Annotated in this window: 57 protein-coding genes and 1 pseudogene (2 of these 58 cut by a window edge); 47 read left to right on the top strand and 11 right to left on the bottom strand. The window is 49.6% G+C overall.

All coding sequences use genetic code 11. The features are described 5' to 3' along the window. Positions 1–516: the final stretch of an ABC transporter ATP-binding protein gene (locus FND36_01430; protein QDW72810.1), read on the top strand. 1,392 nt of this gene lie to the left of the window's left edge; the window shows 516 of its 1,908 coding nt (coding positions 1,393–1,908); its start codon lies off the left edge, out of view; its stop codon occupies positions 514–516. 189 nt (positions 517–705) lie between these two features. Then, entirely contained in the window at positions 706–1,566 is an 861-nt protein-coding gene (locus FND36_01435) for an aldo/keto reductase (protein ID QDW72811.1), read from the top strand. Between the two features lie 31 nt (positions 1,567–1,597). On the opposite strand, the gene FND36_01440 is transcribed toward FND36_01435, so the two are convergent. Further along, on the bottom strand, positions 1,598–3,316 hold the full coding sequence (locus FND36_01440; protein ID QDW72812.1) for an ABC transporter ATP-binding protein: 1,719 nt from the start codon (positions 3,314–3,316) through the stop codon (positions 1,598–1,600). Between the two features lie 326 nt (positions 3,317–3,642). Here FND36_01440 and FND36_01445 point away from each other — a divergent pair, with 326 nt between their 5' ends. Both FND36_01445 and FND36_01450 read left to right on the top strand, forming a co-directional pair. After that, positions 3,643–4,197: a flavin oxidoreductase gene (locus FND36_01445; GenBank protein ID QDW72813.1), complete on the top strand. Its 555-nt coding sequence runs from the start codon at positions 3,643–3,645 to the stop codon at positions 4,195–4,197. A 117-nt stretch (positions 4,198–4,314) separates the two neighbouring features. Then, the gene (locus tag FND36_01450) at positions 4,315–5,463 is read left to right on the top strand and encodes an aldo/keto reductase (GenBank protein QDW72814.1); all 1,149 of its coding nucleotides are present in this window, start codon (positions 4,315–4,317) and stop codon (positions 5,461–5,463) included. Positions 5,464–5,520: 57 nt separating this feature from the next. Here the strand turns inward: FND36_01450 and FND36_01455 are convergent, their stop codons facing one another. Further along, on the bottom strand, positions 5,521–6,369 hold the full coding sequence (locus FND36_01455; GenBank protein QDW72815.1) for an aldo/keto reductase: 849 nt from the start codon (positions 6,367–6,369) through the stop codon (positions 5,521–5,523). A gap of 169 nt (positions 6,370–6,538) precedes the next feature. On the opposite strand from FND36_01455, the gene FND36_01460 reads away from it, so the two are divergent. From FND36_01460 to FND36_01520, 13 genes are all read left to right on the top strand, one after another. Next, the gene (locus tag FND36_01460) at positions 6,539–7,417 is read left to right on the top strand and encodes a LysR family transcriptional regulator (GenBank protein ID QDW72816.1); all 879 of its coding nucleotides are present in this window, start codon (positions 6,539–6,541) and stop codon (positions 7,415–7,417) included. Positions 7,418–7,514: 97 nt separating this feature from the next. Next, positions 7,515–11,918 (top strand): activase, encoded by a 4,404-nt coding sequence (locus FND36_01465; protein ID QDW72817.1) that lies wholly within the window; start codon positions 7,515–7,517, stop codon positions 11,916–11,918. 189 nt (positions 11,919–12,107) lie between these two features. Further along, positions 12,108–12,671: an RNA polymerase sigma factor gene (locus FND36_01470; GenBank protein QDW72818.1), complete on the top strand. Its 564-nt coding sequence runs from the start codon at positions 12,108–12,110 to the stop codon at positions 12,669–12,671. Continuing rightward, entirely contained in the window at positions 12,640–13,404 is a 765-nt protein-coding gene (locus FND36_01475) for a hypothetical protein (GenBank protein QDW72819.1), read from the top strand. Before FND36_01470 ends, FND36_01475 begins: the two co-directional genes overlap by 32 nt. Then, complete coding sequence (locus FND36_01480; GenBank protein ID QDW72820.1) at positions 13,385–14,272, top strand: ABC transporter ATP-binding protein; 888 nt, start codon at positions 13,385–13,387, stop codon at positions 14,270–14,272. Before FND36_01475 ends, FND36_01480 begins: the two co-directional genes overlap by 20 nt. Beyond that, positions 14,259–15,476: an ABC transporter permease gene (locus FND36_01485; protein ID QDW72821.1), complete on the top strand. Its 1,218-nt coding sequence runs from the start codon at positions 14,259–14,261 to the stop codon at positions 15,474–15,476. The genes FND36_01480 and FND36_01485 overlap by 14 nt, the downstream gene beginning before the upstream one ends. A gap of 78 nt (positions 15,477–15,554) precedes the next feature. Continuing rightward, positions 15,555–17,195 (top strand): aryl-sulfate sulfotransferase, encoded by a 1,641-nt coding sequence (locus tag FND36_01490; GenBank protein QDW72822.1) that lies wholly within the window; start codon positions 15,555–15,557, stop codon positions 17,193–17,195. Between the two features lie 157 nt (positions 17,196–17,352). After that, the gene (locus tag FND36_01495; protein QDW72823.1) at positions 17,353–17,790 is read left to right on the top strand and encodes a MarR family transcriptional regulator; all 438 of its coding nucleotides are present in this window, start codon (positions 17,353–17,355) and stop codon (positions 17,788–17,790) included. A 26-nt stretch (positions 17,791–17,816) separates the two neighbouring features. Beyond that, a complete protein-coding gene (locus tag FND36_01500) occupies positions 17,817–20,069 on the top strand; it encodes an ABC transporter ATP-binding protein (protein QDW72824.1) in 2,253 nt (750 codons plus the stop codon). Then, positions 20,041–21,867: an ABC transporter ATP-binding protein gene (locus FND36_01505; GenBank protein ID QDW72825.1), complete on the top strand. Its 1,827-nt coding sequence runs from the start codon at positions 20,041–20,043 to the stop codon at positions 21,865–21,867. The genes FND36_01500 and FND36_01505 overlap by 29 nt, the downstream gene beginning before the upstream one ends. A gap of 64 nt (positions 21,868–21,931) precedes the next feature. Then, the gene (locus FND36_01510) at positions 21,932–22,606 is read left to right on the top strand and encodes a pentapeptide repeat-containing protein (protein ID QDW72826.1); all 675 of its coding nucleotides are present in this window, start codon (positions 21,932–21,934) and stop codon (positions 22,604–22,606) included. A 229-nt stretch (positions 22,607–22,835) separates the two neighbouring features. Continuing rightward, a complete protein-coding gene (locus FND36_01515; GenBank protein ID QDW72827.1) occupies positions 22,836–24,158 on the top strand; it encodes a multidrug transporter MatE in 1,323 nt (440 codons plus the stop codon). A gap of 23 nt (positions 24,159–24,181) precedes the next feature. After that, the gene (locus FND36_01520; GenBank protein QDW72828.1) at positions 24,182–24,784 is read left to right on the top strand and encodes a cytidylate kinase-like family protein; all 603 of its coding nucleotides are present in this window, start codon (positions 24,182–24,184) and stop codon (positions 24,782–24,784) included. Positions 24,785–24,811: 27 nt separating this feature from the next. Here the strand turns inward: FND36_01520 and FND36_01525 are convergent, their stop codons facing one another. Genes FND36_01525 through FND36_01535 form a run of 3 tightly spaced genes read right to left on the bottom strand, consistent with a single transcriptional unit; the run spans position 24,812 to position 25,897 of the window. Beyond that, positions 24,812–25,105: a helix-turn-helix transcriptional regulator gene (locus FND36_01525; protein ID QDW72829.1), complete on the bottom strand. Its 294-nt coding sequence runs from the start codon at positions 25,103–25,105 to the stop codon at positions 24,812–24,814. Continuing rightward, positions 25,053–25,694, bottom strand: a complete 642-nt coding sequence (locus FND36_01530; GenBank protein QDW72830.1) for a 4Fe-4S binding protein — start codon at positions 25,692–25,694, stop codon at positions 25,053–25,055. The genes FND36_01525 and FND36_01530 overlap by 53 nt, the downstream gene beginning before the upstream one ends. Next, positions 25,691–25,897 (bottom strand): 4Fe-4S dicluster domain-containing protein, encoded by a 207-nt coding sequence (locus FND36_01535; protein ID QDW72831.1) that lies wholly within the window; start codon positions 25,895–25,897, stop codon positions 25,691–25,693. The genes FND36_01530 and FND36_01535 overlap by 4 nt, the downstream gene beginning before the upstream one ends. A gap of 243 nt (positions 25,898–26,140) precedes the next feature. Here FND36_01535 and FND36_01540 point away from each other — a divergent pair, with 243 nt between their 5' ends. From FND36_01540 to glgD, 17 genes and pseudogenes are all read left to right on the top strand, one after another. Continuing rightward, positions 26,141–27,208 (top strand): transposase, encoded by a 1,068-nt coding sequence (locus FND36_01540; protein QDW72832.1) that lies wholly within the window; start codon positions 26,141–26,143, stop codon positions 27,206–27,208. Next, complete coding sequence (locus FND36_01545) at positions 27,205–27,612, top strand: DUF3842 family protein (protein ID QDW72833.1); 408 nt, start codon at positions 27,205–27,207, stop codon at positions 27,610–27,612. The genes FND36_01540 and FND36_01545 overlap by 4 nt, the downstream gene beginning before the upstream one ends. Positions 27,613–27,712: 100 nt before the next feature. Next, complete coding sequence (locus FND36_01550) at positions 27,713–28,996, top strand: 2-hydroxyacyl-CoA dehydratase (protein QDW72834.1); 1,284 nt, start codon at positions 27,713–27,715, stop codon at positions 28,994–28,996. Further along, positions 28,993–30,687: a 3-hydroxyacyl-ACP dehydratase gene (locus tag FND36_01555; protein ID QDW72835.1), complete on the top strand. Its 1,695-nt coding sequence runs from the start codon at positions 28,993–28,995 to the stop codon at positions 30,685–30,687. Before FND36_01550 ends, FND36_01555 begins: the two co-directional genes overlap by 4 nt. 200 nt (positions 30,688–30,887) lie before the next feature. Continuing rightward, a complete protein-coding gene (larE, locus tag FND36_01560; GenBank protein ID QDW72836.1) occupies positions 30,888–31,643 on the top strand; it encodes an ATP-dependent sacrificial sulfur transferase LarE in 756 nt (251 codons plus the stop codon). Positions 31,644–31,666: 23 nt separating this feature from the next. Continuing rightward, positions 31,667–32,431, top strand: coding sequence for a nickel pincer cofactor biosynthesis protein LarB (gene larB, locus FND36_01565; GenBank protein QDW72837.1), 765 nt, complete (start codon positions 31,667–31,669; stop codon positions 32,429–32,431). Between the two features lie 3 nt (positions 32,432–32,434). After that, on the top strand, positions 32,435–33,736 hold the full coding sequence (gene larC / locus FND36_01570) for a nickel pincer cofactor biosynthesis protein LarC (protein QDW72838.1): 1,302 nt from the start codon (positions 32,435–32,437) through the stop codon (positions 33,734–33,736). Then, a complete protein-coding gene (locus FND36_01575; protein QDW72839.1) occupies positions 33,737–35,362 on the top strand; it encodes an ABC transporter substrate-binding protein in 1,626 nt (541 codons plus the stop codon). After that, on the top strand, positions 35,328–36,368 hold the full coding sequence (locus FND36_01580) for an ABC transporter permease (protein QDW72840.1): 1,041 nt from the start codon (positions 35,328–35,330) through the stop codon (positions 36,366–36,368). Before FND36_01575 ends, FND36_01580 begins: the two co-directional genes overlap by 35 nt. Continuing rightward, complete coding sequence (locus FND36_01585; protein QDW75508.1) at positions 36,368–37,195, top strand: ABC transporter permease; 828 nt, start codon at positions 36,368–36,370, stop codon at positions 37,193–37,195. The genes FND36_01580 and FND36_01585 overlap by 1 nt, the downstream gene beginning before the upstream one ends. Before the next feature lie 12 nt (positions 37,196–37,207). Beyond that, positions 37,208–37,987: pseudogene (locus tag FND36_01590) on the top strand (ABC transporter ATP-binding protein). 16 nt (positions 37,988–38,003) lie between these two features. Beyond that, the gene (locus FND36_01595) at positions 38,004–38,651 is read left to right on the top strand and encodes an ATP-binding cassette domain-containing protein (protein QDW72841.1); all 648 of its coding nucleotides are present in this window, start codon (positions 38,004–38,006) and stop codon (positions 38,649–38,651) included. 57 nt (positions 38,652–38,708) lie between these two features. Then, the gene (locus FND36_01600) at positions 38,709–39,221 is read left to right on the top strand and encodes a ferritin (protein ID QDW72842.1); all 513 of its coding nucleotides are present in this window, start codon (positions 38,709–38,711) and stop codon (positions 39,219–39,221) included. A 279-nt stretch (positions 39,222–39,500) separates the two neighbouring features. Then, positions 39,501–39,932, top strand: a complete 432-nt coding sequence (locus tag FND36_01605; protein ID QDW72843.1) for a hypothetical protein — start codon at positions 39,501–39,503, stop codon at positions 39,930–39,932. Positions 39,933–39,934: 2 nt separating this feature from the next. Next, complete coding sequence (locus tag FND36_01610) at positions 39,935–40,330, top strand: hypothetical protein (GenBank protein ID QDW72844.1); 396 nt, start codon at positions 39,935–39,937, stop codon at positions 40,328–40,330. A 211-nt stretch (positions 40,331–40,541) separates the two neighbouring features. Next, positions 40,542–41,681, top strand: a complete 1,140-nt coding sequence (locus FND36_01615) for a glucose-1-phosphate adenylyltransferase (protein ID QDW72845.1) — start codon at positions 40,542–40,544, stop codon at positions 41,679–41,681. Between the two features lies 1 nt (position 41,682). After that, entirely contained in the window at positions 41,683–42,798 is a 1,116-nt protein-coding gene (gene glgD / locus FND36_01620) for a glucose-1-phosphate adenylyltransferase subunit GlgD (protein ID QDW72846.1), read from the top strand. 121 nt (positions 42,799–42,919) lie between these two features. On the opposite strand, the gene FND36_01625 is transcribed toward glgD, so the two are convergent. The 4 genes from FND36_01625 to FND36_01640 all read right to left on the bottom strand — a co-directional run bounded on the left by FND36_01625 (position 42,920) and on the right by FND36_01640 (position 46,240). After that, positions 42,920–43,294, bottom strand: coding sequence for a FeoB-associated Cys-rich membrane protein (locus FND36_01625; GenBank protein QDW72847.1), 375 nt, complete (start codon positions 43,292–43,294; stop codon positions 42,920–42,922). 81 nt (positions 43,295–43,375) lie between these two features. Beyond that, the gene (feoB, locus tag FND36_01630; protein ID QDW72848.1) at positions 43,376–45,376 is read right to left on the bottom strand and encodes a ferrous iron transport protein B; all 2,001 of its coding nucleotides are present in this window, start codon (positions 45,374–45,376) and stop codon (positions 43,376–43,378) included. Positions 45,377–45,463: 87 nt separating this feature from the next. Continuing rightward, positions 45,464–45,676, bottom strand: a complete 213-nt coding sequence (locus FND36_01635) for a ferrous iron transport protein A (GenBank protein QDW72849.1) — start codon at positions 45,674–45,676, stop codon at positions 45,464–45,466. Positions 45,677–45,880: 204 nt separating this feature from the next. Next, entirely contained in the window at positions 45,881–46,240 is a 360-nt protein-coding gene (locus tag FND36_01640; protein QDW72850.1) for a metal-dependent transcriptional regulator, read from the bottom strand. A gap of 273 nt (positions 46,241–46,513) precedes the next feature. Here FND36_01640 and FND36_01645 point away from each other — a divergent pair, with 273 nt between their 5' ends. From FND36_01645 to FND36_01680, 8 genes are all read left to right on the top strand, one after another. Next, on the top strand, positions 46,514–46,753 hold the full coding sequence (locus FND36_01645) for a transcriptional repressor (GenBank protein QDW72851.1): 240 nt from the start codon (positions 46,514–46,516) through the stop codon (positions 46,751–46,753). 165 nt (positions 46,754–46,918) lie between these two features. Continuing rightward, positions 46,919–47,068 (top strand): 50S ribosomal protein L33, encoded by a 150-nt coding sequence (gene rpmG / locus FND36_01650; GenBank protein ID QDW72852.1) that lies wholly within the window; start codon positions 46,919–46,921, stop codon positions 47,066–47,068. 24 nt (positions 47,069–47,092) lie between these two features. Next, positions 47,093–47,290 carry a preprotein translocase subunit SecE gene (gene secE, locus FND36_01655; GenBank protein QDW72853.1) on the top strand — a complete coding sequence of 66 codons (198 nt, stop codon included), beginning with the start codon at positions 47,093–47,095 and terminating at the stop codon, positions 47,288–47,290. Between the two features lie 27 nt (positions 47,291–47,317). Further along, positions 47,318–47,833: a transcription termination/antitermination factor NusG gene (nusG, locus tag FND36_01660; GenBank protein QDW72854.1), complete on the top strand. Its 516-nt coding sequence runs from the start codon at positions 47,318–47,320 to the stop codon at positions 47,831–47,833. 59 nt (positions 47,834–47,892) lie between these two features. Further along, the gene (gene rplK, locus FND36_01665; protein ID QDW72855.1) at positions 47,893–48,318 is read left to right on the top strand and encodes a 50S ribosomal protein L11; all 426 of its coding nucleotides are present in this window, start codon (positions 47,893–47,895) and stop codon (positions 48,316–48,318) included. 51 nt (positions 48,319–48,369) lie between these two features. After that, on the top strand, positions 48,370–49,062 hold the full coding sequence (locus FND36_01670) for a 50S ribosomal protein L1 (GenBank protein QDW72856.1): 693 nt from the start codon (positions 48,370–48,372) through the stop codon (positions 49,060–49,062). Positions 49,063–49,269: 207 nt separating this feature from the next. Continuing rightward, on the top strand, positions 49,270–49,830 hold the full coding sequence (locus FND36_01675) for a 50S ribosomal protein L10 (GenBank protein ID QDW72857.1): 561 nt from the start codon (positions 49,270–49,272) through the stop codon (positions 49,828–49,830). 107 nt (positions 49,831–49,937) lie between these two features. Then, on the top strand, positions 49,938–50,315 hold the full coding sequence (locus FND36_01680) for a 50S ribosomal protein L7/L12 (protein ID QDW72858.1): 378 nt from the start codon (positions 49,938–49,940) through the stop codon (positions 50,313–50,315). A gap of 56 nt (positions 50,316–50,371) precedes the next feature. On the opposite strand, the gene FND36_01685 is transcribed toward FND36_01680, so the two are convergent. Both FND36_01685 and FND36_01690 read right to left on the bottom strand, forming a co-directional pair. Continuing rightward, a complete protein-coding gene (locus tag FND36_01685; protein QDW72859.1) occupies positions 50,372–51,718 on the bottom strand; it encodes a GHKL domain-containing protein in 1,347 nt (448 codons plus the stop codon). Beyond that, a complete protein-coding gene (locus FND36_01690) occupies positions 51,718–52,443 on the bottom strand; it encodes a response regulator transcription factor (protein ID QDW72860.1) in 726 nt (241 codons plus the stop codon). The genes FND36_01685 and FND36_01690 overlap by 1 nt, the downstream gene beginning before the upstream one ends. A 164-nt stretch (positions 52,444–52,607) precedes the next feature. On the opposite strand from FND36_01690, the gene FND36_01695 reads away from it, so the two are divergent. From FND36_01695 to FND36_01715, 5 genes are all read left to right on the top strand, one after another. Further along, positions 52,608–53,315 carry an MIP family channel protein gene (locus tag FND36_01695; protein QDW72861.1) on the top strand — a complete coding sequence of 236 codons (708 nt, stop codon included), beginning with the start codon at positions 52,608–52,610 and terminating at the stop codon, positions 53,313–53,315. A 197-nt stretch (positions 53,316–53,512) separates the two neighbouring features. Continuing rightward, positions 53,513–54,346, top strand: coding sequence for a transketolase (locus FND36_01700; GenBank protein ID QDW72862.1), 834 nt, complete (start codon positions 53,513–53,515; stop codon positions 54,344–54,346). Next, the gene (locus FND36_01705) at positions 54,339–55,268 is read left to right on the top strand and encodes a transketolase family protein (protein QDW72863.1); all 930 of its coding nucleotides are present in this window, start codon (positions 54,339–54,341) and stop codon (positions 55,266–55,268) included. The genes FND36_01700 and FND36_01705 overlap by 8 nt, the downstream gene beginning before the upstream one ends. Next, positions 55,269–56,750, top strand: a complete 1,482-nt coding sequence (gene glpK / locus FND36_01710) for a glycerol kinase GlpK (protein QDW72864.1) — start codon at positions 55,269–55,271, stop codon at positions 56,748–56,750. Between the two features lie 183 nt (positions 56,751–56,933). Beyond that, positions 56,934–57,671: the 5' end (the start) of a hypothetical protein gene (locus FND36_01715; protein ID QDW72865.1), read on the top strand. Its footprint extends 882 nt past the window's final position; 738 of the gene's 1,620 nt are visible here — the first part of the coding sequence; the start codon lies at positions 56,934–56,936; its stop codon lies beyond the right edge, outside the window.

The following is a 57,671-nucleotide window of genomic DNA, read 5'->3' on the forward strand; positions in this document are numbered from 1 at the left end:
GATCTGAGAAGATCTCTTGGAATGGTGCTTCAGGATACCCATCTGTTTACAGGGACGGTTATGGAAAATATCCGCTACGGAAAGCTGGATGCTACAGATGAAGAGTGCGTCAGCGCGGCTAAGCTTGCCAACGCGGACGGGTTTATCCGTCGTCTGCCAGATGGTTATGATACCATGCTTACCGGAGATGGGGAAAACTTAAGCCAGGGTCAGAGACAGCTTCTTGCGATCGCAAGAGCCGCGGTTGCCGATCCTCCGGCGCTGATCCTGGATGAGGCTACGTCATCTATTGACACCCGTACAGAGAAGCTGGTACAGGCCGGCATGGATGCGCTGATGAGGGGACGTACTACGTTTGTCATTGCTCACCGGCTGTCTACCGTCAAGAATTCAGACTGTATCATGGTCATGGAACAAGGCCGCATTATCGAGCGGGGAACTCATGACGAGCTGATCCAGGAGAAGGGCAAGTATTACCAGTTGTATACCGGAAACTTTGCGGAGCAGGGAGCATGATGATCAGTGCTTGGATCTGTCTTTCCGCAGGATATAACAGGAAGCGGGGCTTTTGCCTCGCTTTTTGTGTGTCAGATCGAGCATAGCGGTTTTGTTTCAGATAATAGTATACGTTTTGGTTATACTAAAATGCGGATTTGGAATTGTACATTTTAAAAAGAGCGCTTTAAAATAAAGATAAAGAAAGGAGTGATCAATATGAGAATAATAACTTTGAATGATGGCAATAGTATTCCGGCGGTAGGCTTTGGAGTATTTATGATCCCCAACGACGGCACGACTTACCAGGCGGTGCTGCAGGCGCTGAAAGCGGGATATCGGCATATAGATACGGCTGCGGCGTATTTTAATGAATCAGAGGTTGGAAAAGCGGTAAAAGACAGTGGGATCCCGCGGGAAGAAATATTTATCACCAGCAAGCTGTGGCTTCAGGATTATGGATATGAGGCGGCGAAAAAAGGAATCGCCGTATCTCTTGAAAAACTGGGAGTGGATTATATCGACCTATGCCTGCTCCATCAGCCATACGGCGATGTGGCAGGCGCGTGGAAAGCGCTTGAGGAAGCAAAAGAGGAAGGAAAACTGAAATCCATTGGGGTAAGTAATATGACGCCGAAGATCTGGAAGGAGTTTGTCCCTCAATTTGCCACCATTCCCGCGGTCAATCAGGTGGAATGCAATCCCTTTTTCCAGCAGCGGGAGTTAAGAGAACTTCTGGAGAAAGATGACGTCAAGATTGAGGCATATCAGCCTCTGGGCCATGGAAATGAGGCTCTTCTCTCAAATCCGGCGATTACAGAGATTGCCTCCAAATATGGAAAGAACGCGGGGCAGGTCATTCTGCGTTTCGAGGTGCAGGACGGTCTCATCATCCTTCCTAAATCTACAAATCCAGAGCGGATCGCGGGAAATATCGATATTTTCAACTTTGAACTAACAGAGGACGAAATGGAAACGCTGCGCGCCCTGGATACAGGCAAGGGAAGTCATGACCCGGAAGCGCCGGGAATTGCGGAAATGCTTCTTGCGAATTACAAAATCCACGATTAAAAGTACACCTTAGGAAGAAGGTATCCTGGCTTTATTGGTAATATCCTGCGTAGATACCGCCTAAACGCAGCAGTTCTTCGTGGGTCCCCCGTTCCGCGATGCCATTATCCGCCACTACCAGGATCTCATCGGCATTCTGTATGGTAGACAGCCGGTGGGCAATGGTAATGGTGGTCCGGTCATGGGCCAGTACATCCAGGCTCTTCTGGATCCAGCGTTCACTTTCGTTGTCCAGGGCGCTGGTGGCCTCGTCTAAGATCAGGATCGGCGGATTCTTCAGGAACACACGGGCAATGGAAATGCGCTGTTTCTGTCCGCCGGACAAACGGGTTCCCCGCTCGCCTACATAGGTGTCATACCCTTCAGGCAGACTTTCGATAAAGTCGTGGATGTTGGCCTTTTTAGCGGCGTCCATGATTTCTTCTTGGGAAGCGCCGGGCTTTCCGTAGGCGATATTTTCCCGGATGGTGCCGCAGAAGAGATAGACGTCCTGCTGAACGATGCCGATCTGGCCGCGGAGAGATTCCAGCGTCAGATCCCGCACGTCTTTTCCATCGATGGCCACCCGGCCTCCGGTCACGTCATAGAATCTGGGAAGCAGATTGCAGATGGTAGTCTTGCCGGACCCGGAAGGTCCTACCAGAGCTACCGAACGGCCTGCTGGGATTTCAAACGAAACATTTGAGAGTACAAGCGTATCGTCGTCTGAATAATGGAAGGAGACATTTTCATAGGAAACGGTTCCTTTCACGTCGGTGAGGGGCTTTGCATTCGGCGCGTTTTGGATCTGTGTCTCAGTTTCCATCACGTCCAGATAACGGCGGAATCCGGAGAGTCCTTTCTGCATCATTTCCATCAATTCTACCAGGATCTGGATAGGGCTGATGAAGATGCCGATATAGAGGGCGTACATGGACAGATCTACCACGTCCATCCGTCCCTGGGCGATCAGATATCCTCCGTATACCAAAGTCACCAGGTACATCATACCCTGGAAGAAGAGATTGCCTCCGGTAAAGGTTCCCATACACCGGTAGTTATCGTCCTTGGACTTTAAGAATCCCTGGTTGCTTTTGGCGAATTTCTCCCTTTCAACATCTTCGTTGGCAAAAGACTGTACCACGCGGATGCCGGCCAGGGTATCCTGAAGGCTGGCGTTGACGTCCCCGATCTTCCGGCGGTTATCCAGGAAGGTGGCCTGCATCCGTTTGTTCTGGCTGATGGAGAAGACCAGCATACAGAAGACTAGGATCAGCAAAGGAATGGCAAGCTGCCAGTTGATCAGAAACAGGAAGATAAAGGATCCCACGATCTTGATCAAGGAGATAAACAGGTTCTCAGGCCCATGGTGGGCGAACTCCGCAATGTCAAACAGGTCAGAGACCAGCTTGCTCATCATCTGACCGGAATTGTTCTGGTCATAGTAAGAGAAAGAAAGCTTTTCATAGTGGTCAAAAAGCTTTGCACGCATATCCCGCTCCATGTGGGCGCCCATCATATGTCCCTGATAGCTGATATAATACTTGCACAGGCTCTGAAGGACATACATGACAAAAAGCCCGATGCCGATGGGGAGAAGAGCGGAGATGATTTCCCCGGCGCTTCTGGTAAAAAGACCGTTGATGGCGCTGCGTAAGAATTGCGGGTATAAAAGATCTACTACGCTGATAAAAGTGGCGCAGAAAAGATCCAAGAAAAAAACACCTTTGTAGGGTTGGTAATATTGGATAAATTTTCTTAGTGTAGACATAACATTCCTCTTCAAAAACTTCTTTTTCTATAAACCAGTCAAAAGCCGCCCTGCCAGGCGCCTTTTTCCTGTTTTTGCGGGTCTCAAGGTCCTGCATATTCATGCGGGCATGAAATGCAGGACTTTGAGACCCTGGTATCATATTATAACATCATTGGGCCGGTAGTGGTCAACCTATTGTTGGAGGAAAGAGGAAGTTAAGGGTTTTTTGGCCTTTCATTATGCGTCCCAGTTATAGAAGCTTGCGAAATTGGCATTGTACTTTTGAAAAAGGAGCTTTTACAATGGTATGTACAGAAAATGATCAAAGGAGGTTATTATTGATTATGAGAAAAGACTTTGGAGCAAAACCGTTTTTATTCCCTCAGCCGGTCATGATCATTGGAACTTATGACGAGAATGGAAAAGCTAACGCCATGAACGCGGCGTGGGGAGGAATCGTAGGGGCAGACGAGATCATGATCGATCTGTCCAGCCATAAAACAACTGAAAATCTTATGGTGAACAAGGCTTTTACCGTCAGTGTGGCGGATGTGGAGCACATGACGGCTTGCGATTATGTGGGAATTGTTTCCGCGAACCAGGAAGAGCACAAGATGGAGAAGGCGGGATTTACTACTACAGAAAGCAACTTTGTCCATGCGCCGGTCATCAATGAGCTTCCGCTGACGCTGGAGTGTGAGCTGATCGACGTGATCGGAGGAACAAAATTCCTTGGAAAGATCAAGAATGTCAGCATTGACGAGAGTGTGCTGGGAGAAGATGGAGAACTGAGCCTTGAGAAATTCTCGCCCATCACTTACGACACCGTGCATTTCGGATATTACAGATTGGGCGAGAAAGTGGGAAATGCCTTTAAAGACGGAGCTGCCCTTAAGTAGAGCGGCATTGACGAAAAGAATATTTGTCTGATAAACTATAACTAGACAGCAGGGTCAAAAATTTTTTTGACCCTGATATTTTATCTGGAAGACTTATATAACAGGGAGGGAACTATATTGAGATATCGTGAGTTGGGGAACACAGGTTTAAAAGTCAGTGAGATCGGACTTGGCTGCGAGGGATTCGCGGAAGACAACTGCCAGGGAGCAAAACGGCTCTTAGACGAGGCAGAACGGCGGGGAGTGAATTATTTTGACCTTTATACATCGAACCCTCAGGTCCGGACGGCCATTGGGGAGGCCATGAAGGGAAGAAGGCAGAAGTTCATCATCCAGTCTCATGTCTGTTCCGTTTGGAAAGACGGCCAGTATAAAAGGAGCCGTCAGATCGATGAAGTGAAAGAGGGAATGGAAGAAATGCTCTCCCTGCTTCAGACGGACTATATCGATGTGGGAATGATCCATTATGTGGATTCCATGAAAGACTGGAAAACGGTGTCGGAAGGCCCCGTCCTTGCTTATGTGAAAGAGCTGAAAGAAAAAGGCGTGATTCATCACATCGGGCTTTCCAGCCACAACCCGGAAGTGGCGCTGGAGGCGGTGAGAAGCGGAGACGTTGAAGTGCTGATGTTCAGCGTAAATCCCTGCTATGACCTTCAGCCGGCCAGCGAGGATGTGAATGAACTGTGGGCGGATGAAAATTATGAAAAGCCTCTGGTGAATATGGATCCCCAGAGGCAGGAACTTTATGAGACCTGTCAGCGGCTTGGTGTAGGCGTAACGGTCATGAAAGCCTTCGGAGGAGGAGATCTTCTGGATGCGTCTATGTCCCCTGCCGGTAAGGCCCTGACAGTCGGCCAGTGCCTGCATTACGCGCTGACCCGCCCGGCGGTGGCTACGGTTCTTGCGGGCGCTCACAGTGTGGAAGAATTTCAGAGAAGTCTGGCCTATGAGGAAGCCTCAGAGGAAGAGAAGGATTATGCTCCCGCTTTTGCCTCTTTTCCAAATATCAGTTGGGAAGGTCATTGTATGTACTGCAGTCACTGCGCGCCTTGCCCCAAGAAGATTGACGTGGCTTCTGTGACGAAGTTCCTGAATCTGGCGAAAGCCCAGGGGAATGTGCCGGAGACGGTGCGGGAACACTATGAAGTGCTGCCTCACCATGCCGGAGAATGTATCCAGTGCGGAGCCTGTGAGACCCGCTGTCCATTTGGAGTCTCCATCATCGAGAATATGAAGCAGGCGGCAGAAATTTTTGGAAAATAAAAATTAGGCACAAGGGGCGGTTCCCCTTGTGCCTGATTTTATATTATCCTTGCGGAATTAGTCGTGGATCTTCATCTGGTGCAGCATTTTTACGAAGCCTGGATCAGAGTGGTCTACGATCTCGCTGTGCCCTAAGTCTAACTTGGCGATTTCAGCCATATCGTCTTCGGACAAGGTGAAATCCCATACGTCAAAATTCTGCTCCATCCGGTCTTTGTGGACAGATTTAGGAATTACAACGACGCCTCTTTGGATATTCCAGCGCAGCGCTGCCTGCGCGGCGCTCTTTCCGTATTTTTCCCCGATCTTGGACAGAACCGGATGGGTGAAGATTCCGTGATTCCCTTCTGCGAATGGTCCCCAGGCTTCCGGAACAATACCATATTCCCTCATAAGGGCCAGAGCGTTTTCCTGCTGGAAGAATGGATGCAGCTCCACCTGATTAACGGCCGGGATCACGTCTACGGTCTCGCAGAGATCAGCCAAGCGGTTAGGATAGAAATTGCATACACCGATGGCGCGTAACTTTCCTTCTTTATAGAGTTCTTCCATTGCGCGGTAAGCGCCGATGTAGTCGCCCATTGGCTGGTGAATCAGATACAGATCGATATAATCAAGGCCCAGTTTGTCAAGAGAAGTCTGTACCGCTTTTTTCGCTGCTTCATAACTTGCATCCTGTACCCAGAGCTTGGTGGTGATAAAAAGTTCTTCCCTTGGTACGCCGCATTTTTTGATGGCTGCGCCAACCGCCTCCTCATTCATATAGGCGGCGGTGTCGATCAGACGATAACCGCTGCTTATGGCATCCAGGACGGCGTTTTCACACTGGGCCGGATCGGGCACCTGAAATACACCAAAACCTTCCAACGGCATCTGGATTCCATTATTTAAAGTTGCATATTCCATGATAAAAACCTCCTTAAAATGTTTTCTTTCTTGATCTTGATTCGATTATAGTTGGAGGAAAGAAAAAAGTACAATATGGATTTAGAAATGTGCTATAATCAAAAGTAATACTGATGGGTTTGAACGATGGTTTTAGATTAAATAAATCGAAAGATTAAAGGAGTAAGTTATGATTGAAATCTATCTTTTGGAACAATTGGTCGCTTTTGAAGAGTACGGCACTTTGTCTGCCGCATCGGAACAGCTGCATTTATCGCAGCCCGCCCTGACCCGCTCTATGCGGAAGCTGGAAGAAGTGATAGGGGTTCCGTTATTTGAAAGGACTAAGAACCGGATCGCGCTAAATGAAAATGGAAGGCTGACGGCTCAGTACGCGCAGAAGATCCTGGAACAAGAGCGGGATATGGTGGAACGGGTCAGACTTCTGGACCGGAGCAGGAGAACGATCACTCTGGGCTCCTGCGCGCCGGTCCCCATCGCGGATCTGGTTCCGGTGCTCTCCCGCTGCTACACAGGGATGACCATTGCATCAGAGATCCGGAACTGGGATGAGGAATTGCTGGACGGCCTCGATAAAGGCAGGTATCAGATGGCGGTCCTCCATGAAGAGCCAAAAGAAGAAGGAGTGTACGCCTTTCCCTACCGGAAGGAAACCCTGTCTCTTGTTGTGCCATATACCCATCCGCTGGCAGAACGGGAGGAAGTTACCTTAAAAGACATTGACGGGCAGAACCTGCTTCTGTACACAGAGATCGGATTCTGGTATGAAATGTGCCGGGAGAAACTGCCAAACGCTCATTTCCTCCTGATGAATGAGTATGACGCTTTTGGAGAAGTGGCGGGAACAGGCGCCTTCCCATCGTTCGCCTCAGATATCATGGCTGGAAGGAGCGGGAATATGGAGGGGAAGAAGCTGATCCCTATCCGGGATCCATCGGCGGAGACCACCTACTACTGCGTGTGCAGACAGGAAGAACGGGAGCGGTACCGGAAATTCTACCGGATGCTGGAGCAGATCAACTGGCAAAAGCAAGAAGTAAAATTTTAAAGAAATCATTAGAGAGAACGGAAAGATAGTGCTATAATAGAAACCGGTTAGATTTGTTTAACAGAAAGCTGCAAAAGAGAGCGAGGAATAGAAAACGATGAGACGAGAGAAAAGTATCCTGGATGTGGGGATCGATGTGGGGAGTACTACCACCAAGATCGCTGCTATGGATTCGGGGACACAAAAGATTTTATATTCCGAGTACAGACGCCATCACGCGGACCAGATCAAAAGCGTCTCTGACGCGCTTAGAAAATTGGGAGAGCGTTTCCCGGACAGCAGGATTTATCTTGCTCTGACAGGATCTGGAGCGAAGAATCTGGCGGATGAGCTGAAGGTCTCTTATATACAGGAGGTTGTGGCCAACTCCATCGCCCTCCAGACAAGATACGAGAACGTAGGAACGGCGATCGAGCTTGGCGGCCAGGACGCGAAGATTATTTTCTTTCGGGAAAATGAGACGACCCATCAGCTTGAGGCATCGGACATGCGGATGAATGGAAGCTGCGCGGGGGGAACAGGAGCGTTTATCGACGAGATCGCTTCGATCTTAAATGTACCGATCGAGCAGTTTAACGAAATGGCGGGGAAGGGGGATACCGTCTATGTTGTGTCAGGGCGCTGCGGCGTATACGCTAAGACAGATATACAGCCGCTTCTGAATCAGGGAGTATCTAAAGAAAATCTGGCCCTGTCCGCCTTTCATGCCATTGCGAAACAGACCATCGGAGGACTGGCCCAGGGGCTGGATATCAAAAGCCCGGTAGTCTTTGAGGGAGGCCCGCTGACCTTTAATCCGGTCTTGATCCAAGTGTTCGCCAGCCGCCTGGGGCTGACAAAAAAGGAGATCTTGATCCCGGAACGCCCGGAACTTATGATGGCTTGGGGGGCCGCTCTATCGCTAAAGAAATTAAAAGGGCGGCAGGAGCGGCCGCGAAAGCCGGAACGGCTGGCGGAGGATCTGGATTGGATCAAAGAGGAGGAAAAAAGCGGAAAGCAGGGAACGCCATTCTTCCGATCAGGAGAAGAGCGGGAAGAGTTTGAGAAGCGGCACGCCCTGCCGGATTGGAAACCATATCAGCCCAAGGCGGGAGAGACGGTACGGGCCTATCTTGGTATTGATTCCGGGAGCACAACTACAAAATTCGTATTGATGGATGAAACAGAACAGCTTTTGGACACCTTTTACGCGCCTAATGAGGGGGATCCTCTTGCCGTAGCCAAGAGAGCCCTTCTTGCTATGCGGGATAAGTACCGCGGCGCGGGAGCTGATCTGGAGATCCTGGGGGCGGGTACCACCGGATACGGCGAACAGCTTTTTGCCAGGGCATTTTCCGCGGAGTGCCATGTGGTAGAGACGGTAGCTCACGCAAAGGCGGCGCTGAAATATTATCCGGGAGCTACCTTTCTTCTGGATATTGGCGGCCAGGACATGAAAGCGGTCTGGCTGAAAGACGGGATAATCACCAATATTGTGGTCAATGAGGCCTGCTCTTCCGGCTGCGGATCGTTCTTGGAGAATTTCGCCTCTACATTGCACATCCCGGTGGAGAAGATCGCGCAGGCGGCTTTCAAATCAGAGGATCCGGCCGTCTTAGGCAGCCGCTGCACGATTTTTATGAACAGCAGTATTGTGACGGAGCAGAGAAACGGAAAGCTGCCGGGAGATATTATGGCGGGCCTATGCCGATCGATCATTGAAAATGTGTTTACCAAAGTCATCCGGACTTCCAATCTGGACAGCCTGGGAGATAAGATCGTAGTCCAGGGAGGGACTTTCCAGAATGACGCGGTATTAAGAGCGCTGGAGCAGTATACGGGAAGAAAGGTGATCCGGGCGCCGTATCCCGGCGTTATGGGAGCCATAGGCGCGGCGCTCCTGACCAAAGAACGGATGCAGGATGGGCAGAGGACGTTCATTGGATTAGAGAACCTGGAGGCATTCACGTATACCCAGCAGGCGGATGAACCCTGCCCCTTCTGCGGGAATCACTGCAGACGCAGCATTATCCGGTTCTCAAACGGGAATTCCTGGGTGACGAATAACCGGTGTGAGAAGGGAGAGATCGTGGGAGATCCCAAAGATGAGACGGTCCAGTCCCGGTTGAGGGACAAGCAGCAGGAAAAGGAGAAGACGCCGGATCTGTTTGGGCTTCGCCGGAAACTTCTGTTCCAGGATTACCCATATCCAGAACCGAGGACTGAGAGAAATACGACCATCGGAATTCCAAGAGTGCTGTTCTTCTGGGATAGTATGCCCTTTTGGACTACATTTTTCAAAGTGTTGGGCTTCGGGGTATGTTTGTCAAAACCCAGCACTCGGAAAATGTACGAGAGCGGTCTGCGGTCTGTGACTTCGGATACTGTATGTTTTCCGGCTAAATTAGTCCACGGACATATGCGGAATCTGGTGAAACAGAAAGCAGACCTAATCTTTTTCCCCTCCATCAGTACGGTGGCGCCGGAAAATCAGGAAAAGACCAGCGAGTCTATGTGCGCGGTGGTCAAGGGATATCCGCTGGTCATCCGCAATTCAGACAATCCCAAGACAGAGTGGGGAATCCCTTTGGAGACGCCTTTGTTCTTCTGGAATACCAAGGAAGACCGCAAGGATCAGTTGATCTCTTATATGGAAGAAAGATTCCAGGTACCGAGAGAGGAGACGAAGAGGGCAGTCCGAGCGGCAGAAGCGGCTATGGCAAGCTTCCGCAGGCAGATGGAAGAAGCGGGGGCCAAGGTTTTGGAAGAGGCGGAGCGAGAAGGGAAATACGCGGTGGTGCTGGCGGCCAGGCCCTATCAGACGGATTCCCTGGTGAACCACGATCTGCCTTCCTTCTTTACAGACCTTGGGATTCCCGTGCTGACGGCAGATTCACTGCCAAAACTCAGTGAAGTGGAATTGAAAAGGAGCAGGCTGGACATTGTAAATAATTACCACGCCCGGATGCTGTCTTCCGCAATCCTGGCAGCCCAGGATCCAAGGCTGGAATATGTCCAGATCGTAAGCTTTGGCTGTGGTCACGATGCCTATCTCTCCGATGAGATCATAAGGCTGATGAATGAAATCTCAGGGAAAACGCCTCTGGTGGTCAAGCTGGATGAAAGCGACATCCAGGGGCCGCTCAGGATCCGGGTGCGCTCTTTTGTGGAGACTTTGAATATGCGGCGCAGCCAGGGAACCGCAAAAAAAGTGAAAGCTCTGGAAGACCCTTATCCGGTGAAATTTACTACAAAAGATAAGGCGGAACGGGTAGTCCTGGTCCCCAATACATCCCACGCTTTCAGCCGTCTGATGTCGGCGGCCATGAAGGGGCAGGGGCTTCGGACGGAGCCCTTGGAGATCGGCAGGGAAGAGGCTATCCGCTTGGGGAAACAGTATGTCCACAACGATATCTGCTTTCCGGCTCAGGTAGTGATCGGAGAAGCATTGGCCGCGTTGAGGAGCGGCAGGTATGACCTTGACCATGTGGCGGTGGCTATGGCCAAATACGTGGGCGACTGCCGGCTGACCCATTACGGGGCTCTGCTCAGGAAAGCGCTGGATGATGCGGGATATGCCCAGGTCCCCGTGCTGACTAACGATGATAAAGACAGCCACAATCTCCATCCAGGCTACCGGATGAATCTGGCGGCTTCCATTCGGATCGCCGTCGGCCTGCCCATGATCGATGTGCTGGAAGAACTGCTGCGGAAAATCCGGCCCTATGAAAAGGAAGAAGGAAGCGCGGATGCCGCTTTTGAGAAGGCCATGGATCTTCTGATCGATGGGATGGAAAAAGGGGGAGTCCGTGGAGCGCGGAAAGGCTTCCGCCAGGCGATAGAGGTGATGAAAGCGGTTGCGTATGACCGCGGCAGACCCAAACCGCAGGTACTGATCGTAGGAGAATATCTGTTGAACTTCCATCCGGGAGCGAACCATGATATTGAGGTCTATCTGGAGAAAAATGGATTTGAAGTGATCGAGGCCCGCATGACGGACGTGATCCGCAAGATTTACTTTAACAAAGACAGTCAGGTGAAAGAATACCATATACATAGGCCTTTGCGGGAGAAACTCTGGAATAGGCTGGCAAATAAAGTTTTTGATATCGCCCATGATCTGACAGACCGCATCGCAAAAGGGCATCCGCTGTATGAGCGGGCCTGCCGTCTGCCGGAACTGGTCAAGAGAAGCGATCCGGTGATCCCCCATACTTTTGACGCGGGAGAGGGAGTGCTGATCCCGGGGGAGATCCTCCATCATGCCGCTCATGGCTGCCGGGCGTTCGTTATCCTGCAGCCCTTCGGCTGTCTGCCAAACCATGTGGTAGGCCGGGGGATCGTTAAGAAGCTGAAGGAATACTATCCCGATGCCCAGATCCTGCCGCTGGACTATGATCCGGACGTCAGCTTCGCCAACCTGGAAAACCGGCTCCAAATGCTGGTGATGAATGTGATTGAAAAGGAACGGTTAGAGCAGCAAAGAGAAAAACAGTCTGACGAGAGCAAGGGGATCGCATAGAAACATTTTTAGAAGAAGAGAGTGCCCTGGAAGTGGAGGCCAAAAACCACGGAAAGGGCATTCTTTTTGTGAAAAATCAGGGGGAAATAAAATTTTTTCTAACCATACTATCTTTTTTGGGAGTCAGATGGTTATACCAGATAGAAAGCACAAAACGTTTTGAACTTTCAGACGAGAAAGGAGGATCTTGTGGACGCGGATTTTCTTTTGATCAGGAAAATGAAGCAGGGTGACGATGAGGCCTTTGATAGATTTGTTCATAAATATTATGGCGACATCTTGAAATATTGCTCTTATCACTGCCGGGATGAAGAGTATGCTTTAGACCTGGCCCAGGAGACATTTGTCCGTTTCTTCGCAAGATTATCGGAGTATCGTCACAGAGGAAAAACGAAAAACTATTTGTACACCATCGCTGGAAATCTTTGCAAGAATTGGTATCAAAAGACAAAAGAAATCCTGGCGGGAGAAGAATTGCTTCTGGGAGAACCAGATCCGGAGGCTGTCCAGGAATCTGGGATTGTAGATAAGGTGCTGCTGGAATGGGCGATCGCTAACCTGCCCCAGGAACTTCAGGAAGTGATTGACCGCTATTATTTTCAGGAGAAAAAGATCCGGGAAATAGCGGCAGAGCTGGATCTTGGGATTCCACTGGTTAAATACCGTCTGGGACAGGCGAAACTTAAGCTGCGGGAGTTGATCGGAAAGGAGGAGGAAGGCCATGAATCTGGAAGAACGGATACAAAGCTATAAAGAAGAAAGGAAGATGGAACCAAAAGAAGAGCAGATCCTAAAAACGATCCAGGCATCCCGGGAGAGTTTCCTGGCCGCGGAAGCAGATCGGATGCTGGCATATCATTCTTTTTTGTATCTGCAGCTAAAGCTGGTCAGAAAAAGGTGGTGGCTGCTGCAGCTTTTGGTCTTGATCGCGCTGTGGGCGTTTCTGCCGATCGCGGATGATCAGATCTATGCTTATCGGAGTATGGGAGTGGCGGGAACTCTCTTTGTGATCCTTATTATACCGGAGTTTTGGAAGAATCAGAGCTGTCAGTGCCTGGAGATCGAGGCGGCCTCCTATTACTCTCTGCGTCAGGTCTACGCGGCTCGGATCTTATTGTTTGGAATCACGGATATTTTGATGATCACGGTGTTTTGCGCCGGAGCATCGGTATCGCTGAGGATATCGCTGTCTACGCTTTTGATCCAGTTTCTGTTTCCTATGGTGGTCACAGCCTGTATCTGTTTCGGGATTTTATGCGGAAGCAGGAGGCTTCCGGAAGCGGCGGCGGCTGGCCTTTGTATGGTATGGAGCTTGATCTGGTGGTTTGTGCTGCTGGACGAAAGGCTCTACGGGGCGGTCACGATTCCGGTCTGGGTGATCCTGTTTGGAATCGCGGTGGTGTTCTTGGCAGTTACTGTCTGCCGGCTCCTATGCCGGTGCAATCGAATCTGGGAGGTAGATCGAAGTGGAAATAAAGACGACTGATCTTACAAAAAAATTTGGTGATGTTACGGCGGTAGACCATATGGATCTGACCATGACGGGAGGCGTCTATGGTCTTCTGGGTCTGAACGGCGCCGGAAAGACAACGCTTATGCGGATGCTGTGTACCCTGCTGCAGCCAACGGAAGGCAGCATCACCTGCGATGGAAAAGATATTTTTAAAATGGGAGCGGATTACCGGAAGCTGCTGGGGTATCTGCCTCAGGAATTTGGGTTCTATCCAGAGTTTACCGTGAAGGACTATCTGCTTTACATTGCGGCCCTGAAAGGAATCCGGCTGGCGGTGGCGAAGAAAAGAGTAAAGGAACTGCTGGGAAAGGTAGGACTTTCGAAAGTGGCTGGCCGGAAGATGAAGAAGCTGTCCGGGGGAATGAAGCGGAGGGCCGGAATTGCTCAAGCCATGCTGAATGATCCCAGGATCCTGGTGCTGGATGAGCCTACAGCCGGACTGGATCCCAATGAAAGGATCCGGTTCCGTAATCTGATCAGCGAATTATCTGAGGACCGGCTGGTCCTGTTATCCACCCATATTGTGTCGGATGTGGAATATATTGCCAATGAAATCTGGCTGATGAAGGAAGGAAGTCTGATGTTGAAGGGGACGGCGGAAGAGCTGATCGACTCTATGGAAGAAACCGTCTGGAAATGCTTTGCGGAAAAGCCGATGGTTCCGGCTCTGCTGAAGAAATACAAGGTTTCTAATATGAAATCGGAACCTCATGGAGCGGAACTGCGGATCATTTCCAAAGAGCGTCCGCTTCCGGATGCGGTTCCGGAAGAGGCGGCCCTGGAGGATGTGTTCCTTTACTATTTTGGAGAAAAGGCGGGTGAAAGCGATGCTGTTATTTGAAGTGAAAAAGGTACTGACGAAACCCCTGAATAAAGCGGCTCTTCTGATCCTGGCGGCAGTGTTTGTGATCGCCTGCGTCCTTACGATCCGCTATGTGGACTACACGGATCAGGATGGAAATACGGTGACCGGAATATCGGCTGCCCGGAATTTGAGAGAAATGAAGAATCAGTGGGCAGGAGATGTGACGGAAGAGGTGATCCGGGAAGCGGTTCGGGAGAACGCCGCGATCAATGCTTCCGATGAAGCGCTGTCGGAGGATATCACGGAACAGAACAAAGCTTATTCCAAGAAGCAGGGGTTCGAGGATATCCGGGAGATGCTGAGTATGTCTTTCAGCGGGATCAAACAATATGACTATTATACGGCGGACGCCCTGTCGGAAGATGAGGCGGCGGGGCTCTACGAGCAGCGGATCCAGTCGCTGAAGGATTATCTGGACAGCGGCCAGGTGGACTTTACCGAGAATGAGAAAGACTATCTCCTGCAGAAGTATGAAGAATTTAAGACGCCGGTACACTATGAGTATGCCGATGGCTGGATGGCTTTGATGGATTCCGCGTATTTTATCACGCTTACGATGATCCTGGTATTGATCCTGGGATTTCTGGTATCCGGTATCTTCTCGGATGAATTTGCCTGGAAAGCGGATGCCATCTTCTTCTCCTCCAGAACGGGAAGAGGGAGGGCTATCCTGGCGAAAATGGGAGCGGGACTTTTGATCATCACAGTGATCTACTGGGGCGTGATCCTGCTTTTCGCGGGAGTGGTGCTGGCGGCCCTGGGAGCGGGCGGGGGTGACTGCCCGGTCCAGATCTGGAACTGGTATAGTATCTATAATATTACCTACTTCCAGGATTATCTGCTAAGCGCCGCGGGAGGCTATATTGGGGCATTGTTCATTCTGATCCTGTCTATGCTGGCATCGGCCGGGACCCATTCCACCGTTTTTGCCATTACCATCCCATTTGCCCTGACCTGCGTAACCCCGTTCCTTGGCCGGGTAGATATGTTCTCAAAGCCGCTGCGTCTGTTCCCGGACCAGCTCCTGCAGATCTGCGCCAACCTGCGGGACTTTGAGTTATATGAGATTGGCGGCAAGGTACTGCGGCAGGTAGATGTGCTCATCCCTATGTATCTGATCCTGGCGGCAGCCATCTTCCCGTTTCTGTACGTAGTATACCGGAGGACTCAGGTGAAATAAGGCGCTCTTCACACAGTTTTCAGAAATATTTCTGGAGATTTTCACAGAAAGTTCACCTCCATACCGCAAAATTGCGGTATGGAGGTGTTGCTTTTGGGAAAGAAAAAAATAATTGGTTATTTGGTACTGGGAGTTATGTTGTTTGTTTTGGCGGTGTCCCTTCAGGGATGCGCGGGAGCGGAAGAAGATGGGCAGGAAGGTACCAATGATTATCTGACCGCGCTGGATATGGAAACGGACATATCAGCCATTTATACGCTGGAATATCAGGAAGATATTGAAAAGCAGATCGAGGCGCTGAAAGAGGAGAACAGCTACACACTGGAAGATCCTCTGGTGATCGCGGATCCCTATGGGACCAATACAACAGGACTGTATGTGTTCTTTACCTCAGATACGGCCGCAAAGGCTTCCTATACCGTCTCGGCGGATGGATATGAGCCGTTTGGCGAAGAATTATATGGAGATTATACTACAGAGCATGAATATCTTTTGATCGGCATGATTCCAGATACCGTCAATACGATCACTTTAACACTTCAGGATGAAGAGGGAGAGACGGCGGGGACTCTGGAACTGGAATATGATGCGCCATCCCTTGCGGGAAGCGAGGAGAATACCCAGCTTGAGGTAAAAGAAGGGGAGAGCGGCAAAGAGCTTTCAGACGGGCTTTATACGATGCTCGGGAATCGGACAGATGAAGATAATGAAGAGACGGATTTTATCCTGCTGTATGACAACTACGGGACACTTCGGACAGAAATTCCGATCAAAAGCTATCGGGCCTGCAATATTTTATTTGGAGATGATGAGATTTATTTCAGCGCTTCAGCCAATGAACTTGTGGCGATGGATCGGCTGGGACGGATCACAGAGATTTATACGCTGGGAGATTACCAGCTTCATCACGATTATATTTTTGGTTCCCGGGAGGATTTCCTTGTACTTGCGACAGAGGAAGGAAAAGATACGGAGGAAGACAGGATCTTGAGCGTAGACATGGAAAGCGGGGAAGTGACGGAAATCATTGATCTGGCGGATCCGTTTGGTGATTATCTGAATACTTTGGATATGGAGGATGGAGACGAGGAGCCTTTTGACTGGATCCATATCAACTCGATCCGGCTGATAGATGACGATAGTATCATAATCAGTTCCAGAGAGACGTCTACGATCATCAAGATTGAAGATATCTACACAGAACCGGAGGTCAGCTATCTGATCGGCTCCAGCCAGTTCTGGGAAGAAAGCGGATATGATGACCTGGTACTGGAACAAGAAGGGGAGTTTTCCTTAAACGCGGGACAGCATTGTGTAGAGTATGAAGAGTCTGAGGAACTAAAAGAGGGGCAATATTATCTGTATTTTTACAATAACAATAATACCGTCAGCAGTACCAGAGATTATGACTATTCTGAGGACGAAGGCTATAACGGTACTTACAGCGGTACCGATGGGGTGATCTCTTATTATGACAAATACCTGGTGGATGAAGAGGCGGGAACATTCGCGCTGGAAGAACGGATTCCGGTCACGTATTCAGGGTATGTAAGTTCTGTTCAGCAGATGGGAGGAAATCTTCTGGTGGACAGCGGAAGCGCCTTTACAGCGGTGGAGTTTGACCAGAACTTTGATGAGATCCAGACGCTGGTAGGAACAGGGGACACTTGGTGGTGCCGGGTGTTTAAGTATGATTACAAAGGATTTTGGTTCAACTAATAAGTAAGATCACTGGAGAGTGCAGAGTGTTTTCTGCGCTTTCTTTTTCGATTTTTATAAAATTTTAATTGACTTCTCTCCTTGAGCATACTAAGATATCGATTAGTTAACAAACTAACTAATTTTTGTTGATCTATTCATGCAGGAGGAAAGCAAAATGGGATGTAACTTAGATAAGGTGCCGGAATTGGGACTAATGGGAATTGTGATGCACCGGGTCATAAATCGGGCGAAAGGAATGTATCAGGAATTTGACTTAAACGCCAGTCAGGCGGGAATTCTTTTTACCCTGCATCAAAGCTGTGCTATGTCACAGAAAGAACTGGCGGAAAGTCTGAACATGACTCCGCCATCGATCACTTCTGCGATCCAGAAGATGGAAAAAGGCGGATATATCCGGCGTAAAGCGGATGAAAAGGACCAGCGTGTCTTAAGGCTCTCACTGACGGAGAAAGGAGAATCCTGTATCCAGTCGGTGAAACAGGTGGCCGAACAGATGAGGAAACTGATCTTTTATGAGATGAGCGAAGAAGAAATCCAGCAGTTCCGAAAGTTTTTGCTGCGGATCAATGAGAACTTGGAAAGAGAAGTATAAAGACATCAGAAAGGAAAGACAGAAGTATGAAGAATTTGTTCAAATACGCGGCGGTACAGTGGAAAAGTATGCTGGCGATCATTTTGATCCTATTTGTTCAGGCATACTGTGATCTTTCCCTGTCGGCGTACATGTCAGATATTGTGAATGTGGGAATCCAGCAGGGCGGGATTGAGGAGACAGTTCCGGAAGCGGTTCCGGAAGAAGAGATGGAACATCTTTTGTTATTTGTGCAGCAGGAAGAAAAGGAAAAAATCCTGGACAGTTACGCGGAGGATGAAAACTCCTATGATATTCCCGCCTATGTCCTGAAAGAGGATGTCCGTGAGCAGAAAGATGAGATGGAAGAGTTAAAAGATATCCTGGAAGTTCCAATGGTCTTAAGCACAGGCCTTGCCTCTGACAGCGAAATGACCTCCGGGCTGAAGGAGCAGATGACAGCGGCGCTGCCTTCTCAGGCATTGTCGGAGGATATGACGGTGTTCGATATGATAGGCCTGCTCCCTCAGGAGAGCCGGGAGACCCTGGCAGAAGAGGCGAAAGAGCAGTTGAGTGATATGCCGGACAGCATCCTGGAGCAGGCGGCGGTCAGCGCGGTCAGGACCACCTACGAGGCATTGGGCATGGATCTGGATCAGATACAGATCCGGTATCTCATCGCAACAGGAGGAAAGATGGCGGCCCTTGCGTTTCTTGGAATGGCGGCCAGTATCTTGGCAGGGTTTTTGGCCTCCCGCGTGGGGGCGTCCACGGGACGGGATCTTCGCGGCAGGGTCTTTCAGAAAGTGGTTGGATTTTCCAACAATGAATTTGATCATTTTTCTACCGCTTCGTTGATCACCAGAAGCACCAATGATATCCAGCAGATCCAGCTGCTTACCGTAATGCTGCTGAGGATCGTGCTGTATGCGCCGATCCTGGCGATCGGAGGGATCTTCCAGGTGTTTCAGACCAATGTATCCATGTCCTGGATCATAGGACTGGCAGTAGTGCTGATCGCTTTGGTAGTCCTTGCGCTTTTCCTTGTGGCAATGCCAAAGTTCAGAATCCTGCAGACTCTGGTGGATAAGGTAAATCTTGTTATGCGGGAAACCCTGACAGGGCTGCCGGTGATCCGGGCTTTCAGTACGCAGAAGCATGAAGAAGAACGTTTTGACCAGGCAAACAGAGAGCTGACCAGAACCAATCTGTTTGTCAACCGGGCCATGACTTTTATGATGCCGGTCATGATGCTCATCATGAATGGAGTATCTGTTTTGATCATGTGGAACGGTGCCCATGGCATTGATCAGGGGCAGATGCAGGTGGGCGATATGATGGCCTTTATCCAGTATACGATGCAGATCATCATGGGATTCCTGATGTTGTGTATGATGTCGATCATGCTTCCCCGCGCGGCGGTAGCCGCAGATCGGGTAGAGGAGGTTCTGAGCAGTCAGACAGTGATACGGGATCCGGAGCAGGGGAAGAGATTTGATCCGCGGCAAAAAGGGGTCCTGCGCTTTGACCATGTATCCTTCCAGTATCCGGGAGCGGAGGAAGAGGTGCTCCATGATATTACTTTCACTGCCCGCCCCGGCGAGACGACGGCGGTCATTGGAAGTACGGGAAGCGGAAAGTCAACGCTGGTCAATCTTATTCCCAGATTTTACGATGTGACCGAAGGAGCGATCACATTAGACGGGGTGGATATCCGGGAAGTTTCCCAGCACGATCTAAGGGAAAGACTTGGCTATGTGCCTCAGAAGGGAATCCTGTTCTCCGGGAATATTGCGTCTAATATCATGTTCGGCAATCCGGATGGAACAGAGGAAGAGATGACGGAAGCGGCAAGGATCGCCCAGGCCGAGGAATTTATCGAGGAGAAGTCAACCCGGTACAAAAGCTACATCTCTCAAGGAGGCGCCAATGTGTCGGGAGGGCAGAAGCAAAGGCTGTCGATTGCCAGAGCGGTGGCCAAACATCCGGAAGTCTTTATCTTTGACGATAGTTTCTCCGCGTTGGATTTCAAGACGGACCTGGCGCTGCGCAGGGCGCTGAAGGAAAAGACGAAGGACAGCACCGTCTTGATCGTAGCGCAGCGGATCAGTACGATCCTGCACGCGGAACAGATCCTGGTCCTGGATGAAGGCAGGATTGCAGGGAGAGGTACTCATAAGGAACTCTTGGAAACTTGCGAGGTGTACCGGCAGATTGCTGCCTCCCAGCTGTCAGAGGAAGAACTGACAGGGGAAAACAATCGGAAGGAGGATGACGGCTATGGCTATGCACGGACGTAGACTGCCTGACGAGAAGGCGAAAGATTTCAAAGGCACGTTAAAGAAACTGTTTCATTATATGAATATGTTTAAGGCCCAGATGATCCTGGTAGCGATTTTCGCTGTCGGAGGAACCGTTTTTAATATTATAGGGCCAAGGATCCTGGGAAAAGCGACGACAGAGATTTTTAACGGTCTGGTAAGCAAAGTATCCGGGGGAAGCGGGATGGATTTTACCAAGATCGGACAGATCCTTTTGCTGACGCTGGGGCTTTATCTTCTGAGCGCATGCTGTTCTTTTATTCAAGGGCTGCTTATGACGGGAATCTCTCAGAAGACCACCTACCGGCTGCGAAAAGAAATCTCAGAGAAGATCCATCGGATGCCTATGGGTTATTTTGATACGAAACCTGTGGGGGAAATTCTGTCGAGGGTGACCAATGATGTAGACACTTTGGGACAAAGCCTGAATCAGAGCGCGACCCAGCTTATCACATCAGCGACCACGATCATAGGAGTTCTGATAATGATGCTGTCTATCAGCCCTTTGATGACGCTGGTGGCGCTGTTGATCCTTCCGCTGTCCATAGGACTGCTGTCCTTTGTTATGAAACATTCCCAGAAGTATTTCCGGGGACAGCAGAAATATCTGGGAAATGTAAATGGCCAAGTGGAGGAGGTTTACAGCGGGCACAATATCATCAAAGCTTTTAATAAAGAACAGGATGTGATCCGTGAATTTAACGAGACTAATGAACACTTATATAATTCCGCCTGGAAATCTCAGTTTTTTTCAGGCATGATGATGCCGGTCATGCAGTTTGTTGGCAATCTGGGATATGTAGCGGTAGCGATCTTGGGCGGCTATCTGGCGATCCAGGAAGTGATCCAGGTAGGAGATATCCAGTCCTTTATCCAGTATGTAAGGAACTTTACACAGCCCATCCAGCAGGTTGCCCAGGTGGCGAACATGCTCCAGTCTACGGCGGCGGCTTCTGAAAGAGTATTTGAATTCCTGGAGGAGGAAGAAGAATCCCAAACAGTCTCGGATCCGGTGTCCGTGGAAGGAATCCAGGGAAATGTGGAGTTTGAGCACGTACACTTTGGATACCATCCGGATAAGACGATCATCAAGGACTTCTCAGCAGCCGTAAAAGCAGGGCAGAAGATTGCCATCGTAGGACCGACCGGAGCTGGTAAGACGACCATGATCAAGCTGCTGATGCGGTTTTATGATGTGAACAGCGGTGCCATCAAGGTTGACGGCCATGATATCCGGGATTTTGACCGGGGAGAGCTTCGGAAAATGTTTGGTATGGTGTTGCAGGATACCTGGCTCTTCCATGGAAGCATCATGGAAAATATCCGATATGGGAAGCTGGAAGCTTCCGATGAAGAAGTGATCCAGGCAGCCAAGGCGGCCCATGTCCACCGGTTTGTGCAGACCCTTCCAGGCGGTTATGGAATGGAATTAAATGAGGAAGCAAGCAACGTTTCTCAGGGACAGAAACAGCTTCTTACCATTGCGAGAGCGATCCTTGCGGACCCTAAGATCTTGATTCTGGATGAAGCTACAAGTTCTGTGGATACCCGGACGGAGGTGCTGATCCAAAAAGCCATGGATCATCTGATGGAAGGAAGGACTAGTTTCATTATCGCCCACCGTCTGTCAACGATCCGGGATGCGGACCTGATCCTGGTCATGCGGGAAGGAGATATCGCGGAACAGGGAACCCATGAAGAGCTCCTTGCCAAGAATGGATTCTATGCGGATCTATATAACTCGCAATTTGAATCTTCGGATCAGACCTGCGCATAAAAAGTATGACCCCTGCCAGTGTTTGACGGACGGTCTGTGTGTGCTATAATAAGTGATAGTATTTATGAAAGGGCAGCGTTTTATGGCGATGATCACACAGAGGGAGTTAAATGAGCGGATCAGGCAGCATGAAGAATGGCTGAAAAATGAGGCGAAAGGGAATTCCCCAAGTTTTGCCGGCCTGGATCTGTCCGGGCTGGATTTGAAGGGGGCGAATCTCTATCATTCCAATTTCAAAGGAAGCTGCCTGCGAGGCTGTAATTTCAGATATTCTGACCTGGGCTATTCTGAATTAGAAGGGGCTGATCTAACAGAGGCGAATCTTAAAAATGCCAATCTGTTCCGGGCTAATTTGAAACAGGCGGTGCTAAAAGACGTAGAAGTAAATGAATATACCATGTTCTATTTTCAAGTCTGTCCAGAGGAAGGCGGGTTTATCGGATATAAGAAAGCGGCGGCGGAGAAAGGAAGATACGCATTGATCAAACTGTATATTCCCGCGGACGCAAGAAGGAATTCCGCGACTTCCTATCGCTGCAGGGCAGATAGAGCGAAGGTCCTTGAGATCACGGACGAAGCCGGACAGCCTCTTGAGAAGGCGTGGTCAGGCCGGGACAAAGGATTTGTATATCAGGCTGGGCAATGGCTGAAGGTGCCGGAATTCGATGAAGACCGGTGGAATGAGAAGACAAAAGGAATCCATTTCTATCTGTCAAAAGAAGCGGCGCGGCTGTATTAGAAAAGGGATCAGACTTTCGTATCATAAAAGTGTTGACATTAAAAGCAGATATATTATAATAGAGAGTGCTTGCTCGGAGGGCAGATCATTCAATGGAAATGATAGGCTGGATAAGGCACGGACTGAGATGTCCGTTTCTTATCCGGCTTTTTTATTTCTTTAGTTTATTGCGGGAATTTGACTTTGCTGGAAGGCTCTCCGGGCTGTTTTTGAGAAGGAGGATGAGAAAATGGACTTTCTGAACGGTAAGATCAAGAACATTTATTTTAAATATCTGGCGGCGGCATTTGGAAGTACGCTGATCACTTCGATCTACTCGATCGTGGATATGGCGATGGTGGGACAGTATCATGGCCCGGAGGGATCGGCGGCTCTTGCGGTTGTGGCTCCAGTGTGGAATATCATCTATAGCTTTGGACTTCTGATGGGGATTGGCGGGTCCGTGATCTTCAGTACCATCCGGGGGAAAGAAAAGGAAGGGGAGACCAGATCCAATGAATATTTCACCGCATCCGTGATCGGATCTGTGATCTTAGCCGTGATCATATGGCTGATCGTAGTTTTCTTTGACCGTCAGCTCCTGCTGATATTTGGAGCACAGGATAATACACTGACACTGGCGAGAGAATATGTGCGGCCGATCAAATTTGCGGTCCCGCTGTTCTTGTTTAATCAGATGCTGGCGGCTTATCTGAGAAATGATAAGAATCCGGCGCTTGCCACCGGCGCGGTATTGGCCGGCGGGATATTTAATGTATTTGGCGATTACTTTTTCGTATTTGCCTGTGAGATGGGAGCTTTTGGGGCGGGACTGGCTACGGCCATCGGTTCCGGGATTACGTTCCTGGTCATGCTGTCCCATTTCTTCCGGAAAGGAAATACCCTCCGTCTTATAAAGCCGGAGGGATTGGGAAGCAAGTTAAAAGAGATCACGGTGACCGGTTTCTCTACATTTTTCATTGACGTGGCCATGGGTATCCTTACGATCCTCTTTAACCGTCAGATCGTGGAATATCTGGGAACAAGCGCGTTGGCCGTTTACGGTGTGATCGTAAATATCAGTACCTTTGCCCAGTGCTGCGCTTACAGTGTGGGGCAGGCGTCCCAGCCGATCATTTCCACTAATTTTGGAGCGGGGAAAGGTGACCGGATCCGAGAGATTTTGAAATACGCCCTCGGCACGGCGGGATTCTTCGCGGTGTTGTGGACCGGCCTTAGCTTGGGAATCCCGAATACATTTATCCAGGTATTTATGACGCCCACCGCTGAGGTATTGGAAATTGCTCCTGCCATTTTCCGGTGTTATGGAATCTCCTTTTTGCTGCTCCCATTTAACATTTTCTCTACGTATTATTTCCAGGCCCTGATGAAGCCCAAGGCGGCGTTTGTTGTATCGGTGGCAAGAGGTCTGGCGGTCAGCGGAATCCTGATCTACCTGCTTCCTGCGGCAGCAGGGGCGGACGCGATCTGGTTCGCTATGCCGGTTACAGAGCTGATCGTGGCTGTATATATGGCGCGAAATATGATAAAATATACAAAACAGCTAAAATAGCTGACAGGAAGGAGTTGTGCGGTATGAATAAGATTATTACAGTCGGCAGAGAATTTGGAAGCGGCGGCAGAGAGCTTGGACGGAGATTGTCAGAAACACTGGGGATCGCTTACTATGATCAGGAGATCATAAGCGAGATTGTAAAAAGGACCTCGCTGTCTAAAGAATATGTGCAGACTATCGAAGAGCACCGTCCGGTGATCTCCTTCCCGATCCATATCGGAAGAAGCTTCTATCCGGCGATAGACCCGGTGTTCGAGCAAAATATGGCGGTCTACCAGGAGCAGGCCAAGGTGATCGAAGAAATGGCGGCAAAATCTGACTGTGTGATCGTGGGACGCTGCGCGGATTATGTCCTGAGAGAACAGAATCCGTTCCGTCTGTTTGTCTACGCCGATATGGAGAGCAAGATGAAACGCTGCCGGGCCAAAGGACCGGAGGATGAAAAATTAACGGATAGGGAATTGAAACAGAAGATCCAGGGGATCGATAAGAAACGGGCGAAATACTATGAATTCTATACTGGCAATAAGTGGGGAGACAAGCTGAATTTTGACCTGTGTATTAATACGACCCAGACACAGATCAAAGAAATTGTTCCGGCGATCGCAAAGCTGTTAGGATAGGATGAGAAACCAAGGAGGAGCGTGTTTTTACGCTTCTCCTTCTTGGCAATATTCTGTTTTGATAGCTTCGATCAGAGTGATCACCCGTTTGTCCTCGATCCAGTAGAACACGTTCATTCCCTGTTTTTCTGAAGAAAGGATACCGGCCATCTTCATTTGATTGAGGTGCTGAGACAGAGCTGAGGCAGTAATGTTCGGCGTGTACTGATGGATCTCGCCTACAGTGAGCCGCCCTTTGAGCAGGGCGCATAAGATTAGCAGGCGGTGTTCATTTGCCAATAGCTTCAGCAGTTTTGCAATTTTCTTTGCACGTTCTTCCATCTTCTTTTGCCTTCCTTCCATTCTTTAATCTACAAATCCCTTGCGTCATGGTTCCCATTGGACAATACACGCACCATGACCGGGGGCGGAACAATACCATTGTCACAAACCCTAAAATGGTAGAGGTGAGCATGACGCCGAAGAAACCAAAAGCGAACTGGCCGACCCATGGCGCGGCAAAGCTTACATCTGCCCATTGCCATGGAAGTTTGAATACCCACAATAATGTGACGGTCTGCGAAAGCGGCGCGCCGGTAAATACCTGATAGGTGCTTCGCAGCATGAGAACAAACATTACCATAAAGAAGGTCAAAAATCCATAACGGAACCATGGGCTGCGTAAAAACGCGGGCGGCGGGGAATTCCTGGACAATTTCAGCTTTTCTCCCAGCAGGCCAAGAAGCTGGCCGCGCCCACAGTAGTGGTTGCAGTAGGCCTTGCTGCCGCCGAATATGGCAATGAAAAGAGGGAGGCAGAAAAACAGCATCCCAAGCCACGCGAACAGGATATTAAAAAGACCTAAACATAGGTAACACAACTCGGCGATCCAAAGATAATCCGACCATTTCTTTTTCTTTACATTCTTCATTGCGCTGCACTCCTTTCCACGATGCCGATGATCGCTGCGGGACATATGTTCGCGCATTTGCCGCATCCGACACATTTCTTAGTGTCAACATGGGCGGTAATGCCCCATTTGATCTGGATTGCCTCTTTGGGGCAGACGCGCAGGCAGGTGCCGCAGGCAACGCACTCTTTTCCTATCTGAGCAATACGAGGTGATCTATTCATGTGAATCCTCCCCCAAAATGATATTTAAGTAATTAAGTAATTACTAATATAGTGTATATTCAAGTTGTTGTCAAGTTAGAACTGAATCTAAAAGTTCTATTGCTTATTTATAAGGATTTTGATACAATAATATCACATCAAAATCCTGGACGATCAAAAGACTCTCAAAGTTCTAATGTCCAGACCAGGCACTGTCCTGCAAGGCGGTGTATCTCAAGCGTTTCACGGCGGTTTCAGCCGGAGATGACCCAGTTTCATGAAAGGAATAACAGAAAAAGGAGGAGACACATGGGGAAAGAAAATGTGGCGGTTAATCGATGGCTCAAAGACCACGAAAGATTTGCGGACTTATTCAACGGCACAGTATTTGGGGGCAGGCAGGTGGTCCATCCGGAATACTTGGAGGATCTGGACCGAGAGACGGATATCCTGGTACCGGACAAGGCCGGAAAGAGAAAAAGCGTACAGCGGTACCGGGATGTCGTAAAGAGATGGAAGAAAGGTGTGGATCTGGCGGTACTGGCCTGTGAATCCCAGAGCAAGGTCCATTACGCAATGCCGGTACGAAACATGCTTTATGACAGTCTTTCCTATACAGATCAAATGCAGACCCTGTGGAGCCGGCATGCGGCAGAGAGGAAGGCGGGCGGGATAAAAAGCCGGACGGCCGGTGAAGAGTTTCTGTCCCGGTTTGGAAAAGGAGATAAGATTTATCCGGTGATCACACTGGTGTTCTATTATGATTTGGAGAAATGGGACGGGCCGACAGAGCTTTACGATATGTTTGAAATGGAACATTTGTCAGGAGAAGAATGGCAGGCAAAAGCCTATATCCCTAACTATCGGATCAATCTCGTGGATGCAGGAAGTATACAGGAAACGGAACGGTTTCATACGGATTTACAACAAGTATTGGGCATGTTAAAATACAGAAGTAAGAAGGAAGAATTGTTAGGATACATGAATAGAAATAGAGAATATTTTGAACATGTAGACGGGGAAACCTATCAGGTGCTGCGGGCGTTTCTTCATTCCGAGAGGATGTTAAAAGAGATCGGTGATTCTAAAATGGAGGGAGAGATCAATATGTGCCAGGCATTAGAAGAATTGTATGCGGATGGAGTAAAAGAGGGGACAGAGAAAGGAATCCAGGAAGGAATTCAAGAAGGAAGAAGGGAAGGAATCCTTACAGTGATCAAGACAATGCTGCAAAATGGCCTTTCTTCCGATGATATTAAGAAATACACTGGGGTCACGGATCAGGAGATTCTGCTGGCGAAAGATAGAATAGGAGGAACGGTGGATAGATGAGAGTATTGGTGATCGATGGCCAGGGAGGGGGACTTGGCCGTCAGATAGTGGCGGCAGTGAAAGAGAAGTTCCCGGAGGTGGAAGTATTGGCGGCAGGCGCCAACAGCGCCGCTACCAATGCTATGCTCCGGGCAGGGGCAGATCAGGCGGCCACAGGGGAAAACGCGGTGCGGGTAGCGTGCCGCAGAGCAGATGTGATCCTGGGACCTGTGGGGATCGTGATCGCAGATGCCATGATGGGAGAGATTACACCGGCCATGGCGCTGGCGGTGGGCCAGAGCCAGGCAAAAAGAATCTTGCTTCCAGTGGGGCAGTGTGATAATATTGTAGTTGGAATTTCAGATATGCCGATGGCGAAAATGGTCCAGGAAGCGGCAGGGCTGCTTGCCCAGTGGATTGGATAGAAGATTAGATTTTTTATATAAGAATGATACAAAGGAAGGGATCAGATCCAAAAGCGGATCGGTCACTTCCTTTTGGATTGCGTGAGATGGAGGAGACAGCATGTGGGTTGTAGACAAATATATTGAGCATGTCAAGGAACAGACGATAGAGAATCCCAAGCAGAGCTGGGGTAAAATACTGCTGGGATTCCAGGCAAATAAGCTGCGGACAAAGATTCTGCCCAAAAAGAATCTGGCAAAGGGCTATCAAAAACTGGAAGCAATGATGATGGCTTTCGTAGCCGATGCCTTAAGCCGTCCGGAAAGCTATGTATGGGGAAATATTTTCTCACCCTGTGAGATCATCCAGTGTTTTGGACTCAGCACATTGTCCATCGAGTGTCTGGCCTGTTATTTGAGCGGCTACCATCTGGAAGATTACTTCATTGATTATGCTCAGAATACAGGGATCGCTCCCACGCTTTGCTCTTATCATAAGACATTTGTGGGAGCCATTGACAGCGATGCGGTTCCGGTGCCGGAGTATGCGGTCACCACTTCTCTTTCCTGCGACGGGAACTTAAATACCTTCCGGTATCTGGAGAAAAAGCGGGGAGTACCGTTTACGTTCCTGGACGTGCCTTACGGAGACGATGAGGCTTCTGTGGACTATCTGGCAGGGCAGCTTCAGGAATTTACCCATGAATTGGAGAACCGGTTTGGAAAGAAGTTTGAGGAAGAGAAACTAAGAGAAGCGATAGAGATTGAGAATGAGACCCGCAGGGAGCTGCTGCGTTTCTTCCGGCTGCAGAGCGAATACTATTATCCGGGAGAGCTGATCAGCCATCTGTATATGATGATGGGAATGCATCTGTTGATTGGGACACAGGAGTTCCTGGATCTGATCCGTTTTATGATCGAAGATATTAAGACTTATCCCAAATTTGAGGGAAAAAAGATACTGTGGGTACATTTGCTCCCATTCTACCAGGAAAGCCTGCAGCAGTGTTTTAACACCAACCAGAAATACCAGATCATAGCCAGCGATATTATTATCGACTCGGTGGAAGATCTGGATTCGGACAGACCGTTTCACGCCCTGGCAAAGAAGATCATACGGAATATGTACAACGGGTCCTATTCCCACAAAGCCCAGATGGTGGGAAATCTGACAGACACTCTGGAGCCGGATGCGGTGATCCAGTTCTGCCATTGGGGATGTAAACAGTCTTCTGGAGGAAGCGTCCTGCTGAAAGAAGAAATGCAGAAGAAAGGAATCCCCATGTTGATCTTAGATGGAGACGGAATTGACAAGCGCAACAGCCATGACGGGCAGATCAAGACCAGGCTGGAAGCGTTTCTGGAAATGCTGGATGCCGAAGAAAAGGAAGAGGAAGCGATATGATAGGATATATTTGCAAATACGCCCCCATTGAGGTGTTTGAGTCCATGGGCGTTAAGATGGAACGGATCGAGCCGGATGTGACCAATTTTAACCAGGCGGAGATCAAGATGCATCCCAATATCTGCAGTTTTGCTAAGGGGGTGCTGGAAGAAGTCATGGAGAAGGACTATGAAGGGATCATCCTTACTACCTGCTGTGACAGTATCCGGCGGCTGTATGATGTGTTGAAAGAAGAGTTCCCCCAGAAATTTATCTATATGCTGGATACGCCCAGGCTGGTAAAGGAAGCCGGGATCATCCTGTATGAACAGAGGATCCGGGCTATGATCCAGGCTTATGAGACATTTTCAGGAAAGAAATTTGACGAGGCGGTATTCCTTGAATATCTGCGGGACAAAGAGGAACAGCAGCAGGTTGGCATCAAAGACCGGAAGCTGAATATTGGAATCCTTGGGGCCAGAGCCAATGACAGTATCAAGAAGATCCTGGAGGAAAAAGGCGCCAACGTGGCTTTTGATCTGACCTGTACCGGACTTGGAAGAAAGATCCTCTATAGTGAGGCGGAGCCGCTGGGAGAGTACGCAAGAGGGCTTCTTAGCCAGTTCCCTTGTATGCGGATGGAACAGGCGGCAAACCGAGACGAGCTGATCCGGCGCTATGGGGATAGTGTGGACGGCATTATCTACCATACGGTACAGTTCTGCGACAACTATGCTTATGAATATGCCTGGCTGAAAAGCTGGATGGGACGGCCGCTCCTGCTTCTGGAAACCGATTATACAAAGCAGAGTTACGGGCAGATCCTGACACGGATCGAAGCGTTTTTGGAGTCCCTTCGCAGGGAAGTACGGAAACCGGTGAAAAAAATGGAGGGAAATAGCAGTATGTATGTACTTGGAATTGACAGCGGATCTACATCCACCAATGCGGTGATCATGGATCAGGACAGAACGATCAAAGCATTTTCTGTGGTGCGTACCGGCGCCAAATCTGGAGAGAGCGCAGACAGAGTCTTGAAGGATGTACTTGAGAAAGCAGGGCTGTCCAGGGAAGATATTGCCTGGATCGTATCTACCGGATACGGGCGGGTCAGCATCCCCTTTGCGGACGAGAATGTGACGGAGATCAGCTGTCATGGAAAAGGAGCCCACTATTTTAACCCGAAGATCCGGACGATCCTGGACATTGGCGGGCAGGACAGTAAAGCGATCCGTTTAAGCGAGCAGGGGGAAGTCAAAGACTTTGTCATGAATGATAAATGTGCGGCGGGAACCGGGCGTTTTCTGGAAATGATCGCAAGGACCCTGGAGATCAGTCTGGACGAACTGGGAGCCATTGCCCTGACTTCCACGGAAAATATCGAGATCACCAGTATGTGTTCTGTTTTCGCTGAATCAGAAGTGATCTCTTTGATCGCCAATAATAAAGAAAAGAATGATATCGCAAACGGTGTCTGCGGCGCCATCGCCAACAAGGCATACGGTCTTTTGCGCCGGGTAGGGCTGGAGCCGGACTTTATGATGACAGGCGGTGTGGCCAAGAATCCAGGAGTGGTTCGGGCCGTGGAACAGAAGCTGGGAGCAAAGCTGTATATCTGTGAAGAGCCGGAGATTGTGGGCGCGACGGGAGCGGCCCTGTATGCGTTGGAACAGATCGCGCCGGACAGCGCAGATACAAATGTAAGTAAATAGTCTTGTGTCCGCGGAGACGGTGTGGTAATATATAAAACGTAGATTCTCCGGCAGGAAGCAGGAGAGAGGCGGCAGAAGCCGCGGACAAAAGCAGTATAGGCGTATAATAAAAATGTGAGGTAAAATAGAGATATCAGGAAGGTATCTGTTTTCAGAAGGAAACAGGTATCTTCTTTTTTGGAAAAATGAAGGAGGGGCAGATGACACTAGAAGAATTTTTTCAAGAAATCCCCAAGGCGGCAGTGGCTTTTTCTGGAGGAGCAGATTCGGCGTTTCTGCTGTACGCAGCCAAGAAATCCGGCTGTAAGATCCGGGCGTATTACATAAAGACGGTGTTCCAGCCGGATTTTGAACTGGAGGATGCCAAGAGGATCGCGAAAGAACTGGACATTCCAATGACGGTGGTGGATGTAGATATCCTGGCAGTCCATGAGGTGGGAAGAAATGGGCCGGATCGCTGTTATCACTGTAAGAAAGCGCTATTTACAGCACTTAGGCAGGCGGTGGAGGGAGAAGGATATTCCCTGATCCTGGACGGGACCAACGCCTCCGATGATGCCGGGGACAGACCGGGCATGAGAGCTCTGCGGGAACTGGGAGTCCGCTCGCCTCTGCGGGAATGTGGGATTACAAAAGGAGAGGTGCGCAGGCTTTCGCAAGAGGCGGGATTGTTTACTTGGAATAAGCCTGCCTATGCCTGCCTAGCGACCCGGATCCAGACCGGGAACAGGATCATCCCCGGAGACCTTGCTAAAGTGGAGCGGGCCGAGCAGGCCCTGGCGCAAATGGGATTTGCGGATTTCCGGGTGCGGCTGTTCCATGGAGCGGCCAAAATCCAAGTGACGGAAGGAGAGCTTCCGATATTGATGGAGAAACGGAAAAGGGTGACAGAGGCATTGGAGCAATGGTTTCCAGAAGTCCTGCTGGACCTAAGATCCAGGCAGGAATCCAGATAAGATGGAGATGGGAGGAAAAGAGTATGGATAATAAACGTGATATTTTGGAGCTGCTCCGCAAGGTGGCGGATAAATCTGTAACGCCGGAACAGGCGCTGCTGGACCTAAAGGAGGCCCCTTTTGAGGATCTGGACTACGCGAAGATCGATCTCCACCGCAGCGTCCGGCAGGGAGCGGCAGAAGTGATCTACGGAGAAGGCAAGACGAAAGAGCAGGTCCTGGGGATCACCAGGACCATGGGAGAAAAGGGCTGCCGGAATATCCTGGTGACCCGGATCAGCCGGGAAACGGCAGAATATCTGGCGCAGTCAGTTCCGGTCGAATACCACGAAGCTGCCAGACTCGGGATTGCGTTTCCTAAAGAGAGGATAAAACGGGGAAATATCGTGGTGGCTACTGGGGGGACCAGTGATATGGCGGTGGCGGAAGAGGCGGCTTTAACGGCAGAAGCCATGGGAAATCATGTGACCAGGCTGTACGATGTAGGGGTAGCGGGCCTTCACCGACTGCTGGCGAACCTGGATGTACTCATGCAGGCCCGGTGTGTGGTAGCAGTGGCGGGAATGGAAGGCGCCCTTGCTTCCGTGGTGGGAGGCCTGGTAGACTGTCCGGTGATCGCGGTACCCACAAGTGTGGGGTACGGAGCCAGCTTCGGAGGTCTGTCCGCCCTTTTGTCTATGCTCAACTCCTGCGCTTCCGGCTGCAGTGTAGTGAATATTGACAATGGATTTGGAGCGGGTTATCTGGCCAGCAGGATCAATCAGATGGAAGGGATCAAGGAGGAATAAAAGATGAAGACATTGTATATCGAATGTAATATGGGAGCGGCGGGAGATATGCTGATGGCGGCGCTTTATGAACTTTTGGAAGACCGGCGGGGATTCCTGGATCAAATGAACAGCCTGGGACTGCCGGGCGTCCGTCTGGAAGCGGTACCGGGAAAGACCTGCGGAATTGCCGGGACACATATGAAGGTTGCCATACATGGGGAAGAGGAGGGCCATACACACAGCCATGCACATGAACATGAACACATGCATGGACACACCCATGAGCACGGACATACCCATGAGCATGGACACCACCATCACCATGCAGCTCCGGGATATATTGGGACCTTGATCGAAGGCCTGAATCTTCCGGAAGAGGTAAAGAACCAGGCAAAAGACGTCTATGATGCGATTGCCCATGCGGAGGCAAAGGCTCACGGCTGTCCGGTGGGAGACGTTCATTTCCATGAGGTTGGAGCCCTGGATGCAGTGGCGGACGTGACGGGAGTCTGTTATGCCCTGTATCTTCTGAAACCGGAGCGGATCATCGTTTCTCCCGTCCATGTGGGGAGCGGAACGGTACACTGTGCCCACGGTATTATGCCGGTGCCGGCCCCGGCTACGGCAAATCTTCTTCAGGGAATCCCAAGCTATGGCGGAGAAGTCAAAGGAGAACTCTGTACTCCGACGGGAGCGGCGCTGCTTCGCTGTTTCGCGGATTCTTTTGGTCCTATGCCGCTGATGGAGTGCCAAGGCGTGGGGATCGGGATCGGAACCAAAGAGTTTGGCCAGGCCAACTGTGTGCGGGCATTTCTGGGAGAAGCGGCCGCGGCGGAAGATACTTCTAAAACGGAAGGAAAAGGAAGGCTGCCTGGAGAGCGGGCAGAGATGATAGAGCTGGTGTGCAATATTGACGACATGACGCCGGAAGCCCTTGGTTTTGCTTGTACCAGGATTCTGGAATCAGGCGCGCTGGATGTCTATACGGTTCCGGGGACTATGAAGAAAGGAAGACCGGGCCATGTGCTGACGGTGCTGTGCCGGCCGGAGCAGGAAGAAGAGATGGCCCGGTATATCCTGGCGGAGACGACGACCAATGGCCTGCGGGCGCGCAGGTGCGGGAAGTATTACCTGGCGCCGGAGATAGAAGAGGCAAAGACCAGATGGGGAACTGTAAAGATCAAGAAAGCCGCCGGATATGGCGCTGTCCATGTGAAACCGGAATATGAGGATGTGGCAAGGCTTGCAAGAGAGAACCAGATCCCCTATCAGCGGGTATGGGAAGAAGCTGTAAAAGCGTATGCAAAACAGGAGGAAAGATAGATGAGGCGCTGGATTGCGGCGGTATGCGCGGCTGTGTTGGTTCTGACTCTGCCTGCCGGCTGCCAGCCGGCAGGAGGGGCAGCTTCTGCGGAGAGCAGATCTGAGGATTCCGTGGTGATCGCGATGGATCCTAATTCGGAACCAGAGGCCGGTTTTGATCCTTCCTATGGGTGGGGAGCCGGAGAACACGTCCATGAACCGCTGATCCAGAGTACGCTGACGGTGACAAACGCAGATCTGACCATCGGCTATGATCTGGCGGAAGACTACAGTGTCAGCGAAGACGGACTGACCTGGCATGTGGTGATCCGGGATGATGTGACATTTACGGATGGAGAACCTTTGACGGCAGAAGATGTGGCGTTTACTTACAATACTGTGAAAGAGTCCAGTTCTGTCAATGATTTTACAATGCTGGATCACGCGGAAGCGCTGGATGATACGACGGTGGTTTTCCATATGACGCGCCCATTTTCTATCTGGCCTTATACAATGGCGGTGGTAGGGATCGTGCCGGAGCACGCCTATGACAGTAAGACCTATGGGACGAATCCTATTGGATCTGGACGTTATATTTTAAAACAATGGGACAAGGGACAGCAGGTGATCTTGGAGGCGAATCCGGATTACTACGGCGAGGAACCAAAGATGAAGCAGGTAACGATCCTGTTTATGGAGGAAGATGCGGCTTTCCTTGCGGCACAGTCTGGACAGGTAGACTTGGCTTATACGTCGGCGACGTACTCAGAAGAAGAAATAGAGGGGTATACCCTTGCCTCTTATGACAGCGTGGACAACAGGGGATTTAATTTACCTGCGATTCCGGAAGGAAAAGATGGGGAAGGGAAGACGGTAGGGAACGACTTCACTTCAGACGTCTTGGTGCGCAGGGCGATCAATATAGGCGTAGACCGGCAGGAAATGATCGATCATGTATTAAATGGATACGGCACACCGGCCTATAGTGTCTGCGACCAGCTTCCCTGGTACAATGAAGCATCGGAAGTGGCGTATGACCCGGAGGGGGCGGCAAAGCTTCTGGATGAGGCGGGATGGATCCTGGGAGACGATGGAATCCGGGAAAAGGACGGCGTTAAGGCGGAACTGAACCTTCTTTATTCAAATGGGGATTCTGTGCGCCAGGCCCTGGCAGAGGATTTCGCGGATCAGATGGAAGAATTGGGGATTGCCTGCACCACGGAAGGCGTAGGCTGGGATACGGCTTATGACAGAGCGCAGTCCCAACCCCTTTTGTGGGGATGGGGAGCCCATACTCCTATGGAACTTTACAACATTTACCATACCATAGACGGCAATGCGGTGGACGGGACGGATCAGGCCCAGTATTCGCCCTATTCCAATGAGACGGTGGATGGATATATGGATCAGGCGCTGGCAAGCGCCGATCTGGAAGAGTCCTACAAGCTTTGGCAGAAGGCCCAGTGGGACGGAACGGCCGGAGTGACCCAGGAGGGAGATATTCCCTGGGTGTGGCTGGTAAATATCGATCACTTATATTGGGTGCGGGATGGCTTAAAGGTGGCAGAGCAGAAAATCCATCCTCATGGGCACGGATGGTCCATCGTCAATAATGTGGACCAGTGGAGCTGGATACAAGAAGAGTAAAGGAGGAGCGGCGGTGAAGCATCGTTTTGGATTCGCGGGGAAAAAATTGATACGGATGGGCTTGCTGCTTCTGGGAGTGAGTATTGTGACATTTTTGCTCATGTGCGCTTCTCCGCTGGACCCTCTTCAGACCAATGTGGGACAGGTGGCGCTTGGAACTATGAGCCAGGAGCAGGTGGAAGCGCTCCAGTCTTACTGGGGAATGGACACGCCTCCGCTGGAGCGGTATCTTGGGTGGCTGACAGATGTCCTGCGGGGAGACTTTGGAACTTCTCTCTTATATCGGCAGCCGGTGCTGGAGGTAGTGGGACAGAGACTTTCCAGTTCTTTCTGGCTGCTGTTGCTCTCCTGGATGATCTCAGGTGTTCTTGGAGTGTTCCTGGGAGCGCTGGCAGGAGCGTTCCGTGGCCGTCTGCCGGATAAGCTGGTCCGGGGATACTGCCTGGTCATTTCCAGTACCCCTTCTTTCTGGCTGGCGATCCTTTTGCTTCTGGTTTTCGCGGTCTGGCTGGGGTGGTTCCCCATTGGGTTTGCGGTACCGGCTGGAGTGGAAGCGTCCGCGGTGACGGCGGCTGAAAGGATCCGGCACGCAGTTCTTCCGGCCTTGACCTTGAGTGTTACAGGGGCAGCCAATATTGCGCTCCATACCAGAGAAAAGATGGCGGATGTATTGGAATCAGACTATGTGCTTTTTGCCCGCGCAAGAGGAGAAGCTTACAGGTCAGTGGTCGTCCGGCATGGTCTGCGGAATGTGCTGCTTCCGGCAATGACGCTCCAATTTGCCTCCCTTAGTGAGATTATTGGGGGATCAGTCCTGGCGGAACAGGTATTTTCTTATCCGGGGCTTGGACAGGCCGCGGTGGCTGCGGGCCTTGGAAGTGATCTTCCTCTGCTCCTGGGAATTACAGTGATCACAGCAGCCATTGTTTTTGGCGGAAATCTGATCGCGGATCTGCTTTATGGAATCGTGGACCCCAGGATTCGAAGGGGGGCTGCGAGAACATGATGGAACGGCAGGGAAATCAAAGAAAAAAAGCGATCTGGTTTCTGGCGGCGGCAGTGTGCGTGCTGGCAGCGGTAGTCATTTCCGGGATAATGCTTACCGAGGGGGCTGTGGAAACGAATTTTGCGGAGAAAAATCAAATGCCATCCCTGGATCATTTGTTTGGCACAGACTGGATGGGCCGGGATATGCTGGCCAGGACGCTGGCCGGACTTTCCTTAAGTATACGGATCGGGCTTTTGACTGCCGGAATAAGCGCGGTCCTGGCGGTGGTGATCGGAACGGGGGCGGCCCTTCTTGGCCGGAAGGCGGATGCCTGCATTTCCTGGTGTATCGACCTGGTAATGGGAATTCCGCATATCCTGCTGGTCATGCTGGTTTCCATAGCCTGCGGCCGGGGATTTTTCGGAGTGACAGCCGGGGTGGCGCTGACGCACTGGCCCTCCCTTTCCAGACTGATCCGGGGAGAAGTGCTGCAGCTTCGGGGCGCGCCTTATATCCTGGCGGCAGAAAAGCTGGGCGCCTCCCGGCTGCAGATAGCTGTGAGGCATCTGTTCCCTCACTTGTTCCCCCAATTTCTGACGGGGACGGTCCTTTTGTTTCCGCATGCGATCCTGCATGAGGCGAGTGTAACATTTCTGGGGTTTGGTCTGTCATCGGAACAGCCGGCGATCGGAGTGATCTTGTCGGAGAGTATGCAGTATCTGACCACAGGCAGATGGTGGCTGGCCCTATTTCCCGGAGGAGCTCTGGTGCTGGTAGTAATTATGTTTGCCATGCTGGGGGAGCGGGTGAGAAGGATTTTAGATCCGGCCAGCGTCCATGAGTAAGGGGGAGAACAGATGGAAAGCAAGAGAGAACCGATCTTAGAGGTGAAACATTTATCCATTTCTTTTACACAATATACACAGAGAACGAAACGCCGGACACTGCAGACGATCCGCGATCTGTCCCTGCAAGTCCTGCCAGGCCAGGTGGTGGCTGTGGTGGGAGCCAGCGGTTCGGGGAAAAGCCTGCTGGCCCACGGGATTCTTGGAATCCTTCCTTATAACAGCCGGATGAAAGGGGAGGTCTTCTATGAGGGAAAGCCTTTGACTGCCCGCCGGATAGAAGAACTGCGGGGGCGTGAGATCACTTTGGTCCCCCAGGGAGTGACGTATCTGGATCCTTTGATGAAGGTGGGGCCGCAACTCTGGCGGGGAAAGAAGGATCCGGCTGTACAGAAGCGGTTCCGGGAAGCACTGGAGCGATATGGACTGGGACCGGAGATAGAAGACAGGTATCCCTTTGAACTGTCTGGCGGTATGGCCAGAAGAGTGCTGATCGCCTCGGCGGTGGCGGAGGGACCAAGACTGGTGATCGCCGATGAACCTACTCCTGGGCTGGATGAGGGGACGGCCCGCAGAATTCTGGGGCATTTCCGGGAGATGGCAGATGATGGGGCGGGGGTGCTTTTGATCACCCATGATCTGAGGATGGCTCTGTCGGCAGCTGATCGGATCGCGGTGTTTTACCAGGGGGAAACCATTGAAGAAGCGGGGCCGGAAGATTTCAAGGATGTGGAAAGACTGAAGCATCCCTTTACAAAGGCTTTATGGCATGCCATGCCGGAACATGGATTTGGGGTGGAGGAAAACGATGGATTTAGTAGCGGAGAACCTAACATTTTATTATCGGGGAAGAAAGAAGCAGCCCGTATTGGAACATGTGGATCTGACCATCCGGCAAGGGGAGAGAGTGGGCTTAAAGGCGCCCAGCGGCCGGGGGAAGACAACGCTTTGTAAACTTTTGGCCGGCTATGAGCGGCCAAAGCAGGGAAGGGTCCTGGCAGGCGGAACAGATGTCATGGAATACAAGGGAGTCTGTCCCGTGCAGATGATCTGGCAGCATCCGGAGATGGCGGCAGATCCGCTTCTGCGTCTGGGAGAGAGTATGAGGCTGGCAGGTTTGACAGGAGAGAAGCTGGCGGAACGGATGGAACAGTTGGGAATCCGGGAAGAATGGATGAGCCGCTTCCCGTCGGAACTGTCAGGGGGAGAATTGCAGAGATTTTGTCTGGCCCGCGCGCTTAGGCCGGAGGTAAAGTTCTTATTATGTGACGAGATTTCAGCTATGCTGGATCTGGTGACCCAGGCCAGGATCTGGCGGTTTCTGCTGGAAGAAGCAAAGGAGCGGGAACTGGGCCTTCTTGTGGTCAGCCATGACGAGGCGCTCCTTAGGCAAGTGTGCACCCGCCTGATCACTTTGCCGGAAACGAAAAGAAACGAAGAATCGTATTGTGATTGAAAATCCCGGATGACAGGGGTATACTGTTAGTGAAAAAACATAAAGGAGATGTCTTATATGTTAAATGAGAAAGTTGCCCAATTATTAAACACCCAGGTAAACAAAGAGTTCTATTCTGCGTATCTGTATTTGAGTTTTGCTAATTTTTATAAAGAGCAGGGATTAGACGGCTTCGCCAACTGGTATCAGATCCAGGCGCAGGAGGAACGGGATCACGCAATGCTGTTTGTTCAGTATATGCAGAATAATGATGTGCCGGTTGCCTTTGAGGCGATCGACAAACCTGACGCTTCACTGAAAGACAAAATGGATCCTTTAAAGGCCGGATATGAACATGAGCAATATGTCACCAGCCTGATCCATGGAATCTATGAGGCGGCATATGAGGTGAAGGATTTCCGGACCATGCAGTTTTTGGACTGGTTTGTTAAGGAACAGGGAGAAGAAGAGACGAACGCAAGCGATCTGATCAAGAAGATGGAGCTTTTTGGCGGAGATGCCAAGAGCCTTTACATGCTGGATCAGGAATTAGGCGGCCGCGTTTATGCGGCTCCATCGCTGACGCTCTAGTAAGAAAAGCCGGAGCGGCAGCGACGGCTGCCATTAAGGAGGACGACATTGATGATGGGGCTAAAGAACTATGATAATCTATATCGTCTTTATTTGAGGAGCCGGAAAAAGCAGCGAATAGCTTTTTTTATCTGTCTGGCGCTTTTTATTCTGTCCGCTGCGACCTTTATAATTGATGGATTTCCGTTTGAAGTGTCGTTGATTATGATGGCAATGATTTTTCCCGCGATTCTGTTCGGTATTATCTTGCTGGTCTCAAGAAGCAGAACTCTAAAAAGCATGGAGACTTTTTCTCCATCACAGCTTACCGCGATCAACAGAGAAATCCCATCCTGTCCCATGTATGAAGGCCTGTTTGCTGCCAGCGAGGCTGTTGTGGGAACTAAGCTTGGAGGGCTTCAGCTTGTGCCTGTAAAAAATATCCTGTGGGTCTATACCAATGTAACGGTAGAAAAGTTGAATGGAATCATTCCGATTTATAAATATACAGCCCTGATCCTTGCGGACAGGGATCATAAGCAGTATAGTTTCCGGATTAAAAACGATCAAAAGGCTTTCTTTTTCATCCAGTCAGAATTGCTGAAGAGCCGTCTGGATCTTGTGTTCGGCTATGAGCGCGGCATGGATGATATTTATAAGAATGATATCAACCGTTTGATTTCTTTTAGTTTGGAATGTGCTGAAAAAAGACGGCGGGAATGGGGGATTTGAATATGGATACGGCTTATTTGGATACAATGCCGGAGGTTAAAAACCGATTTAAGGCGGAACTGCTTCCGGGAGAAAAAGTAGTCTTTACAGCAAAGATGCTGGGATTTTTTTCTGATTCCGGTCACCTTCTCGGAGCGGATAAATCCCGTTTTACTATGACCAACCGAAGAATCCTTGCGGATAACGGACAGGGAATATGGATTACAGACATTGCAGAGGACGTTGTGGATATGCGCAGGGAGGAACGCGGTAAATTCCTGATGAAGGAAGTCTATATAAAGGTTACAATGAACAAAGAAGTGACATATGGAATCGGCATCCATAAATTAAGCGGTTATCGGTTTGGTTTCCGCAAGAAGGATATGGCAGCGTTTGAGGAGATTATCAGACGCATGTAAAATTGGGATGATCTGATCTTTTTGAGACGGAAAAAGAACATATACGCCTAAATAAAACCGCGGCAGAGAGGAATCTTTGCCGCGGTTCTGTTTAAAGCAAAGAATCAGATTAAGAAGTTGACTGTTTTTGTGTAATATTACATAAATTATTGCATAATTTGCAAAAAAATTGTATAATATTGATCAGAAAAAAGGAAAGAGAGGATTCGCTATGAAGCAAAATACCATGTTAGCAATGATTTTGGCTGGCGGAAGAGGTTCACGTCTGCATGAGCTTACGAATAAAGTGGCAAAACCGGCTGTTTCATATGGCGGAAGGTATAAGATCGTGGATTTCCCATTGAGCAATTGCGCAAACAGTGGAATTGATATTGTGGGTGTCCTTACACAATATGAATCTATTCTTCTGAACAGTTATGTAGCTGCCGGACGCCGCTGGGGGCTGGATGCGAAAGAAAGCGGTGTGTTTGTGCTGCCACCCCGTGAAAAGGCGGATACAGACCTGGATGTTTACCGGGGAACTGCAGACGCGATATCGCAAAATATCGATTTTATCGATACATATGCGCCAGAATATGTGCTGATCCTGTCCGGTGATCATATTTACAAGATGAATTACGCAAAGATGCTTGCGGAGCACAAGGAAAGGAAGGCGGATGCGACGATCGCCGTTATTGAAGTGCCGATGCGGGAGGCCAGCCGTTTTGGTATCATGAATACGAATGAAGACGGACAGATCGTAGAGTTTGAAGAGAAACCGGAGCATCCAAAGAGCAACTTGGCTTCTATGGGAATCTATATTTTTGACTGGAAGCTTTTGAGAAAAATGCTGACGGCAGATATTAAGGATCCGGATTCCAGCCATGATTTTGGAAAGGATATCATCCCGCAGATGCTGGCGGATGGACGCAATCTGTACGCCTATAAATTTAAGGGATATTGGAAAGACGTAGGAACCATAGATTCTTTGTGGGAAGCAAATATGGATCTGCTGGACAAGAACAATGAACTGGATCTAAATGACTCTACCTGGAAGATTTATACAGAAGATGTAACTGCCCTTCCTCAGTATATCGGTCCGGAAGCCAAGATCAAACGCGCGTTTATCACACAAGGCTGCATCATTGAAGGAGAAGTAAGGAACTCTGTACTGTTTACAGGGGCTAAGATCGGTCCGGGGGCCAAGATCATCGACAGTGTTCTGATGCCGGGCGTGGAAGTGGAAGAAGGAGCCATAGTGCAGCGCGCGCTGGTAGCTGATGAAGTTAAGATCGGAAAAGAAGCGGTCGTCGGCACGGCGGACAGCGAGCATATTGAACTTGTGTCAAAACGAGTAAAGGGGGTAGAGTAGTATGCCGAAAGCATTTGGAATCGTTAATTTTGCCGGAAATCATATCCGAGTGGAAGGCCTTCAGCCTTATCGTCCGGTAGGCGCGTTTTCCTTCCTGGGCAGATATCGGGTCATCGACTTCCCAATCTCTAATATGAGCAACAGCGGCATAGATAATATCCAGGTATACATCCGGAGAAAACCTCGATCGCTGATCGAACATCTGGGAACAGGGCGTCATTATAATATCAACTCCAAACGCGGGAAGCTGCATATTCTGTTTTCTGAAAATGGAATGGAAAATGATATCTACAATAATGATATCGCGGCATATATGGAAAACATAGAGTGTATTGAAAGTACTCATTTTCCATATGTGGTCATCGTCCCAAGTTATATGATCTATACTATGGATTACAGCCAGCTTTTGCAGGAGCATATTGACTCCGGGGCAGATATTACCTTGCTTTATCATTCGGTAGACAACGCGAAGGAAGCCTATTTGAGCTGCAGTTATCTGAACTTGAACCGGCAGAAAGGCGTTCTGTCTATTGAAGCGAATCGAGGAAGCGCCAAGAACAGAAATATTTTTATGGATACCTATGTTATGAAGAAGGAATTATTCCTGGAACTGATCCAAAAGGCGCATAAACTGTCTTCTATGTATACACTTGCGGATATTGTAAATCAGCAGTGCAGCGAACTGGACATCCGGGGTGTGTCGCATAGAGGGTTCTTTGCTTCGATCACAGATTTTGAGAGTTATTATAATGCGAATATCTCTCTGATCAATTTTAAAACAGCACAGACGCTGTTTACTGATGATTGGCCGATCTATACAAGAACCAATGACTCTTGTCCGACCCAATACTTTGAGACCGCGGATGTAAAGAATTCTGTTGTTTCAAATGGCTGCCTGATCGAAGGCACGATCGAGAACTCCATTATTGGACGAGGCTGCGAGATCAAGAAAGGCGCTGTTGTGAAAAACTGCGTAGTGCTGCCTGGAGCGACCGTTGGGGCAGATGTGCACGCGGAAAATCTGGTGGTGGATAAACACGCGAAACTGATCCATGTAAAAGAAGTTGTGGCGGAGAAAGAACATCCGGGTTATATCCGTCGGGGAGATACTCTGTAAAGACGGATTTGTTGAGAGAAGAACCGCGCGCATAGGCCGGGAGGGATGGCGAAACTTGAACCATCTCTCCCGGCCTATATGCGTGGCTCTTTTTTTTTTTCGGCAAATTCCCATTTATCTCCTAAAATATCCCGGTAACTTTATAGCCAATCTTTTCCACCGCGCTTTTTAAAACCATATCCTCCACTTCGCGGTCGTAAGAAATTACGGCTCTGCCTTTGGAAAGATTGACATCTGCGCGGACTCCGCTGATCTGGTTCAGGATTTTAGTCACCTCTATGACGCAGTGTTGACAGCTCATTCCAGAGATTTCCATCGTCTTTTTCCCAATGATCGGCCCGGCCAGTTTCTTTTTGGGCAATCTGCCGCTGCTTGGGCAGCTTCCGCCGGCTGGGCAGCCAATGCATTTTACGCCCTTTTTTTTGGCTTTTACGATATAAGTAATGGCGCTTCCAAGTAAAACTGCTAATATGAGAACAACGATCACATCTGCCATATTATCATCCTTCCTTTTAAATACGAAGCAGCGGACAAAGGATATAAGACTCTGCCCACTGCTCAACATTATAATTCAAATTTACGCGGTGTGTAAACTATATTCCGCGGAGAATTCCCTGTCTGACTTGCGGATCCTCCATAAGACGATCGCAGCGAATATAAGGATCGCGATCAGGCCGGGGATAAAAGCGGTTCCAAGGGAGCCTGTAGTAGCAAGCGTTCCAATCTGGTATACAAGGAAAGCTACGGTATAGCCGGTTCCAAGCTGGAGGCAGATGCCGCCAAACAGCCATTTTTTGCTCTTCATCTCCGAATTCATCGCTCCAAGGGCAGCGAAGCAGGGCGGAGTGTAGAGATTGAACATCAAGTAAGCGAGAGCGGCAACTTGTGTAAGCCCCATGATCGTCGCGACTTCATTTCCACTGCCGACTAAGGCAAGCGCATCTGTGTCGATCAGGTTTGTAACGCCATATACAACAGCCAGTGTTCCGACCACATTTTCTTTCGCGATGAAACCGGTGACTGCCGCGGCCGCCAGCTGCCATACCCCAAATCCCAGTGGAATGAACAGAATTGAGATGGGGTGCGCGATGCTTGCCAGGATAGAAGTACCTTCCGCGCCTTCTTCCACAAGCTGGAACTGCCAGTTAAAGCTCTGCATGATCTGTACGACAGTGTTGCAGACTAAGATGATCGTCCCGGCTTTGATGATGTAGGCTTTGCCGCGCTCCAGCATAGAAACGCAGGCTCTCTTCAGGCTGGGGATCTTATATTCTGGAAGCTCAATAATAAAGAAAGATTTTCTGTATTTTTGGCCGGTAATTCTCTTTACAAGCAGCGCCCCAAGCAAAATGAGCAGGATACCCATCAAGTACATGGTTGGAGATACCCACCAGGCATCTGCGAAAAATGCTCCCGCAAACAATGCGATGACCGGGATTTTGGCTCCGCAGGGCATAAATGGGGTAAGCATCGCTGTGGTGCGGCGCTCTCTTTCATTGCGGATCGTCCGGGAAGCCATAACGCCGGGGATCGCGCAGCCGGTACCGATGACCATAGGGATCACGGATTTTCCGGAAAGCCCTACCCGTTTGAAGATAGGATCCAATACCACGGTGGCGCGCGCCATATATCCGCAGTCCTCCAGAAGAGCAATGAGGAAATACATAACCATTACCAGAGGAAGGAAGCCGACAACGGCGCCCACACCGCCGATGATACCATCAACCAGAAGCGCGTACAGCAGCGGGTTCGCGTTTTCCATCAATCCGCCAACCCAGCCCTGGAAAGTTTCGATCCAGGCAACCAGCCAGTCCGCGATCCAAGTACCCACTGTGGTCTGAGATATATAGAATACAAGGAAGATAATAACCGCGAAAATCGGAATACCGATAATTTTGTGGGTGATAATATTGTCGATCTTATCCTGCGCGTTTTTATCTTTTGTAAAAACCTTTCGCTGTTCTACTTTGTTTACGATTCCGTTTACAAAATCGAACCGTTTTCTATCGGCGGCTTCTACCGCGTTTTTGTCGTGCAGATCAATGTCGGCCTGTACATAGGGCGCTTCCTGGCCGTTTCCTTTCAAAGAGACGACCTGCTCGATCACTTCTCTTAGGCCGATATGGCCGGAAGAAGTGGAAATGGTTTTCACAACTGGACAACCAAGTTTCTCAGATAAAAGTTTCTCATCGATCTTTGTCTGTTTCTTTTCCGTAATATCGCTTTTGTTCAGAGCCACTACCACCGGAATACCCAGTTCCAGAAGCTGTGTGGTAAAAAACAGGCTTCTGCTTAAGTTGGTCGCGTCTACGATATTAACGATCACGTCTGGGTTTTCGTTTTTAACATAACTGCTGGTAATGCTTTCCTCCGAAGTAAATGGAGACATAGAATAGGCGCCTGGCAAGTCTACAGCAACCAACTCTTCTGTCCCGCTATAATAAGCTTTTTTGATCAGACTTTCCTTTCTCTCCACTGTAACACCGGCCCAGTTTCCAACACGTTCATTTCTTCCTGTGAGCGCGTTGTACATGGTTGTTTTTCCGCTGTTAGGGTTCCCTGCAAAAGCAACTCTCATGTGTAAATCTCCTCCTTCATTTCGATTAGAATAAACTAACTCCCCTTGTAAAAAAAATAGTGAATGAACTCACCATTTTTTGTTATATTATATTGAAATAGCTTTCGCTAGATCAGTATCTATATTATAGCGGCCGTCTTTGATGGAAACCACGCATCCTCCTTTTAAATGAGAAATTACGGTAATAGGTTCTCCGCTGTAGCAGCCCAGGGAAAAAAGAAATGCTTCCAATTCTTCATCATCGGTTACAATATCTTTTATAATATATTCTTCGCCTTCTTTAGCATCCAGTAAACTCATACAAACGAAATCCTTTCTCTATCATCATTTTTTACGGTATTACAGTCATGAGTCTTGTCGATAGTCATTCTCAATAACTACTACACTAGGTAGTTTAAACTAACACCTTGGGTTTGTCAATCATTTTTTCGATTTCCGCAAAGTAATTTTGGAATGTTAGGATAAAAGAAGGAGATAGCGAGCAAATGAAAAAAGCAGGCGGTTTTACTTAATATGCCTTTTGAGCGCTTCAAAACTTTCCGCGCTGATCACGTGCTCGATCCGGCAGGCATCGCTGACTGCGGTATCGGGAGATACGCCCAGCCGAACCAGCCAGGAAGACAGAAGTTCATGGCGCTCATAAATACGTTCCGCAATTTTGCGGCCGGCTTCCGTTAAAGTGATATAGCCTTCAGGGGAAACACGGATGTAATCATTTTCCCGAAGTTTTTTCATCGCTACGCTGACACTGGGCTTCTTAAAATCCAGTTCTGTGGCGATATCTACAGAACGTACTGCCGGCTGCCGCTTACTTAAGATTAAAATGGTTTCCAGATAATTCTCGGAAGACTCACCTATTGTCATAAAATCACCTCGTAATTATAGAATTTGATTTTGGGGTTTTATTCTGCAAATAGTGGAATATTCAAGCCGCTTTCTCTAGTCGGATCCAACGTCTATCGTTCAGTATAACATACGACCCGCAAAATAGTAAATCCAATTATCGATAAAAAGTAATCAAATAAGATGTTGAATGTAAACTGCGGTTAGAGTATACTAACTTAAGAGAAGGAGAATGAAAAAAATTATCATTTAAAGCGACATCGATCGAGGCGCAGAGCGCGGCGGGAGGGAGAAATGGAAAAGGAAAAAGAGATCATCATCCGAAAATTGAAGGCGAACGGGTGCAGAATGACGAAGCAGAGGATGGTGCTTCTTGATATTATCCTGGAAAACCAGTGCTCCAGCTGTAAAGAGATATTTTACCGCGCATCTAAGATGGATGAAGGGATAGGGATCGCGACCGTCTATCGGATGGTAAACGCTCTGGAAGAGATCGGGGTAGTAAGCCGGAAGATCGTGTATGAGAAAAAATAGAATAGGAATCCGGTTTGGCGCAGGAGTGAAGCGGCCTGTGAGAACTGTTTTTATAAAAAGCCTTGCTTTTTCGCGGGTTCTATGATACACTAGACGGGCGAATGGAAGCAGGTCTTTTTTTTATGCCTAAAATTAAACTTCAGAAAGTAAAGCGAGGTGGAAGTTGTGCGTACAAGAATCACATTAGAATGTACCGAATGCAAGCAGCGTAACTACAATATGACGAAGGATAAGAAAACACATCCTGAGCGTATGGAGACAAAGAAGTACTGCAGGTTCTGCAAGTCACACACATTGCACAAAGAGACCAAATAGCCGTCAGGTAAAGGAGTGTATGACATGAGTGAAAAGACTCAGAAGAAGAGCTGGTTCAAAGGACTCAGTCAGGAGTTCAAGAAGATCATTTGGCCAGACAAAAAAACACTTGCAAAGCAGACGGCGGCCGTGATCTTTATATCCGTTGTAATGGGAGCGATCATAGCAGTGCTTGACTTCCTGCTTCAGCACGGAGTTGAGATCCTGGTAAATTTGGGCTGATAGTGCGAGAGCAGGAAAGGTGAGATTATGTCAGAGGCAAAATGGTACGTAGTCCATACCTATTCCGGGTATGAGAACAAAGTAAAGGCCAATATTGATAAAACGATCGAGAACAGGCATCTGGAAGATCAGATCCTTGAAGTGCGCGTCCCTATGCAGGATGTGGTGGAGATGAAAAATGGGGTGCAGAAAGCGACCCAGAAGAAGATGTTTCCAGGCTATGTGCTCATCCATATGGTCATGAACGACGATACCTGGTATGTGGTGCGCAATACAAGAGGCGTGACAGGGTTTGTGGGACCCGGATCCAAACCGGTTCCTTTGACGGCGGCTGAGATGGCGCCTTTGGGAATCCGGCAGGAGAATATTGTCGTTGACTTTGAAGTAGGCGATACCGTTCAGGTTGTTGCGGGGGCTTGGGCAGATACGGTAGGCGTTGTGCAGTCTATGAATCCCCAGAAACAGAGCCTTACGATCAATGTTGAGCTGTTTGGCCGCGAGACGCCGGTAGAGATCGGATTCGCGGAAGTCAAGAAAATGTAACTTATTAAAATCAGTGGGAGGGACGGAAGTTCCGGAAGTACCACAAGGAGGTAATGAAAATGGCAAAAAAAGTAGAAGGTTATATCAAATTGCAGATTCCTGCCGGAAAAGCGACTCCGGCACCACCGGTTGGTCCCGCGCTTGGACAGCACGGTGTGAATATCGTTGAGTTTACAAAACAGTTCAACGCTAAGACGGCAGATCAGGGAGACATGATCATTCCTGTAGTCATCACCGTTTACAATGACAGAAGCTTCAGTTTCATCACAAAGACTCCGCCGGCAGCGGTTCTTATCAAGAAAGCCTGCAACATCAAATCTGGTTCAGGCGTTCCGAATAAGAAGAAAGTAGCTACGATCACCAAGGCGCAGGTCCAGGAGATCGCGCAGCTTAAGATGCCAGATCTGAACGCCGCTACTTTGGAGGCGGCGACAAGTATGATCGCTGGAACCTGCCGCAGCATGGGCGTAACTGTAGTTGACTGATGAAAATAAGTGGGAGGGTTATCCCGACATTACCACAAGGAGGTTATTTAGATGAAAAGAGGAAAGAAATATGTAGAGGCTGCGAAAGCCATCGACAAAGGGACACTGTATGATGTGGCAGAGGCAGTTTCATTGGTAAAGAAGACCGCGGTAGCAAAATTTGACGAGACTATCGAGGCGCATATCAGAACCGGATGTGACGGACGTCACGCGGACCAGCAGATCCGAGGAGCGGTTGTTCTTCCCCACGGAACTGGTAAAAAGGTACGTATCCTGGTATTCGCGAAAGACGCAAAGGCAGATGAGGCAAAGGCTGCTGGAGCGGACTACGTTGGCGGCGAAGAACTGATCCCGAAGATCCAGAATGAGAACTGGTTCGAGTTCGATGTAGTTGTTGCCACACCGGATATGATGGGCGTTGTAGGACGTCTCGGACGTGTTCTTGGTCCAAAAGGACTTATGCCAAACCCGAAGGCGGGAACTGTAACGATGGATGTTACTAAGGCGGTTCAGGATATCAAAGCTGGTAAGATCGAGTACAGACTTGATAAGACTAATATTATCCATGTGCCGGTAGGAAAAGCATCCTTTAGCGAGGAGCAGCTTGCGGACAACTTCCAGACGCTGATCGATGCGATCATCAAAGCAAGACCAGCAGCAGTAAAAGGTCAGTTCTTAAAGAGCGTGACACTTACTTCTACCATGGGACCTGGTGTTAAGATCAATCCTATGAGACTGGCGTAATCTTTGAGGTTGACATCAAAAATATATAATGCTATAATAGCAAACGATGACTGCCGAAGACAGCAGGTGCGAAAGCGTAAGTAGAGACTACGCCTGCCGAGGAAAGTTAGATTTATGTGATCATGAATTTACAATGCCTCTGTGTCTTCCGACATGGAGGCGTTTTTTTGGCAGCATACGAAAAATCTATAAGGAGGTAGACCATTCGTGGCAAAAGTTGAATTAAAACAACCGATCGTGCAGGCTATTGCAGATGATGTCAAGGATGCGGCGAGTGTGGTTCTGGTAGATTACCGTGGACTGACTGTTGCCCAGGATACAGAGCTGCGTAAACAGCTCAGAGAAGCTGGTATCGTTTACAAAGTTTGCAAAAACACAATGATGAGACGGGCTTTTGAAGGAACGGAGTTTGAAGCTTTAGACGAGCACTTGGAAGGACCCAGCGCCCTTGCAATCTCCAAAGATGATGCTACAGCTCCGGCAAGGATCCTCTGCAAATTCGCAAAGGACGCAAAAGCTCTTGAACTGAAAGCAGGTGTGGTTGAAGGAACTGTTTACGATGTGGATGGCTTGACAGAACTGTCTAAGATCCCATCAAGAGAAGAACTGCTTTCCAAACTTCTTGGAAGCCTGCAGTCACCAATCACCAATCTTGCTTGCGTTCTGAACCAGATCGCGGAAAATGGCGGCGCGGAAGCGGCACCGGCAGCAGAGGAAGCTCCTGCAGAAGAAGCACCAGCAGCAGAAGAAGCTCCTGCGGAAGAGTAGGACGGAACTAAAAGCAACTTAGCGAGGCCGTTCTCGGAGCTTGGCGAGGAGAACTACCTTATAATTTAAAAACAAACTAAAAAATCATAAAAATGGAGGAAAATAAAATGGCAAAAATGACAACTGCTGAATTTATTGATGCAATCAAAGAATTATCAGTATTGGAATTAAACGAGTTAGTAAAAGCTTGTGAAGAAGAGTTTGGCGTTTCTGCGGCAGCAGGCGTTGTAGTTGCGGCAGCGGCAGGAGATGGCGCGGCAGCAGCAGAAGAGAAAGATGAGTTTGATGTAGAGCTGGTATCCGCTGGCGCTTCCAAGGTTAAAGTTATCAAAGTTGTTCGTGAGATCACTGGACTTGGCCTGAAAGAGGCAAAAGAGCTGGTTGATAACGCTCCGAAGGTAGTAAAAGAGGGCGCTTCCAAGGCTGAGGCTGAAGAGATCAAAGCGAAACTGGAAGGCGAAGGCGCTGAGGTTAACCTGAAATAATCCTGCGGATCTTTGTGAAAATGAAGGGAGCCATCGTAAAATAGATGAGGGATCATCTATCTTGCGATGGCTCCCTTTTCTGTTTTCGCGTTCAGCAGGATGGAGACTTTGAAGACCTGGTCTTGATATTCAAATTTGTGGACGCCGTTATAGGATTCTGTAAGCTGAATGACGGATGAGATGCCGATTCCCTTTCGTCTGGCGGCCTTGGTAGAAAGAAAGGCGTTGCCGGACCTGTGAATGGTCCCTTCGAAACTATTTTCAATGACAAGGACCAGGATGGTGCTGCTGGTCATGGAAAAGGAGAGGCGTATGAATTTCTCGGGAGAATGCATACGCGCGCATGCTTCCACCGCGTTTTCCAGCAGATTTCCCAGAATTACGCACAAGTCTGTGCTTGGAAAGGGTAATTGTTCGGGAAGCGAGACGGTAAATGAAGTATCGATATGAGCTTCTTTGGCGTTTTCGTGATAATGGCAGAGAAGCGCGTTAAGGGCTGGATCTTTACAGAAGACCGACTGGGTTTCTGGAATATGAGCGGTGTAATCTTTTAGATATTTCTCCAGCTGAGTCCAGTCTCTTGCCTGAAGGAATCCGTTCAGAGCAAGGATGTGGTGATGAAGATCGTGCCGCGCCCGTCTGGTCTCCTCGATGTGAGACTGAAGGAGTTCCGCGTGTTTGGCTTGGGCGTTGAGCAGTGTTTCGGAAAGGTGGAGCCGCTCCTGGAGGTTGGCGTTTTCGCTGACCGAAATGATCATGCGGAGAAAAATGATATAGGACGAGAAGCACATCAAAAGCCACAGAGGTGGAATGAAATAAAATTCTGAATAGTCCCCGAGATCTCGGAAAAAATCGGGAGATATGGTCAACGTGTAGATCAGATTTTGGGATACGGGGATCACCCACATATATTTCCATGGCGGAAGTGTATAAGAATAATCCAGGGCAGGGCGCATCAGCTTCTTAAAAAAGAGATACATAAGAGGAAAGGCCAGCAGCGTGACTAGGATGATGAGCAGAGCGCCGATTATGGAGTTAAATCCTGGAAGAGTGCCTGTAAACAGAAAGTGGATATAGGATACAGTCAGGATCACGCCCTCGGAGTAAGATTTGACCACGGATATGATAAAAAGACTGTGGACAAAGTGATAACTGACAACAATCGTAAAAATGCATACCGCAGATACAATACCCGCAAGTCCGAGAAAAGAGCGGGCCAGTGAGGACCAGTAGAACGAAAAATAAAGGCAGGACGCAATGAAAGTGACCGCCAGGAAAAGCAGGACCCCAGTCACCACTCTTCTAAGAGAAGGAAGTCGGAACTGATCCTTGAAGGAAAGGATGAGCAGGGCGAAACAAGGAGCGATGTAAAAAAAAGTAGATAAGAGAAATGCCGGCTCCATTAGTGAATCCCTCCATTTACATAGTCAAAGAGATAGTCAGCATAGGCTTGTGTCACTTCGTTTTTCCGCGCTTTGGAAATAGGGACTCTTTCCCGGTTTTTCATGAGGAAGTCCCGGTCTTCCAGAGATTCAATGTGATCCATATTGACCAGGCAATTCCGGTAACACCACAAAAACTGGGGATAGGATTCCAGCATGGGCGCGAAATCGGCAAAAGACATATAGGAACGTACTACGCAGGAAGTGGTATGGATCTGAATATAGTGATTGGAATAATCTGTATATACAATATCATCAATCAGGATTCGGGTCTGATACCGTCCTTCCTTGACCTCGATGTAGTGGATGAATTTCTCGGCGGTTTCTTCAAAACGCTTCATCGCGTCCGCGAGCTCATCGTAAGTATAGGGTTTTACCAGGTAATCCAGAGCGCGCACGCGGAATGCTTCCAAGGCGTGTTCCTTGCTGGCGGTGGTGAAGATAACCTGGCATCTGGGAAACGTTCTGCGGACCTGCTGGGCAAGTCGGATGCCTGTTTCGTTCTGCATATAAATATCCAGAAAGACAAGAGAATATTCTGTTTGGTCCAGGGATTGAAGAAAAGCGGATTCATTTGTGAATCGATGGACCTGTATGCGCACCTTGTGCTCCTGACAATAATTTTTAAGATATTCTTCAAGAACCTGTATATCTTTGATCAAGTCGTCTACGATCGCAGCTGTCATAAAATACCCCCAAATATTAGCATCCATTCTTATATTAACATATTATAGTTTTCGACAAAAACTTACAACCAGTAAAAAAGTGTCAATAACAGTAAAAGGGTTTCCGGGACGGGAAGAATCGTGTATAAAGGTACTTGTGCAAATTGCGAAGGAGGGAATAAAAGATGAAAAAATATGTTGCGGAATTTATCGGAACACTGGTATTGACATTATTCGGCTGCGGATCGGCGGCAATCTCCGGGGGGATCGACGGAGCGCTTGGGATTTTTGGGATCGCTATGGCGTTTGGGCTTTCTATCGTAGCGATGGCCTATGTGATCGGGGATGTGTCTGGCTGTCATATCAATCCGGCAGTGTCTTTGGGAGTATTTTTAAATAAAGGAATGTCAGCGAAGGATTTTGCGGGATATGTGATCGCTCAGTTTTTGGGCGGTATCGCGGGAGCGGGAATCTTGTACGGCGTGCTCGCCTGCACGAACCTGGGACCGGTTGCCGAGGTAGGTCTTGGCCAGAATGGTTATGGAGAGGTCTCCTATGTGGGGCTGGACATGACGGGGGCTCTGCTGGTTGAGATCATCCTGACATTTGTGTTTGTATTCACCATTCTTGGAGTGACCGCAAAGGCGAAAACAGGAACGGTGGCTGGCCTGGTGATCGGCCTTACACTGACATTCGTTCATATCTTAGGGATTCCGCTTACCGGAACTTCTGTGAATCCGGCAAGAAGCTTTGGACCAGCTCTTTTGGTCGGGAACGGAACCGCCCTGGCGCAGGTGTGGGTCTTCATCGTGGGACCGCTTGCGGGAGCCGCGATCGCGGCGGTGGTTTATGGTATTCTGTGCAGAGAAAAAGAAACAGCCGCAGAAAACTAGAGTGCCTATAATGTCAAAAACAAAAAAAGCGCATGAGCAAAAAGTCTGGCTCATGTGCTTTTTTAGTGGAGCTTAATAAGCGCAGAAATGTATGACGGTTTTGTGCAATCCAAAAATAAAAGCAAAAAAACCTAAAAAAAACGCATTGAAGAATTTCTATCGGCCCTTAGAATCAAAAATATAGGAGGAACATGCGTATGGAAAATCTGAAAGCGTTAGCTTATGAATTAAGAGAAAACGTGATCGATATGATCGTAGAAGGCAAAGCCGGACATATCGGCGGCGATATGAGCGTCATGGAGATCCTGACAGAGATCTATTTTGAGCAGATGAATATCTCCCCGGAGAACCAGGATGATCCAGACCGGGATAAATTCATCATGAGCAAGGGACATTCCGTTGAAGCGTATTACGCGGTGCTGGCGAGGAAAGGATTCTTTGATATCAAAGAAGTCATCGCCACCTTCAGCAAGTTTGGGTCTATGTTCATCGGACATCCCAATAATAAGCTGCCGGGCATCGAGATGAATTCCGGTTCCCTGGGCCATGGGCTCCCAGTCAGTGTGGGAATGGCTCTGGCGGGAAAGATGGACGGCAGGGATTACCGGGTCTACACCGTGATGGGAGACGGGGAACTGGCGGAAGGTTCCGTCTGGGAAGGCGCTATGGCGGCCCACCAGTATGGGCTGGACAACCTGTGCGCGGTGGTAGACCGCAATCGGCTCCAGATCTCTGGGAATACCGAAGATGTGATGGGGCATGACGATCTGCATGAACGGTTCCGCGCCTTTGGATGGCATGTGATCGATGTGGCCGACGGGAACGATATCGACCAGCTCCGGGCCGCCTTTGAGGAAGCGAAGACGGTGAAAGGGAAACCGACGGTATTGATCGCCAACACGGTAAAAGGGAAAGGTTCTTCCGTGATGGAGAACAAGGCCAACTGGCATCATAAAGTTCCGAATGAGGAGGAACTGGCCCAGATCCGGAAAGATCTGGCAGAGAGGAAGGAGGCGCTGCTTCATGGCTAAGATCGCGAACAAACAGGTGATCTGTGACGTACTGATCGAGGAAGGAAAGAAGGATAAGGATATCATCGCGCTGTGCAGCGATTCGAGGGGGAGCGCGTCTTTTACGGCGTTTGCCAATGAGCTGCCCCAGCAGTTTGTGGAGACAGGGATCACGGAACAGAACCTGGTGAGCATATCGGCGGGACTCGCAAAATGCGGGAAGAAGCCATACGCGGCGTCCCCGGCCTGCTTTTTGTCTACCAGGAGCTATGAGCAGTGCAAGGTGGACGTGGCATACTCCAATACGAACGTAAAGCTGATCGGGATCAGCGGAGGAGTCAGCTACGGAGCGTTAGGGATGAGCCATCATTCGGCCCAGGATATCGCGGCGATGGCGGCGGTGCCGAACATGCGGGTATATCTGCCCAGCGACCGGTTCCAGACCGAGAAGCTCATGCGGGAACTGTTAAAGGATGAGAAGCCGGCGTATATCCGGGTGGGCCGGAACGCGGTGGACGATGTATATGAGGAAGGGAAGGTGCCGTTCGAGATGGATAAGGCGACGGTGATCCAGGAAGGAACGGATGTGGCGCTGATCGCCTGCGGAGAAATGGTAAAGCCCTGTGTGGAAGCGGCCGAGATCCTGAAGGAGAAAGGGATCAGCGCCGCGGTCCTGGATATGTACTGCGTGAAACCATTGGACGAGGCGGCTGTGATAAAAGCGGCCCAGAACGCCAAAGCGGTGATCACGGTGGAAGAGCACGCGCCCTATGGAGGTTTAGGGTCAATGGTGAGCCAGACGGTAGGAGTCAACTGTCCGAGGAAAGTTATAAACCTGGCTCTGCCGGACGCGCCGGTGATCACAGGGACCTCAAAGGAAGTGTTCGCCTACTATGGGCTGACCGGGGAAGGAATCGCGAAGAAAGCGGAGGAGCTGATCTAAATGTCAGAGCAATATATCATCAGTATCGATCAGAGCACACAAGGGACCAAGGCGCTTCTCTTCGATGAGAGCGGGAGCCTGATCCGGCGGACCGATAAGTCCCATGAGCAGATCGTCAATGAGAAAGGCTGGGTCTCCCATGACCCGGCCGAGATCTATCATAATACCATCGAGGTGGTCCGCCGTCTGGTGGAAGAGTCCGGGATTGAGAAAGACAAGATCGCCGGACTTGGCATCAGCAACCAGCGGGAGACCTCCCTTGCCTGGGATAAGGAGACTGGGGAGCCGATCGGTCAGGCGATCGTATGGCAGTGCGCCCGCGCGGCAGATATCTGCGAGCGGGTGGAAAGCCAGGGGAAGGCGGAGCTGATCCGCCAGAAGACAGGGATGAACCTGTCGCCCTATTTCCCGGCTTCCAAGATCGCCTGGATCTTGGAAAATGTAGAAGGCGCGAAGGAGAAATCCGACAAAGGGCAGATCTGTCATGGAACCATCGACAGTTGGCTGATCTATAAGCTGACCGGCGGGAAAGAATATAAGAAGGATTACTCCAATGCCTCAAGAACCCAGCTTTTTAATATCTTTGACCTGAAGTGGGATGAAGAGATCTGCGGCTTATTTGGAATCGATCCGGCCAACATGGCAGAGGTCTGCGACTCGGATTCGGAGTTTGGCCGGACAGACTTTGAGGGCTTTCTGCCCAATAAGATCCCGATCCACGGGGTACTGGGAGATTCCCACGGGTCCCTGTTTGGGCAGGGGTGCCTCCGGCCTGGGATGATCAAGTCCACCTATGGGACAGGATCCTCGATCATGATGAACATAGGGGAGAAGCCGGTGTTGAGCACCCACGGCGTAGTGACCTCTCTTGCCTGGAGCATGGGGGGAAAGGTGAACTACGTGCTGGAAGGGAACCTGAACTATACAGGAGCGGTGATCACCTGGCTGAAAGATGACTTAAAGCTGATCCAGTCCCCGGGAGAGACGGAAGGGCTGGCAAGGGAAGCGGTACAGGATGACCAGCTGTATCTGATCCCAGCCTTCTCGGGCCTGGGAGCGCCGTACTGGGACAGCCACGCCGCGGCGGCCATTGTAGGCATGACCCGTACCACGGGGAAAGCGGAAGTGGTACGAGCGGGAGTAGAATGCATCGCTTATCAGATCACGGATATCGTGAAGGCCATGAGCGAGGACGCGGGAGTAACGGTAGGAGAGCTGCGGGTAGACGGAGGCCCAACGAGGAACGGGTATCTGATGCAGTTCCAGAGCGACATCGCGGAGGCGGCGGTACAGGTGCCGGATTCCGAGGAATTATCAGGGATCGGTCCGGCGTATGCGGCCGGGATAGCTCTCGGAGTATGGGATGAGCATATCTTTGAGAAGCTGAAGCGGACGAAATATGAGCCTAAGATGGCGAAGGAAGAGCGGGATCACAAATACGCGGGATGGAAGCGGGCGGTCGCCGCTGTATTGAAAATGTAAATGTGAAAGGATAAAACTCTGCGATTGGAATAAGACTGTTTTCGATTACTTGACAGAAAAAAGACCATCAAGTACAATAAAACCATACATGAGGACTCAGACAGCGCCGGTCTATGCCGGCGCTGAATTGCTAAAATGCTCGAGATATCTGAGCGTACGAAATACATTAGGGGGAATATATAGATGACATTAAAAGAACTGCTGGAAAATGACGGAGTCAGCGGGCTGACAGTGCTGAACGAAAAAGCAGATCTTGATCGGACGGTGTCTACTATAGAATCTACAGAGACTCCGGATGTTTTTTCTTATGTGGATGCGAATTGCTTGATCCTAACAACAGCGATGATCTATAAAGATAATCAGCAATTGCTCTGTGACTTGATTGTCAGACTGAATGCGCTTCCCTGCGCGGGGCTTGCCATTAAGATGGGGCGTTTTATCGATCGGCTTGATGAGAAAGTGATTGAAAAGGCGGATCAGTTAGGATTCCCGATTATTATGATTCCCAGGGATGAGACGTTGGGAAAGATTTATCATCGCTTATTATCTTTGCTGTGGAATAATCAGAACAAGGGCCTTTTGGAGGCTTTGAATATCAAGCGGAAACTTTATAATCTAGTGATCAACGGGGCGACTTTGAAACGGATGCTGGGCAGTATCAACAGCAGTATTGGCAAGCATGTCCTGATCGCGGATATGTTTGGAGAAATCTGCGGGAGAGGCGGTACTACCAAAGAAGAGGAAAAGACGGCGGTCAAGATCGTGCAGGAACTGAATCAGGAAGAGCGGAGCGTTCAGGGAAGCATCGTGAAAAATGAAGAAGGGCGTCAGATTATCGTCTATCCGATTAAATCCATCAGTGGGAGTACTCATTTCCTTTTGGTATTTGATGATGAGAAACAAATGCCGGTATCTACATTT

The organism is Lachnospiraceae bacterium KGMB03038 (genome assembly GCA_007361935.1).
GTDB lineage: Bacteria > Bacillota > Clostridia > Lachnospirales > Lachnospiraceae > Massilistercora.

What these genes read in the sequence shown, in the direction of transcription:
- FND36_01615 (QDW72845.1), top strand. Translation starts at nt 40,542, where the DNA reads ATGAAGCAAAATACCATGTTAGCAATGATTTTGGCTGGCGGAAGAGGT.
- FND36_01595 (QDW72841.1), top strand. Translation starts at nt 38,004, where the DNA reads ATGGATTTAGTAGCGGAGAACCTAACATTTTATTATCGGGGAAGAAAG.
- FND36_01600 (QDW72842.1), top strand. Translation starts at nt 38,709, where the DNA reads ATGTTAAATGAGAAAGTTGCCCAATTATTAAACACCCAGGTAAACAAA.
- nusG (QDW72854.1), top strand. Translation starts at nt 47,318, where the DNA reads ATGTCAGAGGCAAAATGGTACGTAGTCCATACCTATTCCGGGTATGAG.
- FND36_01610 (QDW72844.1), top strand. Translation starts at nt 39,935, where the DNA reads ATGGATACGGCTTATTTGGATACAATGCCGGAGGTTAAAAACCGATTT.
- FND36_01680 (QDW72858.1), top strand. Translation starts at nt 49,938, where the DNA reads ATGGCAAAAATGACAACTGCTGAATTTATTGATGCAATCAAAGAATTA.
- FND36_01475 (QDW72819.1), top strand. Translation starts at nt 12,640, where the DNA reads ATGAATCTGGAAGAACGGATACAAAGCTATAAAGAAGAAAGGAAGATG.
- FND36_01645 (QDW72851.1), top strand. Translation starts at nt 46,514, where the DNA reads ATGGAAAAGGAAAAAGAGATCATCATCCGAAAATTGAAGGCGAACGGG.
- FND36_01705 (QDW72863.1), top strand. Translation starts at nt 54,339, where the DNA reads ATGGCTAAGATCGCGAACAAACAGGTGATCTGTGACGTACTGATCGAG.
- FND36_01540 (QDW72832.1), top strand. Translation starts at nt 26,141, where the DNA reads ATGACCCAGTTTCATGAAAGGAATAACAGAAAAAGGAGGAGACACATG.
- FND36_01455 (QDW72815.1), bottom strand. Translation starts at nt 6,369, where the DNA reads ATGGAATATGCAACTTTAAATAATGGAATCCAGATGCCGTTGGAAGGT.
- FND36_01515 (QDW72827.1), top strand. Translation starts at nt 22,836, where the DNA reads ATGGACTTTCTGAACGGTAAGATCAAGAACATTTATTTTAAATATCTG.
- FND36_01530 (QDW72830.1), bottom strand. Translation starts at nt 25,694, where the DNA reads ATGAAGAATGTAAAGAAAAAGAAATGGTCGGATTATCTTTGGATCGCC.
- glgD (QDW72846.1), top strand. Translation starts at nt 41,683, where the DNA reads ATGCCGAAAGCATTTGGAATCGTTAATTTTGCCGGAAATCATATCCGA.
- FND36_01700 (QDW72862.1), top strand. Translation starts at nt 53,513, where the DNA reads ATGGAAAATCTGAAAGCGTTAGCTTATGAATTAAGAGAAAACGTGATC.
- FND36_01585 (QDW75508.1), top strand. Translation starts at nt 36,368, where the DNA reads ATGGAACGGCAGGGAAATCAAAGAAAAAAAGCGATCTGGTTTCTGGCG.
- feoB (QDW72848.1), bottom strand. Translation starts at nt 45,376, where the DNA reads ATGAGAGTTGCTTTTGCAGGGAACCCTAACAGCGGAAAAACAACCATG.
- FND36_01695 (QDW72861.1), top strand. Translation starts at nt 52,608, where the DNA reads ATGAAAAAATATGTTGCGGAATTTATCGGAACACTGGTATTGACATTA.
- FND36_01575 (QDW72839.1), top strand. Translation starts at nt 33,737, where the DNA reads ATGAGGCGCTGGATTGCGGCGGTATGCGCGGCTGTGTTGGTTCTGACT.
- FND36_01605 (QDW72843.1), top strand. Translation starts at nt 39,501, where the DNA reads ATGGAGACTTTTTCTCCATCACAGCTTACCGCGATCAACAGAGAAATC.
- FND36_01690 (QDW72860.1), bottom strand. Translation starts at nt 52,443, where the DNA reads ATGACAGCTGCGATCGTAGACGACTTGATCAAAGATATACAGGTTCTT.
- larB (QDW72837.1), top strand. Translation starts at nt 31,667, where the DNA reads ATGGATAATAAACGTGATATTTTGGAGCTGCTCCGCAAGGTGGCGGAT.
- FND36_01550 (QDW72834.1), top strand. Translation starts at nt 27,713, where the DNA reads ATGTGGGTTGTAGACAAATATATTGAGCATGTCAAGGAACAGACGATA.
- FND36_01555 (QDW72835.1), top strand. Translation starts at nt 28,993, where the DNA reads ATGATAGGATATATTTGCAAATACGCCCCCATTGAGGTGTTTGAGTCC.
- FND36_01495 (QDW72823.1), top strand. Translation starts at nt 17,353, where the DNA reads ATGGGATGTAACTTAGATAAGGTGCCGGAATTGGGACTAATGGGAATT.
- FND36_01500 (QDW72824.1), top strand. Translation starts at nt 17,817, where the DNA reads ATGAAGAATTTGTTCAAATACGCGGCGGTACAGTGGAAAAGTATGCTG.
- FND36_01510 (QDW72826.1), top strand. Translation starts at nt 21,932, where the DNA reads ATGAAAGGGCAGCGTTTTATGGCGATGATCACACAGAGGGAGTTAAAT.
- FND36_01440 (QDW72812.1), bottom strand. Translation starts at nt 3,316, where the DNA reads ATGTCTACACTAAGAAAATTTATCCAATATTACCAACCCTACAAAGGT.
- FND36_01625 (QDW72847.1), bottom strand. Translation starts at nt 43,294, where the DNA reads ATGGCAGATGTGATCGTTGTTCTCATATTAGCAGTTTTACTTGGAAGC.
- glpK (QDW72864.1), top strand. Translation starts at nt 55,269, where the DNA reads ATGTCAGAGCAATATATCATCAGTATCGATCAGAGCACACAAGGGACC.
- FND36_01580 (QDW72840.1), top strand. Translation starts at nt 35,328, where the DNA reads ATGTGGACCAGTGGAGCTGGATACAAGAAGAGTAAAGGAGGAGCGGCG.
- larC (QDW72838.1), top strand. Translation starts at nt 32,435, where the DNA reads ATGAAGACATTGTATATCGAATGTAATATGGGAGCGGCGGGAGATATG.
- FND36_01465 (QDW72817.1), top strand. Translation starts at nt 7,515, where the DNA reads ATGAGACGAGAGAAAAGTATCCTGGATGTGGGGATCGATGTGGGGAGT.
- FND36_01525 (QDW72829.1), bottom strand. Translation starts at nt 25,105, where the DNA reads ATGGAAGAACGTGCAAAGAAAATTGCAAAACTGCTGAAGCTATTGGCA.
- larE (QDW72836.1), top strand. Translation starts at nt 30,888, where the DNA reads ATGACACTAGAAGAATTTTTTCAAGAAATCCCCAAGGCGGCAGTGGCT.
- FND36_01545 (QDW72833.1), top strand. Translation starts at nt 27,205, where the DNA reads ATGAGAGTATTGGTGATCGATGGCCAGGGAGGGGGACTTGGCCGTCAG.
- FND36_01685 (QDW72859.1), bottom strand. Translation starts at nt 51,718, where the DNA reads ATGGAGCCGGCATTTCTCTTATCTACTTTTTTTTACATCGCTCCTTGT.
- FND36_01640 (QDW72850.1), bottom strand. Translation starts at nt 46,240, where the DNA reads ATGACAATAGGTGAGTCTTCCGAGAATTATCTGGAAACCATTTTAATC.
- rplK (QDW72855.1), top strand. Translation starts at nt 47,893, where the DNA reads ATGGCAAAAAAAGTAGAAGGTTATATCAAATTGCAGATTCCTGCCGGA.
- secE (QDW72853.1), top strand. Translation starts at nt 47,093, where the DNA reads ATGAGTGAAAAGACTCAGAAGAAGAGCTGGTTCAAAGGACTCAGTCAG.
- FND36_01505 (QDW72825.1), top strand. Translation starts at nt 20,041, where the DNA reads ATGACGGCTATGGCTATGCACGGACGTAGACTGCCTGACGAGAAGGCG.
- FND36_01635 (QDW72849.1), bottom strand. Translation starts at nt 45,676, where the DNA reads ATGAGTTTACTGGATGCTAAAGAAGGCGAAGAATATATTATAAAAGAT.
- FND36_01460 (QDW72816.1), top strand. Translation starts at nt 6,539, where the DNA reads ATGATTGAAATCTATCTTTTGGAACAATTGGTCGCTTTTGAAGAGTAC.
- FND36_01535 (QDW72831.1), bottom strand. Translation starts at nt 25,897, where the DNA reads ATGAATAGATCACCTCGTATTGCTCAGATAGGAAAAGAGTGCGTTGCC.
- FND36_01520 (QDW72828.1), top strand. Translation starts at nt 24,182, where the DNA reads ATGAATAAGATTATTACAGTCGGCAGAGAATTTGGAAGCGGCGGCAGA.
- FND36_01490 (QDW72822.1), top strand. Translation starts at nt 15,555, where the DNA reads ATGGAGGTGTTGCTTTTGGGAAAGAAAAAAATAATTGGTTATTTGGTA.
- FND36_01485 (QDW72821.1), top strand. Translation starts at nt 14,259, where the DNA reads ATGCTGTTATTTGAAGTGAAAAAGGTACTGACGAAACCCCTGAATAAA.
- FND36_01670 (QDW72856.1), top strand. Translation starts at nt 48,370, where the DNA reads ATGAAAAGAGGAAAGAAATATGTAGAGGCTGCGAAAGCCATCGACAAA.
- FND36_01445 (QDW72813.1), top strand. Translation starts at nt 3,643, where the DNA reads ATGAGAAAAGACTTTGGAGCAAAACCGTTTTTATTCCCTCAGCCGGTC.